Annotated in this window: 46 protein-coding genes and 2 pseudogenes (2 of these 48 only partly in view); 32 read left to right on the top strand and 16 right to left on the bottom strand. The window is 45.9% G+C overall.

The window, feature by feature from the left end; translation table 11 throughout:
- The 3 genes from ACOCLE_RS05170 to ACOCLE_RS05160 form a co-directional block, all read left to right on the top strand.
- Nucleotides 1-660, top strand: partial view of an ankyrin repeat domain-containing protein gene (locus ACOCLE_RS05170; protein WP_419535794.1) — the 3' end only. Its footprint begins 981 nt before the window's first position; 660 of the gene's 1641 nt are visible here — the last part of the coding sequence; the start codon falls outside the window, past its left edge; the stop codon is at nucleotides 658-660.
- Between the two features lie 149 nt (nucleotides 661-809).
- On the top strand, nucleotides 810-1088 hold the full coding sequence (locus ACOCLE_RS05165) for a SelT/SelW/SelH family protein (protein WP_419535793.1): 279 nt from the start codon (nucleotides 810-812) through the stop codon (nucleotides 1086-1088).
- 21 nt (nucleotides 1089-1109) lie between these two features.
- Nucleotides 1110-2606 (top strand): hypothetical protein, encoded by a 1497-nt coding sequence (locus ACOCLE_RS05160; RefSeq protein WP_419535792.1) that lies wholly within the window; start codon nucleotides 1110-1112, stop codon nucleotides 2604-2606.
- On the opposite strand, the gene ACOCLE_RS05155 is transcribed toward ACOCLE_RS05160, so the two are convergent.
- The 3 genes from ACOCLE_RS05155 to ACOCLE_RS05145 form a co-directional block, all read right to left on the bottom strand.
- Complete coding sequence (locus tag ACOCLE_RS05155) at nucleotides 2603-3172, bottom strand: TIGR04211 family SH3 domain-containing protein (protein WP_419535791.1); 570 nt, start codon at nucleotides 3170-3172, stop codon at nucleotides 2603-2605. The two genes, ACOCLE_RS05160 and ACOCLE_RS05155, sit on opposite strands and share 4 nt — an antisense overlap.
- Nucleotides 3173-3292: 120 nt before the next feature.
- Nucleotides 3293-3592 carry a YciI family protein gene (locus tag ACOCLE_RS05150; RefSeq protein WP_419535790.1) on the bottom strand — a complete coding sequence of 100 codons (300 nt, stop codon included), beginning with the start codon at nucleotides 3590-3592 and terminating at the stop codon, nucleotides 3293-3295.
- A complete protein-coding gene (locus ACOCLE_RS05145) occupies nucleotides 3593-4168 on the bottom strand; it encodes a septation protein A (protein ID WP_419535789.1) in 576 nt (191 codons plus the stop codon).
- Nucleotides 4169-4317: 149 nt separating this feature from the next.
- Here ACOCLE_RS05145 and ACOCLE_RS05140 point away from each other — a divergent pair, with 149 nt between their 5' ends.
- The 3 genes from ACOCLE_RS05140 (at nucleotide 4318) to ACOCLE_RS05130 (ending at nucleotide 8473) form a co-directional block, all read left to right on the top strand.
- Nucleotides 4318-5208 (top strand): PHP domain-containing protein, encoded by an 891-nt coding sequence (locus tag ACOCLE_RS05140; protein WP_419535788.1) that lies wholly within the window; start codon nucleotides 4318-4320, stop codon nucleotides 5206-5208.
- 309 nt (nucleotides 5209-5517) lie between these two features.
- Nucleotides 5518-6144 carry an L-threonylcarbamoyladenylate synthase gene (locus ACOCLE_RS05135; protein ID WP_419537154.1) on the top strand — a complete coding sequence of 209 codons (627 nt, stop codon included), beginning with the start codon at nucleotides 5518-5520 and terminating at the stop codon, nucleotides 6142-6144.
- Between the two features lie 352 nt (nucleotides 6145-6496).
- Nucleotides 6497-8473 (top strand): MutS-related protein, encoded by a 1977-nt coding sequence (locus ACOCLE_RS05130; RefSeq protein ID WP_419535787.1) that lies wholly within the window; start codon nucleotides 6497-6499, stop codon nucleotides 8471-8473.
- A gap of 109 nt (nucleotides 8474-8582) precedes the next feature.
- Here ACOCLE_RS05130 and ACOCLE_RS05125 read toward each other — a convergent pair.
- Nucleotides 8583-8845 (bottom strand): annotated as a pseudogene (locus tag ACOCLE_RS05125) (IS982 family transposase); the annotation flags it as partial.
- 151 nt (nucleotides 8846-8996) lie between these two features.
- On the bottom strand, nucleotides 8997-9359 hold the full coding sequence (locus ACOCLE_RS05120) for a hypothetical protein (RefSeq protein WP_419535786.1): 363 nt from the start codon (nucleotides 9357-9359) through the stop codon (nucleotides 8997-8999).
- Between the two features lie 14 nt (nucleotides 9360-9373).
- Here ACOCLE_RS05120 and ACOCLE_RS05115 point away from each other — a divergent pair, with 14 nt between their 5' ends.
- Nucleotides 9374-10654 (top strand): ISKra4 family transposase, encoded by a 1281-nt coding sequence (locus tag ACOCLE_RS05115; protein WP_419532972.1) that lies wholly within the window; start codon nucleotides 9374-9376, stop codon nucleotides 10652-10654.
- 8 nt (nucleotides 10655-10662) lie between these two features.
- Here ACOCLE_RS05115 and ACOCLE_RS05110 read toward each other — a convergent pair whose 3' ends face one another.
- Nucleotides 10663-14175, bottom strand: coding sequence for a hypothetical protein (locus tag ACOCLE_RS05110; RefSeq protein WP_419535785.1), 3513 nt, complete (start codon nucleotides 14173-14175; stop codon nucleotides 10663-10665).
- A 350-nt stretch (nucleotides 14176-14525) separates the two neighbouring features.
- On the opposite strand from ACOCLE_RS05110, the gene ACOCLE_RS05105 reads away from it, so the two are divergent.
- From ACOCLE_RS05105 to ACOCLE_RS05085, 5 genes are all read left to right on the top strand, one after another.
- The gene (locus tag ACOCLE_RS05105) at nucleotides 14526-15701 is read left to right on the top strand and encodes a tryptophan--tRNA ligase (RefSeq protein WP_419537153.1); all 1176 of its coding nucleotides are present in this window, start codon (nucleotides 14526-14528) and stop codon (nucleotides 15699-15701) included.
- Between the two features lie 213 nt (nucleotides 15702-15914).
- Nucleotides 15915-16778 carry a segregation and condensation protein A gene (locus ACOCLE_RS05100; protein WP_419535784.1) on the top strand — a complete coding sequence of 288 codons (864 nt, stop codon included), beginning with the start codon at nucleotides 15915-15917 and terminating at the stop codon, nucleotides 16776-16778.
- Nucleotides 16779-17663, top strand: coding sequence for an SMC-Scp complex subunit ScpB (scpB, locus tag ACOCLE_RS05095; RefSeq protein ID WP_419535783.1), 885 nt, complete (start codon nucleotides 16779-16781; stop codon nucleotides 17661-17663).
- A gap of 358 nt (nucleotides 17664-18021) precedes the next feature.
- Nucleotides 18022-18912 carry a rhombotarget lipoprotein gene (rhlP, locus tag ACOCLE_RS05090; RefSeq protein ID WP_419535782.1) on the top strand — a complete coding sequence of 297 codons (891 nt, stop codon included), beginning with the start codon at nucleotides 18022-18024 and terminating at the stop codon, nucleotides 18910-18912.
- Nucleotides 18913-19006: 94 nt separating this feature from the next.
- The gene (locus ACOCLE_RS05085) at nucleotides 19007-19768 is read left to right on the top strand and encodes an SDR family NAD(P)-dependent oxidoreductase (protein ID WP_419535781.1); all 762 of its coding nucleotides are present in this window, start codon (nucleotides 19007-19009) and stop codon (nucleotides 19766-19768) included.
- 187 nt (nucleotides 19769-19955) lie between these two features.
- On the opposite strand, the gene ACOCLE_RS05080 is transcribed toward ACOCLE_RS05085, so the two are convergent.
- Nucleotides 19956-20573 (bottom strand): hypothetical protein, encoded by a 618-nt coding sequence (locus ACOCLE_RS05080; protein WP_419535780.1) that lies wholly within the window; start codon nucleotides 20571-20573, stop codon nucleotides 19956-19958.
- A 112-nt stretch (nucleotides 20574-20685) separates the two neighbouring features.
- Between ACOCLE_RS05080 and ACOCLE_RS05075 the strand changes: the two genes are divergently transcribed.
- The 3 genes from ACOCLE_RS05075 (at nucleotide 20686) to ACOCLE_RS05065 (ending at nucleotide 22313) form a co-directional block, all read left to right on the top strand.
- Nucleotides 20686-21171, top strand: coding sequence for an acyl-CoA thioesterase (locus ACOCLE_RS05075; RefSeq protein WP_419535779.1), 486 nt, complete (start codon nucleotides 20686-20688; stop codon nucleotides 21169-21171).
- A 59-nt stretch (nucleotides 21172-21230) separates the two neighbouring features.
- Nucleotides 21231-21587, top strand: a complete 357-nt coding sequence (locus tag ACOCLE_RS05070; protein WP_419535778.1) for a hypothetical protein — start codon at nucleotides 21231-21233, stop codon at nucleotides 21585-21587.
- 219 nt (nucleotides 21588-21806) lie between these two features.
- Nucleotides 21807-22313: an AAA family ATPase gene (locus tag ACOCLE_RS05065; RefSeq protein WP_419535777.1), complete on the top strand. Its 507-nt coding sequence runs from the start codon at nucleotides 21807-21809 to the stop codon at nucleotides 22311-22313.
- A gap of 21 nt (nucleotides 22314-22334) precedes the next feature.
- Here ACOCLE_RS05065 and ACOCLE_RS05060 read toward each other — a convergent pair whose 3' ends face one another.
- The 3 genes from ACOCLE_RS05060 to ACOCLE_RS05050 are packed head-to-tail and all read right to left on the bottom strand — an operon-like array spanning nucleotide 22335 to nucleotide 26136.
- Nucleotides 22335-23804 carry an NCS1 family nucleobase:cation symporter-1 gene (locus ACOCLE_RS05060; protein WP_419535776.1) on the bottom strand — a complete coding sequence of 490 codons (1470 nt, stop codon included), beginning with the start codon at nucleotides 23802-23804 and terminating at the stop codon, nucleotides 22335-22337.
- Between the two features lie 8 nt (nucleotides 23805-23812).
- A complete protein-coding gene (hydA, locus tag ACOCLE_RS05055; protein WP_419535775.1) occupies nucleotides 23813-25255 on the bottom strand; it encodes a dihydropyrimidinase in 1443 nt (480 codons plus the stop codon).
- A gap of 44 nt (nucleotides 25256-25299) precedes the next feature.
- Nucleotides 25300-26136, bottom strand: coding sequence for a nitrilase-related carbon-nitrogen hydrolase (locus tag ACOCLE_RS05050; RefSeq protein ID WP_419537152.1), 837 nt, complete (start codon nucleotides 26134-26136; stop codon nucleotides 25300-25302).
- A 409-nt stretch (nucleotides 26137-26545) separates the two neighbouring features.
- Here ACOCLE_RS05050 and ACOCLE_RS05045 point away from each other — a divergent pair, with 409 nt between their 5' ends.
- Nucleotides 26546-27061, top strand: a complete 516-nt coding sequence (locus ACOCLE_RS05045; protein WP_419535774.1) for a hypothetical protein — start codon at nucleotides 26546-26548, stop codon at nucleotides 27059-27061.
- 437 nt (nucleotides 27062-27498) lie between these two features.
- Nucleotides 27499-28523 (top strand): annotated as a pseudogene (locus ACOCLE_RS05040) (IS481 family transposase).
- Nucleotides 28524-28620: 97 nt separating this feature from the next.
- Here the strand turns inward: ACOCLE_RS05040 and ACOCLE_RS05035 are convergent.
- Nucleotides 28621-29307 (bottom strand): pirin family protein, encoded by a 687-nt coding sequence (locus ACOCLE_RS05035; protein WP_419535773.1) that lies wholly within the window; start codon nucleotides 29305-29307, stop codon nucleotides 28621-28623.
- A 114-nt stretch (nucleotides 29308-29421) separates the two neighbouring features.
- Between ACOCLE_RS05035 and ACOCLE_RS05030 the strand changes: the two genes are divergently transcribed.
- Together ACOCLE_RS05030 and ACOCLE_RS05025 are read left to right on the top strand one after the other, a co-directional pair.
- Nucleotides 29422-30318, top strand: a complete 897-nt coding sequence (locus ACOCLE_RS05030) for a LysR family transcriptional regulator (RefSeq protein ID WP_419535772.1) — start codon at nucleotides 29422-29424, stop codon at nucleotides 30316-30318.
- 113 nt (nucleotides 30319-30431) lie between these two features.
- Entirely contained in the window at nucleotides 30432-30923 is a 492-nt protein-coding gene (locus tag ACOCLE_RS05025) for an AAA family ATPase (RefSeq protein ID WP_419535771.1), read from the top strand.
- 533 nt (nucleotides 30924-31456) lie between these two features.
- Here the strand turns inward: ACOCLE_RS05025 and ACOCLE_RS05020 are convergent.
- Nucleotides 31457-32737 carry an ISKra4 family transposase gene (locus ACOCLE_RS05020; RefSeq protein WP_419532972.1) on the bottom strand — a complete coding sequence of 427 codons (1281 nt, stop codon included), beginning with the start codon at nucleotides 32735-32737 and terminating at the stop codon, nucleotides 31457-31459.
- 199 nt (nucleotides 32738-32936) lie between these two features.
- On the opposite strand from ACOCLE_RS05020, the gene tnpC (ACOCLE_RS05015) reads away from it, so the two are divergent.
- From tnpC (ACOCLE_RS05015) to ACOCLE_RS05000, 4 genes are all read left to right on the top strand, one after another.
- Nucleotides 32937-34442 carry an IS66 family transposase gene (gene tnpC, locus ACOCLE_RS05015; RefSeq protein WP_419532963.1) on the top strand — a complete coding sequence of 502 codons (1506 nt, stop codon included), beginning with the start codon at nucleotides 32937-32939 and terminating at the stop codon, nucleotides 34440-34442.
- 499 nt (nucleotides 34443-34941) lie between these two features.
- Nucleotides 34942-35823, top strand: coding sequence for a 23S rRNA pseudouridine(2605) synthase RluB (gene rluB / locus ACOCLE_RS05010; RefSeq protein WP_419535770.1), 882 nt, complete (start codon nucleotides 34942-34944; stop codon nucleotides 35821-35823).
- A 122-nt stretch (nucleotides 35824-35945) separates the two neighbouring features.
- A complete protein-coding gene (locus tag ACOCLE_RS05005) occupies nucleotides 35946-36239 on the top strand; it encodes a YebG family protein (RefSeq protein WP_419535769.1) in 294 nt (97 codons plus the stop codon).
- Nucleotides 36240-36452: 213 nt separating this feature from the next.
- Nucleotides 36453-37484 carry a hypothetical protein gene (locus ACOCLE_RS05000; RefSeq protein WP_419535768.1) on the top strand — a complete coding sequence of 344 codons (1032 nt, stop codon included), beginning with the start codon at nucleotides 36453-36455 and terminating at the stop codon, nucleotides 37482-37484.
- 381 nt (nucleotides 37485-37865) lie between these two features.
- On the opposite strand, the gene ACOCLE_RS04995 is transcribed toward ACOCLE_RS05000, so the two are convergent.
- From ACOCLE_RS04995 to ACOCLE_RS04985, 3 genes are all read right to left on the bottom strand, one after another.
- Nucleotides 37866-39569, bottom strand: a complete 1704-nt coding sequence (locus ACOCLE_RS04995) for a hypothetical protein (RefSeq protein ID WP_419535767.1) — start codon at nucleotides 39567-39569, stop codon at nucleotides 37866-37868.
- A 423-nt stretch (nucleotides 39570-39992) separates the two neighbouring features.
- On the bottom strand, nucleotides 39993-41273 hold the full coding sequence (locus ACOCLE_RS04990; protein WP_419532972.1) for an ISKra4 family transposase: 1281 nt from the start codon (nucleotides 41271-41273) through the stop codon (nucleotides 39993-39995).
- A 196-nt stretch (nucleotides 41274-41469) separates the two neighbouring features.
- Nucleotides 41470-42837: an amidohydrolase family protein gene (locus ACOCLE_RS04985; RefSeq protein ID WP_419535766.1), complete on the bottom strand. Its 1368-nt coding sequence runs from the start codon at nucleotides 42835-42837 to the stop codon at nucleotides 41470-41472.
- A gap of 483 nt (nucleotides 42838-43320) precedes the next feature.
- On the opposite strand from ACOCLE_RS04985, the gene ACOCLE_RS04980 reads away from it, so the two are divergent.
- The 4 genes from ACOCLE_RS04980 (at nucleotide 43321) to ACOCLE_RS04965 (ending at nucleotide 46977) form a co-directional block, all read left to right on the top strand.
- Nucleotides 43321-44319: an ABC transporter substrate-binding protein gene (locus ACOCLE_RS04980; protein ID WP_419535765.1), complete on the top strand. Its 999-nt coding sequence runs from the start codon at nucleotides 43321-43323 to the stop codon at nucleotides 44317-44319.
- A 3-nt stretch (nucleotides 44320-44322) separates the two neighbouring features.
- Entirely contained in the window at nucleotides 44323-45102 is a 780-nt protein-coding gene (locus tag ACOCLE_RS04975) for an ABC transporter ATP-binding protein (RefSeq protein ID WP_419535764.1), read from the top strand.
- Complete coding sequence (locus ACOCLE_RS04970; protein WP_419535763.1) at nucleotides 45099-45872, top strand: ABC transporter permease; 774 nt, start codon at nucleotides 45099-45101, stop codon at nucleotides 45870-45872. Before ACOCLE_RS04975 ends, ACOCLE_RS04970 begins: the two co-directional genes overlap by 4 nt.
- Before the next feature lie 103 nt (nucleotides 45873-45975).
- A complete protein-coding gene (locus tag ACOCLE_RS04965) occupies nucleotides 45976-46977 on the top strand; it encodes an isopenicillin N synthase family dioxygenase (protein WP_419535762.1) in 1002 nt (333 codons plus the stop codon).
- Between the two features lie 161 nt (nucleotides 46978-47138).
- On the opposite strand, the gene ACOCLE_RS04960 is transcribed toward ACOCLE_RS04965, so the two are convergent.
- The gene (locus tag ACOCLE_RS04960) at nucleotides 47139-51569 is read right to left on the bottom strand and encodes a hypothetical protein (RefSeq protein ID WP_419535761.1); all 4431 of its coding nucleotides are present in this window, start codon (nucleotides 51567-51569) and stop codon (nucleotides 47139-47141) included.
- A 617-nt stretch (nucleotides 51570-52186) separates the two neighbouring features.
- Between ACOCLE_RS04960 and ACOCLE_RS04955 the strand changes: the two genes are divergently transcribed.
- From ACOCLE_RS04955 to ACOCLE_RS04935, 5 genes are all read left to right on the top strand, one after another.
- Nucleotides 52187-52846, top strand: a complete 660-nt coding sequence (locus ACOCLE_RS04955; RefSeq protein WP_419535760.1) for a hypothetical protein — start codon at nucleotides 52187-52189, stop codon at nucleotides 52844-52846.
- Nucleotides 52847-53098: 252 nt separating this feature from the next.
- Complete coding sequence (gene tnpC, locus ACOCLE_RS04950) at nucleotides 53099-54604, top strand: IS66 family transposase (RefSeq protein WP_419532963.1); 1506 nt, start codon at nucleotides 53099-53101, stop codon at nucleotides 54602-54604.
- A gap of 92 nt (nucleotides 54605-54696) precedes the next feature.
- Nucleotides 54697-56652 carry a protein-disulfide reductase DsbD family protein gene (locus tag ACOCLE_RS04945; protein WP_419535759.1) on the top strand — a complete coding sequence of 652 codons (1956 nt, stop codon included), beginning with the start codon at nucleotides 54697-54699 and terminating at the stop codon, nucleotides 56650-56652.
- Nucleotides 56649-57200 carry a protein disulfide oxidoreductase gene (locus tag ACOCLE_RS04940; protein WP_419535758.1) on the top strand — a complete coding sequence of 184 codons (552 nt, stop codon included), beginning with the start codon at nucleotides 56649-56651 and terminating at the stop codon, nucleotides 57198-57200. Before ACOCLE_RS04945 ends, ACOCLE_RS04940 begins: the two co-directional genes overlap by 4 nt.
- Before the next feature lie 179 nt (nucleotides 57201-57379).
- Nucleotides 57380-57671: the beginning of an outer membrane protein gene (locus tag ACOCLE_RS04935; protein ID WP_419535757.1), read on the top strand. It continues 452 nt past the right edge of the window; the window shows 292 of its 744 coding nt (coding positions 1-292); it begins with the start codon at nucleotides 57380-57382; the stop codon falls past the right edge of the window.

The raw sequence follows: 57671 nt of genomic DNA, 5'->3' as shown, positions 1-57671 counted from the left end.
AATCATTCAAACAAAAGAGCACTTTCAAAAACACTACTTTATGTGACCAGAATGGAAGGCTGCCATACGGTAGATATCGTAGCTACTCTGTGGAGAATCGTTGGCAACCTGTTATGTGAAAAAGATCCCGTCACTCGGCACAGGACCTTTATGATTTATGAGCAGTTTGAGTTGATTGGTCGAAATCACCAGATAGACCCTGACTGGCATGCTCCAGTAGACTTCCCGCAAGACTTCGATTGGTTACGCAATGGCTTTCTTGGAGAAGCAGAGGCAAGCAGCTCATTACTTCAGGATATAAGACCGCTGAAAAAACTCAGTAGCTACTACTACAGGCAAACTGCTCATAAGAGCATCTATCAAAATTCGAAAGAACCCTATTTATCCGGCATTTCTGGCATGTGTAATGCCTTTTACTCTATCTATCCGCTTCTTGGCATTGATTTTAATTCGTTCACGGGGATGCGTCTGGCTGAAATTATGGCTGCATTCAATGTATCCATTGCTTTTCATACATTCAAAGAGTGTTTCGATGCTTTTTATATCACTCACATTTATCTCGACGCCCCAAAAAGATTGAAAGGTGATTTTCATAAAAATGCCGGCGTGTTCACTCAGAAGGACAGCGATCAACTACCTGAAAAAAGAGTGCACTGCTGACGTTTTTTCCTATTGTTTGCGTTTGAGCACGGTTCACTTGTGGGCCATATTGAAAGGTGAAAAATATGTTAAAAGAAGCGTTGCGAGGGAAGCGCCACTCAATCAAGATAACGCGTACTTAACAGTCGATAATATCAAGTGAGTGAACAATGAGCGATAAGCCAACTATCGAAATCGAGTACTGCAGTCAATGCCAGTGGCTGTTACGTTCTGCCTGGCTGGCACAGGAACTGTTAAGCACCTTCAGCACGGATATAGGTGAAGTTCGGTTAAAACCGGGAACTGGTGGTATCTTTATTATAAAGCTTAATGGTGAAGAGATCTGGGAAAGGAAAAAGCAAGGCGGTTTTCCTCAACCCAAGGAAATCAAACAGAAAGTCAGGGATGTTATCGATCCTGAAAGAGACCTTGGTCACAATGACCGTTAAACAAAATGAAACACCAAAGTTATGATTAATGGCTCTACTCATCCTGGCCAGTCTATCCCCCAGGCTCAAAAGGCGAATAACGAACCAGCACCCCAACCATCTGCAGACAAACAGGTCACCGGTGGAGCCCCAGATAAACACCTGAGGAAAAAAAAACTGAGTAATTTCTCAGTAAAGCCTGAAGTTCATACTCAAAAGTATCTTACCGAAAGCCTCTCTCCCCCCTCTCAGAGGTTTCCGGAATATCACTTAACGATGAAACAAAAAAGGGCGCTTCGTACTCCAGATGTATTGATGCAAACGAAGCACGGTGTTGGTTTTACACGACTCCACCAGGCCATAAGGGATATGAACTGGGAGCAGGTACAACGAATCTTACAACTTACCCCTCAGGCAATCTTAGAGAAAGATACTGAAGGAAATAACGCAGTCCACCTAGCGGCAACCTGGGGCTTCTCAAAATGCCTGTATCGTATGATTGAAACCCCACAAGGGTTTGAAGCGTTGTCCGTTAAAAACCATCAGGGTTTTTATCCTTTGTGTTGTCTCCTGGGCGAAAAATTCAACATCACATTCGATAAAGGCCTCCTCAATACTGACCCAAACATGCCCTTACAGGCCAGCTACCATGAGTCACTGACAACCCTGGAAGAAAAACACGATCATGAAGCAGTTTTCGCAAAGTCGGTTTTGGAGGATCCTGAAAATATTGCCTTAATGAACGTGATGGCAAGAGCCACCTCACAGTTACTGTTAGCCATGAGCGATGAGATCTTTGATGATTATCGTGAAGAAGTGAATCTTGACTTGCAACGCCGCAATTTTCCCGTCAGTAAACTGATAGACTTTTCAAATAAACTCACCCTGTCCGAGACACTGAAAGCACTCACAGAAGAAGATAATAACAACCGTATTGTAGACATCATGTCAGTGCTCTGGCGTCTATCGGTATTTCTTTTGGAAAGTAAGGGATCTTCAGATCCAGAAAGGCTCAGTCATATTCATGATTTATTGGGTACAATGGGTAAAAGCCATGATATTCACCCAGAGTGGATAGAAGAAGTAACAGCAGATAACCACCAGAAGTTTTGTTTTCTCTCAACTGGCACCCTGGGTGAGGCGGCCATTAATAGCAGCTTGCTAAACAACCTTTACCCCTTAAAAAAGCGAAGCCATTACTTCATAGAGTGTTCATCGAATCACTCTTCCCCTCCTGACCTGTGCCAGATAAATAAAAGCTGTGGTATGCCTTATCTCGCAGGCCCTTCTGGTATGGCAAACTGTTTTTATGCTGTAAACCTCCTGTTTAACATCGACTTCCATTCAGCAGCAGGCCAGCGTCTTGCCAGAATATTGACTGCATTCACAATAGGAACAGGGGAAAATACCGCAAAAGAGGCCCGAGATGGATTGATTATCACCCATGAATATCTGAAATGTTCGGGAAGACTGATGGCTGATTATGAGAGTCGTGCAGGTATATTTACATCCCTGCACAAATCCGCTAAACAGACTTAAACCCAGGCACTCTCTTTCTTGCGGATCTTCAACATCGGCAGGAACAAGCCAAGAATAATCCCAAGCAATATGGTGCCGCCACCAAAAAGATACCAGCGCAGGCTGCTATCCCTGACCAGTTGACGATTTTCAGCCTGAAGCACCTGCAACTGATTTTTCAGCCGCTCGTTTTCCTCAACCAGCTGCTGATTTCGACGGTCGATAGCCAGAGGTTCCGCAGAAATATCCTGAAGTCGTTTCATCTCCACCTGCTGGCGATCCAGCTTATTATCAGCCTTGCCGAGTTCGGATGTGACCTCTTTCAGTTGACCATCCCGTTCAGTCAGAAGTTTTTCCAGCTCTTTATTGTCGGCTTCAAGTTTCCTGACCCTGTCGAGGGCAGCTGGCAACTGACGAAAAGCGGGCGAATTTTTCATCAAATACTGTTTCGGGATGTAACCTTCCTGATCACCATTTTTCACTTTACTGAAACCATTACCAGCGTCTTCTTCCAGCAATACCAGCGCGGTACCGGTCTTAAGACCGCGGTGAACTATCCGGTACTCATTACTGGGTCCGGTGCGCATCGGCACATAGGTAATATCAGTAATGTATCGTGTCTCTGCAGCAACCTGCCCAATCCATAAAAAACCGAGCAGAACAACTAACCAATGTTTTTGCATTTTCACAGTAATCAGAATCTCAAATCACGGCAGAACTTTTTTAAACGGCTTAACGATGACCTGTTGATAGACACCGGCCTCAATATAAGGATCTGCATCTGCCCAGGCCTGAGCTTCATTCAAGCTGACAAATTCGGCAACCACCAGACTACCGGTAAAACCAGCCTCCCCCGGGTCATTGCTGTCTATGGCAGGACAGGGGCCTGCGAGCACCAGCCGCCCCTCATCCTTTAATTTTTGAAGCCGCTCAAGATGAGCAGGGCGAGCCTTCATTCGCAATGGCAGGCTATTATCAACATCCTCACTGAAAATAGCGTAGAGCATTTATTTCTCCTCGGTCTGAATATGTTTTGAAATCACCAGGAACTGACCAATCACAAACAGGAATGTCAGAATGAGGCTGCCGAACACTTTAAAGTCCACCCAGATATCGTGGAAGGTAAATGCCACGAAGAGGTTTGCCGCCCCCAGAAGTATGAAAAAGATCACCCAGCTGATGTTCATTTTGAGCCAGATACCTTCTGGCAGTGTCATGGCATGTCCCATCATCCGTTCCAGCAGGGTCTTTTCACCAATAAACTGACTGCCCAGGAAAGCAACCGCAAAGATCCAGTTTACGATGGGGGCTTTCCATTTCAGAAAAGCTTCATCATGAAAAGCCAGTGTCATGCCCCCGAACAACACAACGGCTGCAAGGGTCACCACATGACTTTTCTCAAGTGTACGGTTCTTCAGGTACAGGCTGCCATAAACCAGAATGGAAGCGACCATTAATACCAGTGTTGCACTGAACGGACCACCCAGTTCAAATTCATTTGCCCCCAGGGTGACCGTTCTTGGGTCCATTTTGTAGACAACAAAGAAGAGAATTAGAGGAATAAAGTCAATTATTTGCTTCATATTTGGCCGATCAGAGTAGAATAGCAGGCACCAGATTAATCAATGATACCGACCTTTCATAGTAAAAAACGGTTAGGGAGTTTGAGCCTGCAGGCAATTACAGTCAAACTACATAATAAACTAATTGAATTTCAGGGTAAGAGACAATTTTGATTTCCATTGATTTACACAGCCACACCACTGCTTCCGATGGAACTCTTGACCCAGTTGAGCTCTGTCAGCGGGCTCAGGAACGGCAGGTTCACACCCTGGCCATTACCGATCATGATACCGTTGCCGCCCACCATTTTCTGCGGGAGCAGGCACTTGAAGGAGACCTGCGACTCATTACCGGGATTGAGCTCTCTACGACCTGGTCCGGTGCTGAAATACATATCGTCGGCTTGAACTTCCCCCTTGATCACAAAGACCTGGACATGGTCGTTAAAGCCCAGGGCGAGTCTCGTAGAAAACGCTCACACCATATTGCAGAACGCCTGGCCCGCCGTTTGCCCGACTGGAATGCCGATCAGATTTTCCAGAAAGTGCTGGATGTGGCAGTTGAACAACAGCAAAACAGCCGTCATGGTTTTACTCTGAAACCGGACGAAGTGCAGATTGGTCGGCCACACTTTGCACGCTGGCTGATCAATGAAGGTCGATGCAATGATATGGATGCCGCTTTTCGAAAGTATCTTGATAACAGCAAAATAGGCAACCTCAAAGCGTTCTGGCCCAGAATGAGCCAGGGTGTCGCCTGGGTCCGGGCATTGGGTGGAACGGCTGTTCTGGCTCACCCTGGAAAATACCGGATGACCGCGACCAAACTCAGAGCACTGCTTAAAGATTTCAAACTGGCCGGCGGGCATGCCATGGAGGTTCAGGGGTCTAACCATCCACAAAGTCAGGTAGAGCAAATGGCTCGCTACTGTCAGGAATATAACCTAATGGCCTCTCAAGGAAGTGACTTCCATAACCCTGATTATCCATGGGTTGATGTTGGCCGGCTGCCCCCTTCTTTACCGAGCAACCTGACGCCAGTTTGGGAAGGCTGGAAATAAGCTCCACCGGGATAAAAAGGTGCTGTTGCAGTACCGTATTACGCTCCGATTTATCACTCGCCCCTAAGTGTCGGTAAAGCCGCTGCGGTTCCTGCTGGCACCCCCTTCTTTCCTGCTGACCACAGTGTTATGATGCGCCACCGCTTTTGCGCAATCACCACTGTGCTCTGTCGCTGAAGCATTTTTATTTCTGAAGGCTCTTTCCTTCATCACTCTTCACTATGGCCGACAAACTCCTGTGCTTGTCTGCAATAACCACTGGTTCTACCAGGCCATAGAGAGTGAACGACCCTGATGCTAACGATTGCCATGAGCCAGTTCTTTCAGATTCATCCCGAAAACCCTCAGTTACGTTTAATTCGCCAGGCGGTCGACATTATTCGCGAAGGTGGGGTGATCGCCTATCCAACAGACTCTGCCTATGCTTTGGGTTGCCATATTGGTGACAAAAAAGCGGTGGAAAGCATTCGAAAAATCCGTCGGCTGGATGAAAAGCATAATTTCACCTTGGTCTGCAGGGATCTTTCAGAACTGGCCACGTATGCTCAGGTAAACAACTCTCAATATCGAATGCTGAAAAACCATACCCCTGGCCCCTACACATTTATCCTGAAAGGGTCGAGAGAAGTGCCTCGCCGCCTGATGCATCCCAAGCGGAAAACCATTGGTATTCGTGTTCCTGAGTGCCCCATTGTGCAATCACTGCTCTCTGAACTGGGCTGCCCAATTATGAGCTCTACGCTACAGCTACCCGGTGATGAATTTCCAATGATGGATCCTTACGATATCAGGATGACGCTTGAATCACAGCTCGATCTCATCATTGATGGCGGCTACCGTGGGATGGAGCCAACAACGGTTGTGAGCCTGCTAGAGGACGTTCCAGAGATTCTCAGGGAAGGTAAAGGGGACCTTGAACCGTTCAATATAGCCTGAGTTGTCAGGTCACAGTGAGAGTTTGGTCAAAGAGTAAATGCTGGAATGTTGCTGGTTTTCTCAGGCATATGCTCTTTGTACCCTATAATCAAACGCAATAACTTTAATATCAGATTTCTCCATTAATTATTTCCAATAATAAAGTTATTCGTTATTAATACCACCTTGAAAACATTTTTTCACCAATCAAAACAACCAATGGTTCTTTTTAACCCTTCACCCTATTTACTCATTAGACATTCAAAAAAGTAGATCTCCCTGAAAAACCTTAATTAATAGCCTAAAATATTTTCGTTGAACTTTATATTAAATTAATTATCTAAAGCTGACCACGAGAAATAAATCAACCACAATGCTAATCCATAGAAATACATTCATTCTAACGACTCAATTCACTCTGAGCCTATTACTCATCAGTTTCAATTTACACGCTGACATTGGCATAAAGAACACTTATCGGGTTTCTCAGCATCATTTTTCACAAGCATACCCTGCTACACAGGATAACACCGAGCCTGTTCATTCGGACACAGATGAAACTCCTGCAATAAAGCTAACCCCCAGTAAAAGAAGAAATGTGCTTTCTGGTGCGTTTGCAGAAGCTGCGGAAATAAATGGTAATGTCAATAATCCCATTTTATCCCAGTATGCAGTTAAGGACTTACATCTAATCAGTGGTTCAACGTCTGCACCAGAGCAGAGCGTTCTGAGAAACCTGGGGAAAACGATCACGGTTTCCGGGGAGGTTATGCTTGCTAACGTTTTGTTGAACCCTAGTACAGATATTACCAAACTCATCCGAAGACAAGAATTAATTCAGTACATTATTGAACAGCCTGAACTGATAACTCAAATTGAAAACAACCTGAATACATTTTCAGAAAATGAAGACGGCCTTATCAGCCTGCTTGACCCTTTGGATTTAATAAACAACCCAATTTTCGAACGTATGGATCCTGCAGAATCTCTCGGACTAAAGCTGGATTCCAGCTACTCACTAGAGATCTTCCGTCGAGCTCTTCAGGCCTGGGAAGTTTTTGGCCTTACCAGTCTACCTTCTGCTTTAATCCCCATACTTCTTGCTCAAATACGCCAGGCCGGTGGTATTGCTGCCAGTCTTCCCAAAAGCGCTTTCACTCTAGGAGGACTTATTCTTGGTGAATGGTTCATGATTCACCTGACTAAACTCATGTATCAGCAGGAGTTTGCTTACTATACCTATGTCATCGAACGCACCATCCGTCCTGCAAAAGCCCTTTTCAGTGCTATGAAGCTCTGGGAAACGCTTGAATATCACCCGATATTTATGGACACGCTGTCTAACTATCCAGGCTTTTACCAACTCAAATCCTCACCGGAAGTAAAAAAAATTCTAGCTTTACTGGAAAACCCCGCAGAGAAGCCCCCCACAAACTTTTGGGAATATTTCACGACCAATGCAGGGCGCTATCAAAAAGCAATTACACTGTTCGCCAAACATAAAGACTTATTACTTCCAATAATACAGGCCACAGGGGAAATTGATGCCTGGCTAACGATCGTACGGTTTGCAAAATCTGGCCAGCAAAGAGAAAAGAACCCCATCACATTTGCTCACTTTATCGAACAGAGCGCTTCTCCCTCATTGCATTTAAGCCAGTTCTGGAGCCCTCACCTAGAGCCTGAAATAGCCGTTCCCAATAACATAAAGTCAGGCAGTGGCTATCCTGCAAATACCGTGATCACAGGGCCTAACGCAGCAGGGAAATCAACCAATATGGACGCCATCGCTATTGCCGTGCTGCTTGCACAAACCTTTGGAGTGGTACCAGCCCAATATGCAAAAATAACCCCTTTCTCATTGATTCATACTCATATGGACATCAGCGCAGAAGTGGCGGCAGGGCTTTCTACCTTCAAAGCTGAAACCGTCAGAGCGATGGAGCTGATGGAACATGTTGAAAAAATGGACCAACAACAGTTCAGCCTGTCATTAATGGATGAAATTTTTAGCAGTACAAACCCAACAGAGGGAGAAGCAGGCACCTATGGCTTCCTGAAGATCATTGCTAATAACACCAAAGCTATCAATATCTGTACTACGCACTATCCAAGACCCATACTCCTTGCTGAAAGGTATCCAGATATTTTTCAAAATATGCACGTCCGAGCTGAAATCACCGAGGGAAAACTGGCCTACAACTATCTGCTGAAGCCGGGTCCTTCACAACAGCACATTGCGATAAGAATTCTCGAAGAGGAAGGGGTTCAACCCAGCTTTCTTGATATTGCAACGGATATCATAAACTACCCAGAAAGATACCCTCTTAACGGTCATGGGTACCACTAATTGCACAAAATAAATAAGCTGAATTGAAAATATTCTAGATAACGTGAGTTCGACGCTCAGAAGACCATAGGTAAAAGCATAATATCAATATATGGTTTTCTGGGCTGATCTGTTTCATAAGCTCTACAAAGCGGTTATAGAATAACAGCTTCGGGAAGTTGTCAAACTTATGAGGGGTGATCAGTCAATGGTAATAGTGCTTGAAACTGCGGTAAGTACTCTGATGGAAATAGATGATGGTCATAATTTTTCAAAGTGACAGCTTTGATATGACAGAAGGCCTTGAGTAGGACAGATGAGCTGTCCATGCCATTATGATTCAAAAGTTATGCAAAAATCATCAATATCACAGAATAAACTGAGAGTTGACACGGAAGCCTCCAGTTCGCTACCTCTGGCGTAGAATCCGAAAAATAACTAAATGGCTGGGACTTCCCTGTCTTTCATCGTAGAACTCACTTTAGTTAGCTACAGATATTTAACATCCTGAGTCTCTTCACAAATATTAAGGTAATATTCCCTCCTAGCAAACTGACCGGGGAGCAGCATCACTCAAAGAACGGTATAACCTGTCAACATACTCAGGGTCTATATTAACCTTACGTTCAGAAGGATTTTCTAGCCAAGCACGCATTTTTGATTGAAAAAAAGAGAAATAGTCATGATTTTTAATCGATGCTTTTAACTCCTCAAGATTTCTGAAAAACTCAACTGCCAATTCATTTTCTTCTACTGTTTTTGTAGCAGAACCCCATCCTGAAACAATAGTTTCTGAATAACCCTCAAACTTCTCATATGTAATCAATGCTCTCATCAGGGGTGCTCTCTCTGAATGATTGAAACAATAGTGCTCTATTTTCACAGCTACTATGGGAACACCACTCATAATAGTTAACTGTCATGCCCGCTTCTGTTATTTCCAGCTCTACCAAAAGCATCGTTTTGCAAATTGAAGTTTCTATAGATTCAGGCAACATGCTGAATCTTGAAGATAGTTTACAGCGTGCACTCAATGAAGCCGGGCAGCTTGGAACAAAAGAGTTATTGGGGCTATTTGAATCACCCAATAAAGAACCTATCGTCGTTAATCAGCAGAAGTGGAACTACAAAGGAAAGGTTCTTAAGCACTATGAAACCTTATACGGTCGTATACCTTTGGAGCGCTCCGTATATCAGGGTGTCAGAGGTGGCAGTACTCTGGCAGCACTTGATCTTCGTGCCGGTATTATTGGTTCAGCTACCCCCAAATTTGCCAAGTCTATCGCCTGGAAATACAGCCAGATGCCAGCGCCTGCGGTAAAAGAAGATTTTGAGACCAACCATCAAAGGACGCTTTCAAATTCTTATATCAAGCATTTATCGGACAGAGTAGGTGCATTAATTGAAGACCAGCAAGACACTCACTACCACCTTCCTCCACTAAAAGAGCCTGTTGAAACAATAGCCATTGGTCTGGATGGAACCTGCATGCTGCTTTGTGAAGAAGGCTGGAGGGAAGCCATGTGTGGGACATTGAGCCTATATTCTGCAGATGGAGACAGGCTCCACACGATATATACAGCCAGTTCGCCAGAGTATGGTAAACAAAGCTTTATGAGCAAGCTCGACGAGGAGATTGCAGATCTAAAACGACTCTACCCAAATGCCACATACATCGGGGTAGCTGACGGGGCTAGAGAAAACTGGAGTTATTTGAAACAACATACCTCTGGGCAGATACTCGATTTTTATCATGCATCTGAATATTTAGCTGGAGCAGCGGAAGCACTGTTTCCAACCAGTAAGGCGAAGCGACACCAGTGGCTTGAAGACAGGCTACATAGTTTGAAAAACAAGCGTGGAGCAGCCAAAAAAATCCTTCAGGAAATTGAATCAGCCGAGCTCCCGAAAAAGACAATCGCACTGACAGAGAAGCGCTACAAAGCTGTGAGCTATTTTACAAACAATCACCAGTTAATGAATTATCATCAGGCGCTTAAACGCCATTGGCCAATAGGTTCAGGAGTTACTGAAGCGGCTTGTAAGACTCTGGTAAAGCAACGATTATGTGGTTCTGGAATGAGGTGGAAAGCAACAGGAGCGGAAGTGCTTTTGACAACAAGAGCACTGATCCAGAGTAAGGGGCGCTGGGAACAACTTTGGTCTGAGTTCATGACTGGAAAGGTTGAAGCTAACCTATGAGTCAGTTATCAAATTGAGAGAGCACCCCTCATCAGTACACCAGACCACTGTTCATCAACAGTGTCAAATTTATCAATAATCAACATTCTATAAAAACCAATACCATTTAGAACTTTTTCTGAACCATGCAAAACTCCCAAAGTTAGTTTCATACTCTCGATCCAACACTTTACTTCACCAATTATGGAAAGACAGGGAACTGCAGGCACCGGCTGGTCAAAAAAACAGCCTATAACACTTGGAAAAACGATATTATTTCTCATCAGTGACTCACAGGAATATATATTTGCCTGTATAGTGAGAATCATTTTTCTACTACCTACATCAAACACCGTAATAACTTTTGTTTCAGGAAGTGAAAAAACACTGATTGAAGGAGCTGTTGTTGTTTCCTTATAAAAAAAATGGTGTTTATTACACATCTCTTTAAATAGAGCCAATAGTTTCAGATATGCATTTAAGGTACATTTAAGATCTACATCTCTAAAACAGTCATTAGATTCTGAGGAAACTTCGAACAACTCCCTTTTGCCAAAACCATCACCACTAATACCATGACTTACCAAAGGTGAGAGTGCTTTTATTCGCACATTTCCTAACTGGATATTCCTGGACAGGGATCCAAATAAATACGCATCTTTACGGTAGATAGTTCTGTGAAATAACTCACCAAGGCAAGACAAAAAGAGACTGGTCGCTTTTAATTTAACTACGCTTTTATCATCCAAAAATGAATGTACTTCAACAAGCTTGCTGGATGCTATATCAGCGTCACTGTCAAATATTGGGCTCTTGATAGAAAGCTCGGTATCAGCCTGAGTAAACGACAAGTCAATAGTATCCTGCGGCATGACTGTAACAACCTGTTGAACATCAGCGGACTCCTGGTCTGCGTGGACATGCTCTATAACGCCCTGAGCGCAGTTTTTTGATGTGACCTCCAAAGGATTACCTGAGCCTTCAAATACTGGATGAATATGAACTGGTGCTGCCTCCGCAATTGGCAGTACTGTATTATCGCTCTTCGCCTGACAGGTAACTTCTAGCTTTTCCAGTGTCCCAGAACACAAGTTTTCATTCCCCCCCTTTCCTAACGTCATGAGTTCAGATAAAATATCTTTTATTTCTGAAGATTTACTACCTAATTTTTTTGAACAATCTCGAACTAATTTTGAGAGTTCACTTTCTTTATTTACTCTCATTTTACCACTAGACTCTAGAATCTTTTTCCTCTGTGCAAATAAGTCGCTAACAATCCTGCATTTCCCAAGAATATCACCAACCAGGGGTTCAAGCTCATTTAAACATTGCATAATGTATGAGTAAGATTCTTTCATTGTTAATTCAAGTTCCTTGTGACTCTGATAAAAATGAAAAAAATCTCTAGTGGCATCAGTTATCACTACCAGAATATCAGGAAGGAACTGCTCTGCACTGGCATAAAAAACCACAGCTCTTTTTAATTGAGTACTGGTATTTCCACTCCCTTTCTTATCTGAAGTTAACATATTTTTTTTCTGCGCTTTTTTAGTGACTTCAATACAGTGTTCATAATGAGCACTTGTTTTCAGAAAAGAATGGACAGAAACATGAGCAATATCGCATAAAGAGTAATAACATTCAGCTGTTTGTTCAGGAGACAGGGCCAGATTTAATAAATCGTCACTCAGTATGGATTTCAAATACTGGATAATCGTATGGGGCTCTAGCTTTTTCCGGTGAAGAAAATACCAGTCAATCATTTTAATCACTGTTGGATTATTAAAATCAGCATTACTGTGATCTGCTACTTTCTGATTACACGCTTCTTTTTTACTGGTTCTTACTCCAGACTGCGTGGTCGTGGCTTTTTCATTTTTTTTATTCCTCCCCCGTTTTCTATTCTTAATCTTAGCCAACTTACGGGCAGTCATGGCTCTCTGCAGCATTAACTCTTTTGCTAATTTTTCAGCTTCTGCTAATTTTTCAGCTTCACCTTCCTCAATAAGCTCCTTGGCACACTGTTCATATAGAGTACTTTTAGTTTTGCATTTATCCAAGTAAACCTCAAATTGGTGTTGCCAACCTTTATAAACTTCCAGTGGAGGTTTTTCTGAAAGAGGTTCAGAATCTTTTTTTAATGTTTCCAGACACTGAACGAACTGATAAAACTCACAAAATACTTTATAAAACTCACGCCCATTCTGATAGCCTTTATGAACATCTAATGATAGCAGCATTTCATACTCTACCATCTTATAGAAAGCGCTCAGTAAATGATCAGCTTCCGAGTATTTATAATCCCCAATGGAAAAAACCTTAATTATAAATGATAACAGAGATAAAGCATCACCATACTCCTTGAGGGTTACAAGGACAACAAGTCTGGCAGTAAGGTCTGACATATCATGAAGATCAATATCAAACATATCAAGCCATAAAAGCAACACTTCCTTATAACTAACCACTTGTTCAGCAGTAGTTATCCGCCAATCTTCAACCTTTAAATAAGCAAGTGAATTTACGATTAAAGGCAGAGAGTCTTTTCCAACCTGGCTTAACAGGTCAGGAAAATCATAATCTGATGTTATTTCAGGTTCAGTTTTTGTTTCTGGCTTAGCCTTACACTTCTCAGTAGCTACTGAACCATGAAAAAGATACATTAAAAGTTTCAAATGATCCTGAAGATACTTCCGATAACAGGTTTCTATCGCCTTATCGTTATAGCCTTCTTCCCCTATAACTTTTTGATGACTAAACCCTTGACATGCATCAAACCTTGCCAGCTGATATGGAATTAGTTTTGTGCGAACCTCCTTCGATTCGATCTCCCATAACTCATCAAAAGAGTTAGCTTTTAACCCTGCTCCAGTATAATCGGGTACTGTTTCAGGCAAGCCCCGCTCAATCATCTTTTTCATTAGAACTTCTGGTGGTTTTCCTTCACACTCTTTTTCAAGTTTTTTAATCCGTAAATGCAATTTTTCAAACTTTCTGTCAGAAGGGTACGTTGAAAGAATATGCGCACGATACTCTCTGTTTATTTTGATCAAATGGGACATACTTTCTTCAATAAGAGAAAACTCATCCTCCAGATCAGTCGATATTTCATACCCTGACGGACAAGCCTTAACGACACTCGGCAACTGTTTTTTTACATTGGCCCAATGCATATCTATGTCTCTCCCTAAACCAGCTGCCATTTCCACCAGTTTTCCTTCATGATTATCAAGACGATCAACCACCTTTTCTTTCTGTTTATCAGTCGTCCTAGCTTCTCGGGTAAGCCTTATCGAAGGCCTGACTTTTTGGTGGCTATTTAAAAACGGCAATCTCGCCACTTGATCCTCAAGCGTTATTTTCCTGTCCTCAACCCTTTTGTTATGTTTAGAACTCAAAGTTTCAAATTCGACTTTTGGTGTAATGATTGTCGCGGCTTTAATTGTTTCTTTGGATACTTTCGTGGATGAAGCTTGAGTTTCCAATTCACTTTTCAATACCCACAACTTACCTCCTGCGTCAGGTGCAGTAGCTGGTCGCATCTTTTTCTCTCACGATGAAATTATTAGAATAAGGCGCAGTTAAGACAGTTAATTTCAAAAAATATTCATCCGGTTAATATTTATTTTCTAATTGCAATCCACTCCAATGAAACAGCATCACACCTAGCAGATAATAAAAATAATTGCACTGTAACCAAATCATTAATACCCAAATAATAAACATTAAGCATGAGCTTATAAGATCGAAGATAACGTTTCCTGTTTTAAACAGGGCTAGCTCATAGCCTCCTCTTTCCCCTAGATTAAAACTGTCGTACCCTGTCCTCTCAGGACGAACTCGGGAGAGCCCTTTGAGCGCTGTAGACCCTCAGTCGCGTGTTTTATCTGGTATGCGACCCACTGGCCGATTACATCTTGGCCATTATCACGGTGTTTTGAAAAACTGGCTGGCACTGCAACACGAATACGATTGCTTCTTCTTCGTAGCTGACTGGCACGCACTGACCACGCACTATGAAGATACCCAGCACCTTCAGCAACACATGCTGGACATGGTCACAGACTGGCTGGCGGTTGGTGTTAACCCAGGCTCTTCCACCATATTTATCCAGTCCCGGGTACCGGAGCACGCTGAACTTCACTTGCTGCTTTCGATGATGACTCCCCTCTCATGGCTGGAACGGGTCCCCACTTATAAAGACCAGCAGGAAAAGCTCAAAGAGAAAGACCTTTCCACCTATGGTTTCCTGGGATATCCACTCCTTCAAAGTGCTGACATTCTGGCCTATCGGGCTGGCAGTGTCCCTGTAGGTGCGGACCAGGAAGCTCATGTGGAGATTACCCGGGAAATCGCCCGTCGTTTTAACCACCTTTATGGTCGTGAGCCCGGTTTTGAGCAGAATGCCGAAATGGCCATCAAAAAAATGGGCAGGAAACAGGGTGAAATATACCGAAAGCTTCGTAAAACCTATCTGGAAAAAGGCGATGAAGAAGCTCTGGAGACGGCCAAGGCGCTGCTGAAAGAACAGAACAATATTACCCTGGGTGACCAGGAGCGTCTCTTCGGCTATCTGGAAGGTACCGGCAAGGTGATTCTGCCAGAACCACAAGCCTTGCTGACACCTCAAGCCAGAATGCCTGGACTGGATGGGCAGAAAATGTCCAAGTCTTACAACAACACCATCAGTCTCAGAGAAAGTGCTGATGAGGTGGACGCCAAGATCCGGAAAATGCCCACGGACCCAGCACGTATTCGTCGGAATGACCCAGGCGACCCCATGAAGTGTCCGGTGTGGCAATTCCACAGGCTCTATTCAGACCAGCAACGTCAGGACTGGGTTCAGAGTGGCTGTGCCAGTGCCAGTATCGGCTGTCTGGACTGCAAAAAGCCGTTAATTGAAGCGGTTCAGTCAGAGCTGGAACCCATACGAATTGAAGCCCTGGAACTGGAAAATAACCAGGATGTGGTCAAGAGCATCATTACCGAAGGGTGTGAGAAAGCCCGGGATGAAGCCCAGGACACCCTTAAGGAAGTCCGTGATGCCATGGGACTTCACTACCGTTAATCATAAATACCTGGAACAGAGACAGTGAGTAACAAAGACACAGAAGAACCAAAGCCTCTGTGTCTTTGACACTAAATACAACTCCCCTTCCCACGGTAACTCCCCTCTAGACAGACACCGCCTCAAGCAGGCATGATGGAACTGATTAGCAAATAAGCCGTCCAACCTCTGTATCCCAGTAGAGGCAACGGCCCAGCAAGAGGTGAACTGCCCATGACCACGACGGAAGCCGTGGCCGAACAACCAGAACAGACGCCAGCCCCATCGGAAGCCGAAACCGTTTCCGCTGCACTTGAAAAAGTGGAAAAATCGCTGGCGCTGGTTAAGGGTCAACCATTCACCAAGCTGCCTGACGATCTCTACATTCCACCGGATGCCCTGGAAGTCTTCCTGGAAGCCTTTGAAGGCCCTCTGGATCTTCTGCTCTATCTGATCAAACGTAATAACATGGATATTCTCGATATCCAGGTGTCCCAGATCACTCATCAGTACATGGAATACGTCAAACTGATGGAGAGTTCCCAGTTTGAGCTGGCTGCAGAATATCTGGTTATGGCTGCAACGCTGGCGGAAATCAAATCCCGGATGCTGTTGCCACGAACCACAGAAGCTGAAGAGGAAGAAGAAGATCCTCGTGCAGAGCTGGTCAGACGCCTGCAGGAGTACGAGCGATTTAAGCAAGCGGCCGAAGATCTGGATGAGCTGCCGAGAATGGGACGGGATACCTGGCCTTCAAAAGTTCAGGCGCCTGATTATGAGCGGGTCCAGACACATCCGGATGTTGACCTGCAAGACATACTGGTTGCCCTCAGTGAGGTCATGCGCCGGGCGGATATGTTTGAGCACCACCATGTGGCGGAAGAAGCACTTTCCGTTCGAGAACGGATGAGTGAGGTTCTTGCCATGCTCTCCCCCGAACGCTTCACCCCATTTGTCGCGCTCTATCGGGTCAGCGAAGGTCGACTGGGCGTAGTGGTCACCTTTATGGCCATTATGGAACTGATCAAGGAATCCCTGATCGAACTGGTGCAAAGCGAACCCTTTGGACCGATTCATGTGAAAGCACGGATTGAATAAATGAGCGAAAAACCCGAACTCTCACTGATTCTGGAAGCGGCCATCATGGCCAGCAGCCGCCCATTAAACATCGAACAACTGGCCGCCCTCTTTCCAGAAGAAGAGCGCCCCGACGGGAATGAGATCCGCGAAGCACTGGTTAAGGTATCCGAAGCCTGTGAGGGTCGGGCCTTTGAACTGAAACAGGTCGCTTCCGGCTTTCGCTTTCAGGTTCGTCAGGCCATGGCACCCTGGATTGGCGGCCTCTGGGACGAGAAGCCACAGCGCTATACCCGTGCCCTGTTGGAAACCCTGGCTCTGATCGCCTACCGACAACCCATAACCCGTGGGGAAATTGAAGATATTCGAGGTGTCAGCGTCAGCAGTAATATTATTCGCACCCTGCAGGAACGTGAGTGGGTCCGGGTCGTTGGTCACCGGGATGTACCCGGAAGGCCGGCTATGTTTGCGACCACACGGCAGTTTCTGGATTACTTCAACCTTCAGAACCTCAACGAGTTACCACCACTATCGGAAATTCGGGATCTGGAAGAAATCGCCAAGTCACTGGAGATACCTCCAGAAATTGCCGAAGCACTCGCTGAAGCGGGTGGCACATTAGAGCAACCCGAAATGGCTGATCAGGAAGTTATCCAGGAACGTTCAGCCCAGGAACTGTTCGATGAACTGGATGCCATGGAAGCCGAGCTGCCTACGGGCTTTAATGACTTGATAAAGAAGCAGAAAGTACCTGCCCTGGAGCTGGAAGAAGATAAAGCGCAGAATGCAGAAGCGGCAGGAAATGAGTCAGCAGTTCCTTCAATCGAAGACTCTGAGACTATTGAGCAGACGCCTGATGAGCTAACGTACTCCCAGCCCGATGAACCGGATGAAACATTCCACTGAGTTGATAAAAATCAGCCTGACCTGAAAAATATTAGGCACAGGGATACGAAGTCATGTTTTCGTATTGTTGTGCTTTTCTTATTGTCTTCCAGTTTATCCCCCTGCTTTAAAGCTATCGCTCTGACGAGGAGGCGTTACCAACTGGCCTTTTGACGATCCTCATTACCTTCCGAATAAGTTCTGTTACCATGGTTTTTTGCCTTACGACGCATAAGCCCTGCATAAATAAACGACGATTACTTTTCAGGTAGAAAAATAGCATCAGACATAGAAACACGATCAATCAATGGATAGCGATCAGCCTGAAAAATAAATACGTCTCCAATAACAATTCTTCGAATCGGGTAATGATGGAAAGATGAATAACAAGTACACATCCAGGATGGTATCGATCGCCCTTATATTGGCCACCGCACTCATCTCAGGCTGCACCAGCCACCAGAAGGTTGGTACCCGAAGCAGTGTGATGGATTACCTGTACCCCGAGTCTGACAATATGCTTGTCGAACCCTCCATTCCACACCTGAAAATTCCTTCCCGAGTTGGTATTGCCTTTGTGCCAGAGAGCAGTAACCGTGGATATGTGAGTAACTTCTGGACAGGAGAGAACTATTCAGGCGCATTGAGCGAAGCCAGAAAAATGAAGCTTCTGGAAAACGTTGCTGAGCATTTTAAAAGTCTGGAGTTTGTCAGTGATATAGAGATCATACCGACAGCCTACCTGACTCCTCAGGGTGGATTCTCCAACTTATCTCAAATTAAAACCATGTACGGCATCGATATCATTGCCCTGGTTTCCTATGACCAGGTTCAATTCTCAGATGAAGGACTGCTATCTCTCAGTTATTGGACCATTGTCGGCGCTTATATTGTTTCAGGCGAGGAGAATGACACCAGCACACTGATGGATACAGTGGTGTACGATATTGACAGTAAAAAAATGTTGTTCCGGGCGCCCGGAACCAGCCAGATTTCGGGCAGTTCAACACCGGTCAACCGAAGTAAAGAGCTCCGGAATGACAGCCTCAAAGGATTTGAAGATGCCTCCACCGTCATGATCGAGAACCTGAAAGCAGAGCTGGATCAATTCAAGGCCTCCCTGAAAGACAATCCCAGTCAGGCCAGAGTCACCTACAAACCCGGCTATTCTGGCGGTGGTTCGTTAGGGATCGTTGACACCCTATTCTTTTTATCGTTACTTGGCCTGTTCGCAACCCGCAAATTCAGAAGAAAGCCAAAACTCTCGTAATATAGAATGCTTACCGGATAGGAACGAGAGTACGCAGAATACTGCAGCTCCCGACTATTTCTTTATTTGCTAACGTTACTATCAATAGCTCACCATGCCATTAACCCAAAAAACAATAATAATCATTGGCGCCTCTTCCGGTATTGGCCGACAGGTGGCCCTGCAACTCAGCAAGCAAGATAATAATCTTGTAATACTGGCTCGTCGGGAAGACCTTCTGTCTTCCTTATCAGAAGACATTATCAATAATGGCAGTCGGTGCTTACCCATTGCCGCTGACGCGCTCTGTTCTCAACAGATGGAAGACGCCGTTGAATTGGCTATTAATACATTTGGCATCATTGATGCGGCACTCATCAATGTCGGTGATGGCCCCGCTTTTAATATGGCATCAACGACGGCTAATGAGGTTCTCCATAACATGGCGATCAACTACAACACGCTGGTTTACAGCCTGTTGCCGTTGATAGCAGCCATGAAAAAACAGAACTATGGCCTGATTGCCCATACCAACTCATTAGCTGGGTTTCTAGGGCTTCCCCGTCAGGGACCCTACTCAGCAGCAAAAGCAGCAGGTCGTATGTTGATGGATACCTGCCGAATCGAACTGGCCCAGTGGAATATTAAATTTCTGTCCCTCTACCCGGGGTTCGTTGCCACAGAACGAGTTTCTGATGATGGCATTCCTGCGCCTTTTGAAATATCGGAATACTCTGCCGCCAGACATATCATCCATGCCATGGAAAAGGAGAAACAGGACTATCTTTTTCCATTCTCCCTGAGATGGCTGATTCGCCTGGCAAGGATATTACCCAAACCAATGGTCGCAGCTATTTCCAAAAAAATGATGTTTTGAGTTTTTGTGACTTATACATCTACAGCTTTATCACAAACCTTCTACGCAGCCACCAAAATAATGACTGCCCCCCCCAGTCTATCAGACATATAACCTAAACTAAGCATCTTACAGCTATTTGCGACTTTTTGTTCATTTAATATCAATGGCATGTAGCAGCTTAAGCAGTAAGAGGTATTGGAAAGGCCTAGTGATTAAGCCCTAGTTTGTTGAGTAATTCCGAATGTTTTTCAAACCATGATTTAATTTTATCATTTGCCACTCGACTCAACGCCTCAACCTCTTTCTCACACCTTATCTTATCTTCTTCTTTTCTGGATTGGGCAGGCAATGATTCCAATTCCTTCAGACTTTCCAAAAGAGCTGCCAATCGTTCTTCCAGCAGGAAGGAGTCCTCTGCCGTACTTTCAGCAGAACCTGCTGTTAGCGCAAGTTCCTCTATACCTTCTTCAATACTACTTGCTCCACTGCCTACTGAACCTGTACTGGAGCCACAAACAGATAAGTCTGAAACTTCATCATCAGATCCCTCATCATTTGAATCAGCTGGATGGCGCAAAGCTGAAAACTCGCCAGCTTCACCCTGAGCCCCCTCAGGGTGCATAAAAGTAGTAACTGGCGTATGAATATTGGGAGAACGGTCGCCAACAGGCTGGTAATTAGCCTGATCTCCCGGGGTACTATTTTGAAATGTTCCACCTGCATGACCAGCATTATCTGCCAAGGGAGGATCACTTTGCCCTATGCCGTTCAGTTGTATACCGTTAACAGAAGAGGCTCCACCATTTATCACTGGATTGCTCATACTCAAGCCTTTTGACGATACATATTCGCTTCCCATAGACAGCATGCTTTCTAAATAGGTTCACAACTCATTAGAATGTTATTTTGATAACTCAGTTTGGAAAAAAACTGCAATGAAAAAAAACAAAAGAGAAGTAACACTCCGCTTTCTTGCTGAACCCAGTGACGTTAATTTTGGCGGGAAAGTGCATGGTGGCGCGGTCATGAAGTGGATTGATCTGGCAGCATATGCCTGTGCCGCTGGCTGGAGTGGCAAATACTGTATTACTGCTTATGCAGGCGGCATTCGATTTGTACACCCGATTCATGTCGGTCATCTGGTTGAAGTTACGGGAAAGGTGATTTATACCGGTTCCTCATCCATGCACATAGCCATTGATGTTCAGGCCAGTGACCCCAAAGACCTCGATAATATCTTAACAACACACTGCATCGTGATTATGGTCGCTGTTGATGAAAATGGAAAACCAACCAAAGTTAAGGAATGGGTACCCAAGACAGAAGAAGACATCAATCTTCGGGAGTCTGCAATCCGACTGATGAACATGCGCCAGCAGATCAGTGAAGAGATGGAAGCACATGTAAAACTAATGAAGTGAGATTTGCTCTCTGAATACAAGCAAATGAGCTATGTCCAGCAATGAATTGGAGATCTGTGATGCAAGGAATGCTGCTTCTAACACTGCTGATATTCACCGTCAATGTGCAGGGTGCCCAAGAATGGTTCTCAATAGAGAGGCATGGTGGCTGTGTCCCCCTGGACTATATGGCCAGACTAGTGAAAGAATTTCATGAGGTTCGAACACCAGACGATCTGGCGGAAAACTATCGTCAATCTGGCCACGAGGTACTTGTTCAGGACTACCGCGATATACTGATTAGTGAAGCGAGCGATGGTACCAATGATACTCAGGAACTACCACCACCAGGTACCCGGTTAATATTTAGCATTGACGGAGATATCCGCTGGATGCTTTTTGAAAAAAAGCAATGCGAGCAGATTCTGCAGTTTTGAAGCACTCCGGATATTTGTTGGCACCCTCTCAAATCGGATATGCACGAACTAAACACCTTCTCGTATCGCCCATTGAGAATACGATGAGGAAGCCAGCGTTTTCTAGAGTGAGAATATCACTGGTGACAAAACTATTATCATAGCCTGAACATGACAAACTAAAGCCTGACATCAGGCCTTCTGATTACTACCACTTTTAATTTTCTCAATGGAGGCCATTTGAACATTCCTATACTGTATATTTTTTCAGGGCTGCCTGCTTCAGGAAAATCAACGTTAGCTCAGCTACTCTCAAAACACCTCAGCGCAATGTACATTCGCATTGATACGGTTGAGCAGGGACTTAGGGATCTTTGCAGCCTCGAGTTTGAGGGTGAGGGCTATCGTCTGAGCTATCGAATAGTTCAGGACAACCTGAAACTAGGAGTCAGTGTTGTTTCAGACTCCTGTAATCCGATTAAGTTAACACGGGATGAATGGCAGGGAATTGCAACCCGCACAGGCGCTCATTTTCTCAATATCGAAATTCACTGTTCTGACACAGTTGAGCACCAACAACGCGCCAAGAGCCGCAGATGTTCAGTCAATAACCTGAAGTTACCTGACTGGAAAGCCATACAAAACCGACAATATGAACTCTGGGATCGAGAACTAATCCGGGTTGATACTGCCAACAAATCCATTGAGCAGTCTTTTGCAGAGCTGCTTGAAAAACTGGGCCTATAAAACAGGCTGGTTGCTATTTACTCAAGAGGGCACTCCGACAAGCTGCCTGATATTAAATAACCCGTATAAAGCCCCGCCAATCAGGGATCCACAGAACCAGCCATAATGGTAAAACCACGCCAGTGATCCGGTCATCATGGCGAATACACTTAAACTGCCGGGAATCAGAAAAGCGGCCATACCTGTCATATTCACTTTTGGATAAACCCCATCCAACAAATAAAGATCCTTTACGCTAAGTTCCTGTCGTCTTACAAAGAAATAGTCCACCACCATAATGCCAGCAATAGGCCCAAGCAAGCTGGAATAAGTCAGCAGCCAGCCACTGTACATCGCTTCAATTGAAATATCCGAATCCAGCAACCCAACTTTTTTTAGCAGTTCAAACCCCATCAGCAACAGGCCAATCAGACCGGTCAGAATAACGCCACGAGTGTGATTAATATGCCTGGGTGACAGGTTTTGAAAGTCATTGGTAGGAGAAACGATATTAGCAGCGGTATTGGTGGACAATGTTGCGATAATAATCAAAACCATCGCCACTGCCTTCCAGGTGGCGTTATCAACCATTCCAATAAGGTGTACAGGATCAGAGATCGTATGGCCAAACAGTGAAGGGGTAGCTGCAGTCATTACCACCCCCAGGGCCGCAAAAAAAAACATGGTCAGGGGTAAACCTAATATCTGACCTTTAATCTGGTCCCTCTGTGAACGAGCATAACGACTGAAATCCGGAATATTCAACGACAGGGTTGCCCAGAACCCAACCATCGCCGTAAGACCGCCGAAAAAATTGCTCCACAATGACGCATTCACTGGACGATTTGCCGGCTCATTCACCAGGGCAACAATATCCACCCTCGGTACAACCCAGGTCATTAAGCCTACTGACACCAGAAGTAATAGCGGAGCAGAAAACGCTTCCATTTTTTTTATTGAGTCAGCTCCACGGATCACTACGACCAGGTTCAGTATCATAAAAATAAAAAAGCCAATAGCTTCGCCCGTTTCGCCCAGGCTGGCCCAATCACTGGAAAATGAAGAAAACAGCAAGTGCACAGCAATCCCACCAAACAGGGTCTGTACCCCAAACCAGCCACAGGCAACCACTGCCCGGATCATGCAGGGCAGATTCGAGCCTATAGTGCCGAAGCTTGAACGGAGGACGACTGGAAATGGGATTCCATATTTGGTGCCAGGGAATGCGTTCAGGCAGAGCGGAATCAGAACGACAGTATTCGCCAGCAGAATAGTGATCAACGCTTCAATAACGGACAGGCCAAAATATGCCGTCAGAACCCCACCAAGGGTATAGGTGGGCACACATATCGCCATACCAACCCACAGTGCGGCAATATCGCCCGACGTCCAGTTCCTTTCTTTTATCCGGGTAGGGGCAATATTACTATTAAACAACCGACTTCCCTTTAGACGATCATCCATATCCAGTTCATGCAAACCACCATCAACGACTTTTGAATGATCAGACATCTTAGACATTAATCCCGTTTTATGGATTCTGGTTGAGACAGCCGGTTGCGTCGGGTCAGCGTTTCATAGACAGGAGGGTATGGCGGTCTTCGGATAAAACGCCCTCGCCCTCTGGGCGTATGAAGCTCGCCTTCATTCCAGACCAGCTCGCCCTGACTGATGGTTTTTATGGGTAACCCGCGTACCTGCATGCCCTCATAAATATTGAAGTCGACATTCTGATGGTGTGTACTGGCGGATATGGTTTTTGTGGCTTCCGGGTCCCAGATGACAATATCGGCATCTGCGCCCTTAGAAATTGAGCCTTTACGGGGATAAATATTAAAAATCTGTGCAGCATGGGTCGATGTCACGGCAACAAAGTCATTTACGGATAGCTGGCCACTGTTCACTCCCCTGTCCCAGATTACCGCCATTCTGTCTTCCACACCGGCAGTGCCATTAGGAATCTTGGTGAAGTCGTCTCTCCCCATGGCTTTCTGCCCAGCACAGAAGCTGCAGTGATCCGTCGCGGTAGTCTGCAGAGTGCCACTTTTCAGCGCATCCCAGAGCACCTTCTGATGTTCCTTTGGCCTGAAAGGAGGGCTCATCACATGCGCTGCTGCAAATGACCAGTCGTTATGCTGATACACCGAATCATCAATCAGCAGGTGACCAGCCAGTACTTCTCCAAAGACCTCCTGCCCATGACCCCGGGCATAAGCAATAGCATCTACCGCATCCTGCGTGGAGACATGAACAATATAGATAGGAGAGCCGAGTGTGCCAGCAATATGAATAGCCCGGTTTGCGGCTTCACCTTCCACCAGCGGAGGACGTGACAGAGGATGCGCTTCCGGGCCGGTAATGCCTTTTGCCAGCAGTTCCTGTTGCAGATAAAAAACCAGTTCACCATTTTCTGCATGAACAGTAGGAATAGCGCCCAGTTCACGACAGCGGTTAAAACTGCCGACCAGGATATCATCAGTGGCCATAATCGAGTTTTTATAGGCCATGAAATGTTTGAAGCTATTGACTCCCTCGTTGTTTACCAGGGTGCCCATATCCTCATGAACGCTTTTGTCCCACCAGGTGATGGCCACATGAAAAGCGTAATCCGCAGCCGCTTTTTCCGCCCATTCCCGCCAGATTGAAAACGCCTCCATCAACTCCTGCTGAGGTGCAGGAATGACAAAATCGATAATCATGGTGGTACCACCCGCCAGGGCTGCACGAGTCCCCGTATAGAAGTCATCACTCACTACAGTCCCCATAAATGGCAACTGCATATGGGTGTGGGGATCAATACCTCCGGGCATCACCAGACAACCATGAGCATCAACGGTTTCCGTTTGTACAGGAACATCCAGATTCAGCCCAATGCACTGAATAGCACCGTTTGCGCAATAGACGTCAGCCATTTCACTTCGATCATGATGCACTACCTTGCCGCCCTTGATCAGCAGCCCCATCACATGCCTCCAACAGAATAACTAAGGTTATGTCCGCCCGACATCTATTCGCACTGTGTAAGCCTGCCGTATTGTTCAGGGCGACGGTCACGGAAGAACTGCCAGCTGTCCCTTGCCTCTGGAATCAATGACAAATCCAAGTCATGTACCAGTAACTCATCAAGGTCTTCACTGGCACGGGCGGCAATCTGCCCCCAGGGATTCACGAAATAAGAAGACCCATAGAATGTTCCTATATTCCACGGTACTTCAATTCCTACCCGATTGACGGCTGCAATCCACACGCCATTTGCCGCAGCACTGGCGGGTTGTTCCAGCTCCCAGAGATATTGAGAAAGACCTGCCACAGTGGCAGAAGGGTTAAAGATGATTTCAGCACCGTTCAGGGCCAATGCCCGCCAGCCTTCGGGAAAGTGTCGGTCATAACAGATATAAACGCCGACTTTGGCATACCGGGTCTGGAACACCGGCCAGTTCGATGCCCCCGGCTTGAAGAAAAACTTCTCCCAGAAGCCAGCAACCTGGGGAATATGAGTCTTACGGTATTTGCCCAGAAAACTGCCATCCGCATCAATAACGACAGCGGTATTGTAATAAACCCCTGCCATCGTCTGCTCATAGACTGGAGCAATGATGACCATTCGGTACTTTTCCGCCAGCTCCTGCATCTTTCGGGTAGTAAACCCACAGGGAACGCGTTCTGCAGCCTTATACCAGCGCCTGTCCTGACTTGGACAGAAATAGGGAAGCGTAAATATTTCCTGGAAACAGAGAACCTGAACCCCCTTCTCTGCAGCCTGCCGTATCAGGGGAAGATGAGCCTCCAGCATTTTGTCCCTGATCTGTTCAACAGGCTCATCGACATCTGCTTTCAGGCTCATCTGAATAAGCCCGGTACGAACTTCCGTTCCTGCCAACTCCCGGCCACGGTGCAAATCATGATTCACCGATACACCACCTGAAAGTTATGTTGTCTAGGCAAAGACAGGCTTGTAAAAAGCAAACACACACAACACGAACAAGCCTCTGTGAGAGTGCAGTACCAGCCATGTCAACCATAATACGGTGTACAACTAATAACCGCACAATAAGTAATAGATCATCTGCAATGACATGCAAGAAACACTTCAGAATAAAGCTGCTGGAAGAAGAGTCGGAACGAAAATGGAGTGCGGAGGAATAAGTAATCGCACTTAATGCGTACCAAGACTCAAAGAAATACAATTTCTCAACTCTATTCCAAAAAAATGACACTAAAAACCAGGCACAATAATTTAAGCAAGAGTATCTATGAAAAACTGTGTTGAAGTATTTGTTGAGTATTTTAAAGTTGAGCTGCCCAGGCTGGAGCAAAACTACCAATGGAAGATACCTGAGATTGAAGGGTTCCATCTGAGCGGACAGAAGGGTTACCTACCAAATATTGAGTTAAAAAAATACTTTCATCAAAAGTGGTCTAGATCAGACTTTACCGAAAGACTGAACCTCGCTAAACAAGTTGTATCTGACTGGGGTGGTGTTCGAGGTAACCATCAGAGCACATTAAGGTCTTATGTTCTGGAGCTGCAGAAAACCATACCTGACACACCGTTAAAAGGGGTTGCCAGCTATTCAAAAATATTTTCGATCACTGATATGAATAAGTATGCCATCTACGATGCCAGAGTTGCTGCCTGCTTGAACGCAGTACAATGGAATTCTGGCCTAAAAGATGGACAGGCCTTCAATTATATCAGCGGTAGAAACAACATAACCGGTCACTCTGGAAAAAATCTGGTTTTACTTATCAGAAAAAATTTCAAATAGAAGGTCTGGTTAATTTAGGCTGGAAACGCGTTAAAAGAGATGAAACCTATGGCATTTACTTGGAAGTATTAAAAAAGTCCCTGCAATCACTGCCCGGATATCGTTTATGTGACCTGGAAATGGTGCTCTTTGCGAACGCTGAGAAAGAATGCTTGGCGGCAATGGATAGTTAATATATTAATTTTGCAAATGAATTTCTTACCGATGTAGCATCAATCTAAAAAGACATGCGTCTTAAGTCTTGAGGATAAGAAGAGCTTCTTCGAGAATGGCCAGCATGTCTTTAGAACAACCAACCTGAGTATAGTCGTCATCAAAGGTTTTCAGCTGGAGTAGTTCAGACTTAATCTGACATTTTCTTCTCATCAAAAGAAAAGGGTTACCGATTTAGAAAGAAGGTGAGTTCACTGAAATCTAAATCATTAAAGGTGACCCTTATGATTCACACCAACCAGAAAATCATCAAGCACAAGGTCGGGCTACTGAACCTTGCAGATGAGCTCGGAAACATCTCTAAAGCCTGTAAAACCATGGGTGTCTCCAGAGATACATTTTATCGTTACCGGGATGCTGTTGATGAAGGTGGGGTCGAAGCACTTCTTGATCAAAGCCGAAGAGTTCCAAACCTCAAAAACCGAGTAGACCCCGCTGTTGAAATGAGTATGCGGTAGAAGATCCTGCCCATGGGCAGGCCCGTGTTTCCAATGAACTTCGCAAGCAAGGTATCTTCGTCTCTCCCAGCGGTGTGAGAAGCATCTGGCTAAGAAATGATCTGGGAAGCTTCAAACTGCGCCTCAAAGCCCTTGAAGAGAAAGTGGCTCGAGAAGGAATCATTCTCACCGAGTCCCAGGTCAGGGCACTTGAGCGCAAGAAGCTGGATGATGAGGCCAGTGGTGAGATTGACACAGCGCACCCTGGCTACCTTGGTTCACAGGACACTTTCTATGTTGGAACCTTTAAAGGTGTTGGCCGCGTTTATCAGCAGACTTATGTTGATACTTACTCCAAGGTAGCGCAGGCCAAACTCTATAAGACAAAGACCCCAATTACGGCTGCAGACCTGCTCAATGACCGCGTGTTGCCATTCTATGAAGCTCAAGAGCTACCTGTGCTCAGAATACTGACAGACAGAGGTACAGAGTATTGTGGTCGTGCTGATCAACACGATTATCAACTTTACCTGGCGGTGAACGACATTGAACATACGAAGACGAAAACCCGGCATCCACAAACGAATGGAATCTGTGAACGCTTCCATAAAACGATTCTGCAGGAGTTTTATCAACCTGCATTGAGAAAGACGCTGTATACGAGTATTGAGATGATTCAGTCAGATCTGGACGAATGGTTAATTCACTACAATACTGAGCGTACCCATCAAGGTAAGCAGTGCAACGGGAGAACGCCGATAGAAACACTGATTGATGGGAAAGAGATCTGGAAGGAAAAGTTCATAGCCTGAATTTAACCTGACAGACACCTTCTTGAAAATCGGTAACTGTCAGGTCAGGTCTGAACTTCTACATTTCAGCTCTACCCCATCCTCAATTTGAAAAGGTTTAAGCATCGCTAACAACGATCAAACTAACGCCTTTTACCGTTTCCATTTTCAGGTGATCACCTCGAATAAGATCTCCATCCTTTACTGCAACCGTTTCATCCCTCTCACTGATAAGACCTTCACCGGCAAAAACATACACCAATGCTTCCTTTGGGAGTTCAGTGGTATCACCGGCATTCAGGTGCACAATATCAATCGTGGTGTGGCTGTCGAAGGTGTCACTCTCACCTTGACGACCACCATAAATACGTGTGGTTTTGCCGGATTCAGGGCTGTAGCATTTATAACCCGCAGGCTGCCCTGGTTGCTCCGGCAGAACCCAGAGCTGCAGCATACGGTTGCGGGTGTCATCAGGGTTAACTTCGTTATGACTGAACCCTTCACCACCCGCACGCTGAACCTGCACATCCCCCTCTTCGAGGCTTTTGCCATGCTCCAGAGAACCTTCATGGGCAACCCTCCCTTCTACCATCACTGAGATCACATCAATCTCACTGTGGGGATGCATTCGGGTTTCACCTTTTGGATTGAACCGCGCATCTGCCAGGTAAACAAAGTTGCCAATGCCTTCGGAAGTGTCAGATGGTTTACGGCTACCAAATAACCGAGAGTCGGTGACAATTTGATGCTCACGCAAACCGGCAAACCCACCCAACTTCAAACTATCTCTGTTCAACTGAAACATGCACCATCTCCTGTTTTTGATTGTTATGGTTACAGCATAGGCCTGCACAATTGTTTGATAAATACATAAAAGTGGATAACATTGTTACTATATCAACAACAATAAGCTCTTCGCATGGCATCCATCGATATTAACGATATGCTGGTATTCCTCGCCGTTGTAGAAGCAGGCAGCTTTACCCTCGCCGCTGATCGCACCGGCATCCCTAAGGCCAATATCAGTCGCAAAATAGCACGATTGGAAGCGCAGCTTGAAGTACGCCTGCTGGAGCGCACTACCCGAACTCAGCACCTGACTGAAGCTGGAAAACGGTACCTGATACACTGCAGTCGAATTCAGGAGGAGATTAGTCTTGCTGAGGCCGCCGTTTCAGAAGTCGTAAACAGTTTTCAGGGCCGTCTTCGCATCGGTACCTCGGTATCCATCGGTCAACAGATCCTGCAGCCAGAGTTGGCCAGGTTTCTTCATCAATACCCTGAGCTGGAATTTCAACTGAATCTGGTCAACCGCCGGGTAGACCTGATTGAAGAAGGCTTTGATCTGCTGATTCGGGTCGGGAAACTGGACGACTCCCGGCTGATTGCCAGACGCCTTGGTACGGCCCAGCGGAAGCTCTTTGCCAGCCCAGCTTATTTCAATAGCCACCCTGTGCCCAGAACCCTAGAAGAGCTTTGCTCATGCGATATGCTGGTTATGGACAGTATCCATGGTGATCATTCTGTAGAACTGATTAATGGTAGAAAGCGAAAACAACTCCTTCTAAAACCACGGCTTCTGGCTGATGACTTTGCCATCATTAAACAGGGTGTACTGGATGGCCTGGGTATCGCCATATTCCCGGCCTATATGTGTACCCGGGAAATCGCCGAGGGTCTGTTAATCCCCGTGTTGCCCGATTGGGGCATGGAGCCAGTAGACATCTTTGCGCTTTATCCTCAGCACCGGGTCAAAATCCCCAAGGTTAAGGCATTTCTGGATTTTGTGGTTGAGCTGTTTAATAAGCGACTGTAAGACTCAATATGCCGTAGCCACCGTTCAAACTTGATAAGGTTTATACCTACCATCATGGTTATAAAACCAATAGCCACACTGGGTGGAGTCTGGTCAATTAACAGGAGCTTCTATTGAAAAAAGTCGTCATTTTTGGCAACTCTGGTTCAGGAAAGTCCACTCTGGCCAAAGTGCTGTGTCAATCAGAGGGGCTGAAACACCTCGATCTGGATTGCCTTGCCTGGCAGGCCGTGTCACCACCTGAAAGAAAGCCGATATCAGAGTCCCGGCGGGATATTGAAGCGTTTATCAGCCAGAACTCCAACTGGGTTATAGAAGGCTGCTATTCGGACCTGCTGGAACTCGCCATTCCCTTTTCAAGCGAAATCATCTTTCTGGACCTGCCTGTAGACGTCTGTATTACTAATGCCAGGAATCGCCCCTGGGAGCCTCATAAGTACGAATCCAAAGAAGCTCAGGATGTAAACCTGAATATGCTGATTGACTGGATCACTCAGTATCCTCAACGCAGCGATACCTTTTCCAGATCTTCACATCAGACATTATTTGATGGCTATCGTGGTATGAAAAAAATATATACAGAGAATATCAGGCAGGAAGAGTAAGAAACGTAAAAAATATTTCAGCTGCAGCATAAAGCACTGCAGCTTATTCAATACTCAATCTTCATTCACAAAATTGAAAAGTCAATTCAATCAACTTGATGACAACAATCAGCAAACGTCTCTATATTCACAGCTCAGTGAATACACTTAAACTCAAAACGCGCTCGTTATTGATAGGTGAGCTCACTAACTGTTCATAAAACGTTCTCATCTACACGTTAACGTATAAATATTTAACATTTACATTTTATCGTTAATTTATGTCTAGTTTCTATTTCTCTTTACGCACTGATGCTGCGAAAAACATTCCAGTTCTTTATCGCAGTATGGTTCTCTAATATTGGGCTTAGTTCCTGCGACTCATACTGCCCAATATCCCTTCCACACTCGCTGGAGCACTTGGCAACCAGTGCCGGGCGTGACTTGCCCGCATGAATCATCACAAACTCCTGGTGACGTGTCATCTTCCCGCAGCAGCTGCAAGGGCGCTCAATCGTTGATTCAAAGGGTGCTCTCTCAATTTGATAACTGACTCATAGGTTAGCTTCAACCTTTCCAGTCATGAACTCAGACCAAAGTTGTTCCCAGCGCCCCTTACTCTGGATCAGTGCTCTTGTTGTCAAAAGCACTTCCGCTCCTGTTGCTTTCCACCTCATTCCAGAACCACATAATCGTTGCTTTACCAGAGTCTTACAAGCCGCTTCAGTAACTCCTGAACCTATTGGCCAATGGCGTTTAAGCGCCTGATGATAATTCATTAACTGGTGATTGTTTGTAAAATAGCTCACAGCTTTGTAGCGCTTCTCTGTCAGTGCGATTGTCTTTTTCGGGAGCTCGGCTGATTCAATTTCCTGAAGGATTTTTTTGGCTGCTCCACGCTTGTTTTTCAAACTATGTAGCCTGTCTTCAAGCCACTGGTGTCGCTTCGCCTTACTGGTTGGAAACAGTGCTTCCGCTGCTCCAGCTAAATATTCAGATGCATGATAAAAATCGAGTATCTGCCCAGAGGTATGTTGTTTCAAATAACTCCAGTTTTCTCTAGCCCCGTCAGCTACCCCGATGTATGTGGCATTTGGGTAGAGTCGTTTTAGATCTGCAATCTCCTCGTCGAGCTTGCTCATAAAGCTTTGTTTACCATACTCTGGCGAACTGGCTGTATATATCGTGTGGAGCCTGTCTCCATCTGCAGAATATAGGCTCAATGTCCCACACATGGCTTCCCTCCAGCCTTCTTCACAAAGCAGCATGCAGGTTCCATCCAGACCAATGGCTATTGTTTCAACAGGCTCTTTTAGTGGAGGAAGGTGGTAGTGAGTGTCTTGCTGGTCTTCAATTAATGCACCTACTCTGTCCGATAAATGCTTGATATAAGAATTTGAAAGCGTCCTTTGATGGTTGGTCTCAAAATCTTCTTTTACCGCAGGCGCTGGCATCTGGCTGTATTTCCAGGCGATAGACTTGGCAAATTTGGGGGTAGCTGAACCAATAATACCGGCACGAAGATCAAGTGCTGCCAGAGTACTGCCACCTCTGACACCCTGATATACGGAGCGCTCCAAAGGTATACGACCGTATAAGGTTTCATAGTGCTTAAGAACCTTTCCTTTGTAGTTCCACTTCTGCTGATTAACGACGATAGGTTCTTTATTGGGTGATTCAAATAGCCCCAATAACTCTTTTGTTCCAAGCTGCCCGGCTTCATTGAGTGCACGCTGTAAACTATCTTCAAGATTCAGCATGTTGCCTGAATCTATAGAAACTTCAATTTGCAAAACGATGCTTTTGGTAGAGCTGGAAATAACAGAAGCGGGCATGACAGTTAACTATTATGAGTGGTGTTCCCATAGTAGCTGTGAAAATAGAGCACTATTGTTTCAATCATTCAGAGAGAGCACCCGATTCAAACATGTTTTATTCCTGATTTGTAACTATTCAGCACCCTTCATATAAATCTGGAATTTTCTGATTTTTCGACCATCATCTTATACTCAATTTTTCTAACAAATCTCCAGTATGGAACCAGACTTCCCAGCTACTCCGTTTACCGAAGCTCTCCTTAAAGAGAATGAAGAGCTTCGGACCGAGAATGCGCTTTTACGGGAACGTTGCAGCGAACTGGAAGAAAGGGTTAATAAAAACAGTCAAAACAGTAGTAAGCCACCATCGTCAGATGGTTATCAAAAGCCCAGTAAAAAAGGGAGTGATAAAGGTGATACATCTTCCAAAGAAGCCCCCTGCTCCTCACAGGAAACACCGAACCCCAAAAGCCTTAGACCATCTTCAGGCAATAAACCAGGTGGCCAGAAAGGTCATCAAGGCTCTTGTTTGAGACGTGTCGCCTTACCCGATTATGTCAGGCATCTGAAGGTTGAAAAATGTTGCTGTTGCCAGTCTTCGCTTATCGATATTAAACCCACCAAATACATTGAGCGACAGGTTTTTGATCCAGGTAGACCCGGAGAATTTGAAGTTACCGCGTACTGGGCAGACGTTAAAGTATGTCCTTGTGGTAAACGGAACACCGCTGAGTTTCCCCAAGGAGTGAAAGCCGCTGCTCAATACGGAGAAGTGACTCAGGCAATGGCTGTTCATTTAAACCAGTATCACTTCATCCCATATCACCGGGTGTCTGAGTATTTCAATACTATTTATTGCATGAGTGTCAGCGCAGGCTCTGTTGCCAATTTTGTTGCCTATACCCATGAGAACCTGGCCTCTACTGAGCAGAGTATCCGCGATGCTTTACAAGAAAGTCCGGTTGCAGGAGCGGATGAAACTGGCATGCGGGTTGACGGTTCACTGTGGTGGTTACACATTATGCGAGATGACCAATGGACGCTTTACTACCTCTCAGAAAGGCGAGGTTGTGAAGCAATGGATGCAATGGGCATCCTGCTGACTTTTGCAGGCATTCTGGTTCACGATCATTGGAAGTCCTACTTTGCCTATGCGGCAGTGCATGTGCTTTGTAATGCCCATCATCTGAGAGAGCTTCAGGGAGTTGTCGATAGGGATGCGAATAAGCTGGCTCTGCGGCTGATGAAATTGCTTACGCTCTCCTGGCACTTCTGCAAGAAATACAAAGCAGCCGGTCTGACTCAAATGCCTGGTGCAATACAGCTTCGCATTGAGACGATATACGACCAAATCCTTCAAAGGGCTCTCACGAAGGAAACCGCTTATATGGAAAAACAACGACAGGTGCTTGGACGTAAGAAGGTCAGGAATACCAAGGCCTACAACCTGTTCAAAAGGCTTATTGAGTTTAAGGTTGAAACGTTGCGCTTCATGTCGGACTTTTCAATTCCCTTCGATAACAATGGCAGTGAACGTGATGCCAGGATGGCCAAACTTAAGCAGAAGATCTCAGGCTGCTTCAGAAGCGAAGACGGAGGTACCATGTTTACCCGAATCCGAAGCTATTTATCATCTGCTAAAAAGCAGGGGTTGAACATATTTCAGGCGCTTCTTAAAGCGGTTCGAAATTACAACAATACGCCTTTGCTGGGTGCTGAATAGTTACCAATTATTTTTTAATACCCGATGATAAAGTTTACAGGGTCGGGTTTACGTACTAGGTCCAGCGTCAGGCTCAAACCATCATTGTTGACTTGCTAAAGACGGACATCTGGTTTTATGCAGTCAAACGCATAAAAAAAGCGACTGCAAACAGTATTTGAGGGAATTCATGACAAGGTTTTGTCGTTGGAAAGCATCTACTTCTAGATTTTGGAGGAATGCTACTCGGTATCGATTTATTGCCTACTGCTTTCTATTGCTTAATTCCCATCATTATGGGTAGTTTCACTACTCTTTGTTTAATCGATACTACTCCCTTTTTATGGGTAGAGATAGCCTTTTCACAGATTATTTCACACATCCTCACTATCCTGTAGCCATGCGGTTGAAATCAGACACCACATTTCACTGCGGCTCAACCGGATTGTCTGTACCCTGACCTGTCGTTATACTGCCCATCCTCTTATTGAACACTGGGCGGTCACACCGCCAATATCACATGACTACTGAAGAAACACTCCCTCCGCAGGGTGAAAAACTGCAAAAAATCCTGGCGGGTGCTGGCCTTGGCTCGCGCCGTGAGATGGAGCGCTGGATTTGTGAAGGCCGGGTTTTGGTCAATGGCGAAAAAGCAACCCTGGGCGATCGTGCCTCGCGTTTTGACACCGTCACCGTCGATGGCCGCCCCGTAAAGCTGGACGCCTATGCTGCCGGTATTCGCCGGGTTATTGCCTATAACAAGCCGGAAGGCGAAATCTGCACCCGTTCAGATAAAGAAGGTCGCCCCACAGTATTTGATAAACTGCCAAAGCTGAAAGGCGAGCGCTGGATCTCTATTGGTCGCCTCGACCTGAATACTTCTGGTTTATTGATGTTTACCAACGATGGCGAACTGGCGAGCCGATTGATGCACCCTTCCAATACGGTTGAGCGTGAATATGCAGTGCGGGTTATGGGTGACATCACCCCGCAAAAGGTGAAAAACCTGTTTGATGGCGTTGAACTGGAAGACGGTATGGCACGATTTACCGATATCGTTGACTCTGGCGGTACGGGTATCAACCACTGGTTCCACGTCTGTATCCTGGAAGGCCGTAACCGGGAAGTTCGTCGCCTCTGGGAATCTCAGGACCTGAAAGTCAGTCGTTTAAAGCGGGTTCGTTTTGGCAGCATGATCATTCCTGATCACCTGCGTCAGGGGCAGTTTCAGGAGCTGGAGAAACAGGATATCGATGCGCTTGCCGCACTGGTTGACCTGCCACCAGCACCTTCCTTCCACAAAAAACCGCAGGATCGGCTGAAAAAGAACGAAGTGCAGGCCAAAAAAGTGAAGGGCAGCGGCAGAGGCTTCAGCCCTCACCCGAAAAAGCGCTCCCGCTAGCCTGAGCCAACCTCCTGAGCAGCCGGACCACGCTAAACTGGTTCGGCTAAGTGGATGGATCTGCCTAGACAAAAACACTGTATTTATATACAGTTAACAGAACCTAATACAGGAGGAAGCCCATGTCTATTACCCCCATGTGGCGAGTTGACCGGGACGGAAGCATGTTTACTGACAAGAAAGCCGCAGAAGAACACGATCGTATGCTTGAACTGGCCGATGGCATCACCGGCATGCTGGAAGCCAATTTCAAGATCGATGAACAACTGGCGGAAGAGATCGGTCTGCTGATGTCACGCAACAAGGATATTCTTGCCAAAGCCTTTAAAGGAAAGCCGGAAGTCCTGCAGGAAATCAAGTTGGAGGGTGAAACTCCGGCTGACAATACCGTGGATATTCGCGAAGCAGTCGCTTGATTTGGCTTATAACCATGGTACCCGAAGGCATAAAAGGCACAGAGGCACGATGTTTTTTTAATTCAAATCTGTCCTATACCTTTGTGCCTTCATTCTCTATGCTTTCATATACTCTTATTACTCTTTGTGTTTTTCACCTTCTGAAGCCTATTTACCCCTACTTTGTTCGCCTATACTTCAATATAAAGTCACTGGGTATTCGAAACCAAGAAGATGATACATAATAATAAAAAAGAAAATGTTACTGACCTTTGCTATTTCCCTTACTTTTCTTCAAATTGTCGTTTCCACCGCCGCCTGATTACCTTGACCCTGTTGCTTGCAATCCTCACTGCTAACAGTGCGGTTGCCGATTTTTTTTACTGTGAACCCAGTTCAAATCCTCAATCACTTCATCCCTATGATGACATGATCACCATTGCAAACATTTCAGGAGGCAAGGTCATGACCCTGGATGAGTTCACAGAGAACATGAAACAATTGCCCAGAACAACGCCAAACATTGACAAAACCAGAATGGCTGATAGTCAATGGTATTTTTCAGGCCCCTTTCAACCACAGCGTACCGGGTCATCAGGCTTCCATTTTTCCATTGACTCGGCTGTTGAAGCCATAAGAATCAGTCAGAAACGAACCTCACCTGAAGGCTTAACCATCCACCCTCCCGAAGAAGTCGAAACCATGACCCAGGAGACACTGCAGGCACAATGCATTTTCCTGCAACAACCCGCTGTAGCGGGAGAGTGGGCGCTGAGTACACTTAACGACACCATTATTCACATCCAGTCACCTCTGGACATTGCCATTTTTGAAGAAGTAGTACCTCTTCCTGGTCGTCATGGCTGGGGATTTATATCTTCACGTTTCACAAAAGATGACTCCCTGAGACAAGCATCCTTTTATCAGCTTTCTATCTTTGATGGGTCTTCTTCGAGCGCTTATCGAGCCGTCAGTATTCATAGTGTATCGCTTTACAGTGAACACCAGCTACTCCAAAGAATCCCTGTCTCTCCCTGTTCAATGGAGCGATGGTCTATTTTTTCAGTACAGGGAGCCTTAGCACTCCCTATTGATCAAGATACCGGGTGCTATATGCCCTTTAGTGAGAACGAGCCACTTCTGGAAGAAGCATTCATTCACCTGAACAAAAAACACTTATCCCCCCTTCGCTACGTAGTTATTGAGGGATACCTCAAAAATGGAGAACCTTTTCACCGTATGGAATTACTGCATGAAAACCAGTGAGACTCCTTCTGACATATTGAGAAACCATTTTTGCCAGCTCTGTCAGAGCCGAGCGAATAGCACTAACCAGCTGTCGTTCATCAATACCCGCTACTTCGCCATATTCAACCCAAAGCTTGCCGTTTACAAACAGGTAATCCAGCTGTGCAGACTCCTATGAAGCCGAGCCACAACAACGATACTGATGGGAGCGCCTGCTTCCACCATCTCAATGGTGGAAGCGATACCACTAGAGGTTGGGCAGAACCTGCTGCTGACAATACCGTGGATATTCGTGTAGCAGTTGCCTGATTTGGCTTTTAACCACAAAGGCATTATGTTTTTTCACATTAACGTGTCCTTTGTGGTTATTAACTGGACTTTACAGCGGCTGAAACAACGTTAAGAAGAAAATTTACCTTTATTGTCTGAAGGTCTCTGTTCTGCTCCAGTATCGTACCCATAATGTGTGACTGGGGAATACCGCTTATTAGGCGAGTCTTCGCATATTATCAACCGCCCTCCACCATCATCATCGCTATCTACTTTTTCTGTGTTTTGAGCTGTTGCAAATTCTGTATCAACATTACGATCCATTTTATCTGTCAACGCATTTATCATAGCTTCTGTTTTTGAAGCAAGATCCTCTCTATGGATCATTGCCATGCTCTTCGGGAACAGGCCTGCCATTGAAGTGGATGTCGAAGCTATAGGGTGAAAAGGCTGCATTGCCGGAGAGCCTGACTGAAGTAGTTTAAATGATGATCGTTCTGACAAATCATCACTATGTTGCCTGATATAGGCTTTCTTCCGACAGTGTTGTTCAGCCCCGCCTCTTTGAGAAGAATCAGGCTTCGTACATTCATCAAAAGCATTGAACTGTCTGGAAGCCAAAGATGAGCTAGCGACAGCTTCATCATTGCTATCACCATATGAATAAGATTGAGAACGCTTGAAATCAAGCGTGCTTGGTTTGTCTAATATGTTTTTAAGCATCGAGCTGTATTCAGCGGGTACCTGCGGCTTTTGACAATAGGTACGTAACTCGTTGAACGTTGTTGAAGCTGTTAAGTCAGCAATGGAGGTGTGGGTTTCAGATGTTGCCCCTCGTTGTAACTGATTGCCAGTAGGAGCTTTATGGCCTGTCTCAGGGCTTACCTGCTTCATATTTACAATGTGAACCGGAGTTTCAGAGCATTTTACTAAGCCTCCTTTTCGCGACATATGGCCTGAAGCAATCAATTCTTCAACCTTCACCGGCTGGCCCTCAGCGGTCAACACTACGCATCCTTTTGGAATAGAAGGCCCCGCAGGATATAAAGAACCCTGCTTCTGCCCTATATTGTACCCACCTTTTGCAGGAGAAATATTTCCAGGTTCAAATGATTGAGGGGAAAGCACCGGCATTGTTTTTGGTATCGAACTACTCATCATACCTCCACGCCGAGACTTCTTTTGAGAAGGAGCTCCATCCTGTCTGCTATTTTTTCGTTTGCTTTTTGATGGCGTATTCTCAGTACTGCCTACATAAGATGAAGTGCTCTCATCTTGACTTGGCTCTGGTATATGAGCTGGAAAGCTTGAACAATTAAGAGGCTGTTTTCCAGAAAACCATTCCAACGATATGTGATCAGGAATGTTATAACGCTTGTTTAAATCTCTTGCCACACCAAGACGTAGGATATGCTGATGAGCCGTTAGATATCCACAAGCTTGGTCAAGTGCCATATATTGTTCAGTCGTTAATTGTTCAGAAGGCTTGTAATCCGTATTCACCTGCGCAAAAAAAGGAGGGTGCATCATCCCCGCCTGTGATGGAAACACCCCTGGTCTGTGAGCATTAAACTGACTGGGTAATGCGGAGGCGTGTTCTACAGCTCTGGGCATTGATTCAGAATCAAGAGGTAGGTGATGCGGCAAGCCATGAGGCATACGACTTTCTGTATTACTGACATGCTTCACAGTCATCGGCTGACTACCAACATGAAAAGTAGGCGGTGGGTGCCCATGAGATGAAGGATGCAATGGTAGATTACCACCAGACTGTGACCTAAAGACATTATAATTAGACATCATGCCTGAATGAGAGATCCCTGAATAATGCATATTCTCTATCTCCTGGTAACACTTTTAACAATCAGATCAAACAGAACAATGTGAATCAAAGCCATATGGGTCATATCACAATTTCATAAAACCTATTTTTTCTTTATAAAAACAAGGAATTAAAAAAATACACGAAGATCATGTGCAAGATTTCTATTCTAAAAGAAGAAACACTAATAAAAAAAGAAATTTAAAACCCACCATTTATACTTATACACCCCCCTTTTCAACAACTTTGTTTTCATACATAAGCTGCCAATTTTTTTACACTATAATCTAATTATTGAATTTCTGTTTTATTATTTGGTAGCGAATTTACTGATACAGCCCCATACAGCCTCAAAAAAATTTATAAAACTAATGCACCGACATCATCACTTGGTATCATCATCCAATGGGTGCTCTCTCAATTTGATAACTGACTCATAGGTTAGCTTCAACCTTTCCAGTCATGAACTCAGACCAAAGTTGTTCCCAGCGCCCCTTACTCTGGATCAGTGCTCTTGTTGTCAAAAGCACTTCCGCTCCTGTTGCTTTCCACCTCATTCCAGAACCACATAATCGTTGCTTTACCAGAGTCTTACAAGCCGCTTCAGTAACTCCTGAACCTATTGGCCAATGGCGTTTAAGCGCCTGATGATAATTCATTAACTGGTGATTGTTTGTAAAATAGCTCACAGCTTTGTAGCGCTTCTCTGTCAGTGCGATTGTCTTTTTCGGGAGCTCGGCTGATTCAATTTCCTGAAGGATTTTTTTGGCTGCTCCACGCTTGTTTTTCAAACTATGTAGCCTGTCTTCAAGCCACTGGTGTCGCTTCGCCTTACTGGTTGGAAACAGTGCTTCCGCTGCTCCAGCTAAATATTCAGATGCATGATAAAAATCGAGTATCTGCCCAGAGGTATGTTGTTTCAAATAACTCCAGTTTTCTCTAGCCCCGTCAGCTACCCCGATGTATGTGGCATTTGGGTAGAGTCGTTTTAGATCTGCAATCTCCTCGTCGAGCTTGCTCATAAAGCTTTGTTTACCATACTCTGGCGAACTGGCTGTATATATCGTGTGGAGCCTGTCTCCATCTGCAGAATATAGGCTCAATGTCCCACACATGGCTTCCCTCCAGCCTTCTTCACAAAGCAGCATGCAGGTTCCATCCAGACCAATGGCTATTGTTTCAACAGGCTCTTTTAGTGGAGGAAGGTGGTAGTGAGTGTCTTGCTGGTCTTCAATTAATGCACCTACTCTGTCCGATAAATGCTTGATATAAGAATTTGAAAGCGTCCTTTGATGGTTGGTCTCAAAATCTTCTTTTACCGCAGGCGCTGGCATCTGGCTGTATTTCCAGGCGATAGACTTGGCAAATTTGGGGGTAGCTGAACCAATAATACCGGCACGAAGATCAAGTGCTGCCAGAGTACTGCCACCTCTGACACCCTGATATACGGAGCGCTCCAAAGGTATACGACCGTATAAGGTTTCATAGTGCTTAAGAACCTTTCCTTTGTAGTTCCACTTCTGCTGATTAACGACGATAGGTTCTTTATTGGGTGATTCAAATAGCCCCAATAACTCTTTTGTTCCAAGCTGCCCGGCTTCATTGAGTGCACGCTGTAAACTATCTTCAAGATTCAGCATGTTGCCTGAATCTATAGAAACTTCAATTTGCAAAACGATGCTTTTGGTAGAGCTGGAAATAACAGAAGCGGGCATGACAGTTAACTATTATGAGTGGTGTTCCCATAGTAGCTGTGAAAATAGAGCACTATTGTTTCAATCATTCAGAGAGAGCACCCCATCCAATTTCAATAATTAAATCGTTTATATTCACTTGAGTACGTTGAAGGAAAAGCCACAGAGAAATAAGATTTTTATGATATTAAAAAACTTACTTCTCTGTGATAAAAAACTACTTCAGAACCAGCTTCGCCAATTCATTAAGAGCTTCGTGAATATCATTTACCAGCTGTCGTTCATCAACTCCAACAACCTCGCCAAACTCAACCCGTAATTTGCCGTTAACAAACAGATAATCCACCTGGGCAGGTTCACCACACATCAGCGGAGCCCATAGCGGTGAGTGAACAGAGACCATTCTCGGATTATCGATATTATATAAGGCAATATCTGCAGCCTTACCGACTGCGATCTCCCCGACACCATCAAGCCCCAGTATTTTTGCTCCTCCCAAGGAGCCCCATTGCAAAATCTGTTCAAGATGAGTGGCTTCTGCCCCATGCTGTGTGCGATGCAACAACCAGGAGAGATTCAGCTCCTGAAGCATGGAAGCCGATTCTGCGGAAGCTGAACCATCGACACCAATACTGACAGGAACACCCGCTTCTACCATTTCAATCACGGGAGCAATACCACTCCCCAATCGACAATTCGACGTCGGGCAGTGACCAATGCCTGTTCCGGTTTCAGCCAGCGTCTGAATAGCATGGGTATCCGTCTTCACCAGATGTGCAAACCAGACATCGGATCCCAGCCAATCACAGGACTCGGCATAATCAATGGCACTCATGCCATACCTTGCCAGCGCCTGTTCATCGTCGTAGGACACTTCCAGTAAGTGCGAGTGCATTTTCAGCTGATGACTTCTGGCGTAGTCAGCCATCACTCTCAGGTGATCCGGCTCACTGCCATGCACCAGACTGGTTGGCGCAACCACCAAACGTTTCATGGCTATAGGAGACGGATCATGATGACGGGTTCTTGTGCCTTCCAGAAGCGAAAGGTATTGATCCAGCGATTCAGACTCAACGGCAGATTTCTCCATCCCCCTATGAGAGCCATGCGTCGTTGTTCCACCACGACAGAGCACAAAACGAATACCCATCTCTTCCGCTGCCTGCCAAACTGCTGCTTCCACTTCAGGGCTGGTGTTTTTGTGATAAAGGTAGTGATGATCGGCACAGGTTGTAGTGCCGGAACGGAGCAGTTCATAAAATCCCAGACGGGCCGCCTGATACATCAGCTCTGGAGTAATCTTTGGCCAAAAGCGGTAAGGTACAGAAACCAGCCAGTCACCAAGCCTCTGGTTAAGCCCTTCCGGAACCCCCTTTAAGATAGACTGTGCAAGATGATGGTGAGTATTCACAAAGCCTGGATAGACGACACAGTTTGAGACATCAATCATCCGTTCCTGGTGGCCTGGCAACGGTAAAAGCCCTTGTCCCAGTTCAGTAATAAAGCCTTCTGAAATTCGAATGTCCGTTGACTCTGGTGAACCCGGCGCATAAACCGCCCTGGCATTTTTTATTAGAAAACTCATACACAGCTCCAAAATGTTCTGGTTTTATCACAGCAATCTTCAAGCCAGAGAGAGCGCACTTCATTGAACTTTCACCATATGCTGCTTATGACTTCAGGAAACAGTGACTGAAATAGAAACACCTCACATAGTAACTGCCAACTGTTGAAGCAGCTGGCACCCCTGCCGCACCATTCTGGCGCACAGGTACACGACAAAAATTTGTTAATACCAGATTTTCTCCATGATCCTCCTTTCATTTACGGTATTCCTTGATCTGGCACACCACTTGCTCAGGAGTCGTTGCAAGTTTTTGCATTGAGTAGAAGCTGTCAAGGCATCGCCTGGGTCATTGCTCAACGCACAACCACACTCAGTGATGGTCACGCGCCCGTCTATACGATGGCGTGATACTGACAGTTCAGCCAGTGTGGCAGGCGTTGATACCCGGAGTTCTTACCTGCCCCATCATTGAGCCCATATAACCCAGTGGCAGGATATACAATGACAACACCTCGATGGATACGAAAACTCTGCTCTTCACTGGCCTTTGCCATTACCTCCACACAGGCCATCGCCGCAGACCAGGTAACCTTTCAGCTGGACTGGCTGCCAGGCGGTGACAAGGCACCCGTTTACGTTGGCATACATGAAGGCTTTTTTGCCGAGCAGGATATTGCAGTAAACATTGCGCAGGGAAGAGGGTCTACTGATGCCATCAGTAAACTGGCTACCGGCACCGCCGATATCGGCCAAGCCGACCTGGTTGCCCTGATGATGGCGAAGGCTAATGATCAGGTACCCGTAACTGCCGTTTACTCTGTTTTCAGTGAGGCGCCCCACGCCTTCTTTGTACTCAAAGACTCGGGCATCGACAGTGCGAAAGACGTCGCTGGTAAAACCATAGCCACCTCTCCCTTTACGTCATCCAATATCTTTCTCCCCCTGCTTCTGGATTTGAACAATGTTGAAGAAGAGAGCATCAATCTGGTGAAAGCCAACCCGGGCGCCCTGAACCCGATGCTGATGACTGGAAGCACAGATTTGGTGATTTCCTGGCTGACCGACACTGAGCGCTATCGCCAGCAGGCCAGAGATGCTGGAAAGGACCTTGAAGTACTCCCCTGGTACGACGCAGGCCTTGAGTTTTACTCAACAGCTCTGGTCGCCTCCGACCGATTCCTTGCAGAACGCCCTGATGTTGCCAGACGCTTTATCAAGGCTTTTGCCAAAGCGATTGACTACACCTGGAAAAACCCGGAAGCCAGTGGTGTGGCCATTAACAAACAGGTACCCGAGGTAGATGTACAGGTTGCCGCTGACACCATCAAGGCCATCAAGGGTCTGGTATATAACGATGCCAGTGCTTCCCATGGGCTTGGCAAATTTGATCCAGAGCGGCTGGCAACCACCTGGAGCTGGACTGCCCGGGCGCAACAGTTGGATATTGCCAGCTTTAACCCCGCATCTGCCGTAACCCCGGACAGCCTTAACGGAGAGTAAAACATGCGACACTGTGTAGAGTTTTCCGGCATTTCTCACAGCTATGAGAAAGACATTGGCGAAAAAGTACTGGCGCTCAATAATGTCAATTTTACCATTGAGCAGCATGAGTTTGTTGCTGTCGTCGGCCCCTCCGGCTGTGGCAAGTCGACTCTGCTCAGATTGCTCTCGGGATTAATAACCCCCAGCCAGGGAACAGTGCGGATTTATGACCAGCAGGTTGATGGCCCCAGAGAGGATGTGGGCATCGTTTTTCAAAAGCCGGTGCTCCTTCCCTGGCTGAACGTAATGGATAACGTGCTGTTCCCGGTAAAACACAAGTACGGTCGCATTACTCAAAGTCATCGTGAACAGGCCATGGCCCTTCTGGCCATGGCGGGTCTGGAAGCGTTTGCTCACCATCGCCCCGATGAGCTGTCCGGTGGTATGCAACAGCGGGTAGGTATTACCCGCGCTCTGTTGCTTGATCCGGATATTCTGATCATGGATGAACCTTTCTCCGCACTGGATGCACTGACCCGTGAGCAGATGGGGTTTGATCTTCTGGACCTCTGGCGGGAAAAACCCAAGACCGTTCTGTTCATCACTCACTCGATCTCTGAGGCCGTATTACTGGCCGACCGGGTACTGGTCATGAGTGAGAGACCCGGTACGCTGGTCGACAACATTACAATCAACCTGCCCAGACCTCGCTCCCTGGATACCTTACAGCATCCTGAGTTTGGCTATTACACGCGGGTACTGCGCGATTACATTTATCAGACTGACAGGGTGGCCGCATGACCATGAAAACCTTTCTCACCCATAAAGTGCTGCCCATACTCGCACTGGTCAGCTTGATTCCGTTGTGGGAGTTGATCTGTCGACTGTTTGAGGTACCGGTATTTGTCCTGCCTGCACCCAGTGATATTGCCGAGGCTTTTTTCAAGGTTGAAAGCCAGCGTTGGGCTGGGCACCTGTGGGCTACGGTCAGTATTGCCCTTCAGGGGTTTCTGCTATCAATTGCCATCAGTATTCCCATGGCCATGATGATGGTACGCTCCCGATTTCTGGCTCGAACTCTTTACCCACTGCTGGTCATCATTCAGTCGACACCTGTCGTTGCCATTGTGCCACTGTTAATTGTTATTCTGGGCACCGGTGAAGCACCAAGACTGGTCATTACCTGCCTGATTACTTTTTTCCCACTGGTGGTTTCTGCAACCACCGGCATGCTGGCAACGCCTCCAGAATTGATTGAACTGTCCCGGTCGCTGAAAGCGCCGGTGCATAAAGAGATCTGGCAAATTCGCCTCCCCTACGCAACCCCGTATATTTTCAGCGGGCTGAAAGTGGCCATTACCCTGTCGATTATTGGAGCTGTGGTCGCAGAGTTTGTCGCTGCTGAGCAGGGGCTGGGGTACTTCGTTCAATTCTCAACGTCGTACTTTAAAATTCCACAGGCTTTTGCCGCCCTGTTCTTTCTCGCTGCCGTCAGCCTGATCCTGTTCAAGCTGGTCCAGTGGATTCAGAAAATCGGCTTTGCCTGGAGCCTGACCAAAACAGAGCTGTAACCCTTTATTTTTTTCAACTCTGGAGTAGAAGCGGCAGATTTCCTTCCAGAAATCAGGCATTGCTCCAATAACGGCAATTCTGCCCAACTATTGGAGAAGGACAATGCAAACCACCAGTCAGCAAAACTATTCACTGACAGAATTGAATCTGGAAAAAAACCTGGGCAGTCGGGGTACCGAGAACGATCAGAGAGCCATCCCAATCATTGACCTCAGTCGATTTAATGAGAGAAAACCGGAAATAACCGAACAACTCTGGCATGCCGCCGTGGAAGTGGGTTTCTTTCAAATAAAAAATCATTCCATTGCGCTGACTGATATCAATAAGGCTTTTCAGTACTCTGAGCAGTTTTTCAGTCTGCCTATGGCGGAAAAAGAGCAGTACCCACTGAAAGATGGCCTGAATGCTGGCTGGGAGTTTCAGGCTCAGGTTCGCCCATCCACCGGAACAGCTGACCGTAAGGAGTCCTATCAGATTACCCGCCCCCATATGTCAGGGCTCTGGCCAGAGAGTCATGAAAATTCAACGACCATTGACGGGTTTCAAGATTTCTTATTGACCTTTGAGCAGCAATGCTGGCAACTGGGTATGAATATACTTTCCTGTTTTGCCGACAAGCTTGGCTTTCCTTCTGATTTTTTCCACAAAGCGCACACCTGGCAGGCAGAAGACTATCAATCCACCTTGCGCCTGCTGCACTACCTCCCCATGGAAGGCAAAGCGACACCCGGTATCTGGCGTGCAGGCGCTCACACCGACTTTGACTGTTTAACCATGGTTTTCCAAAAATCCGGTCAGGGGGGACTGCAGGTTTGCCCGGGTAAAGACAGTAAAAACAAGCTCGAATGGACTAATGTGGTTCCTATGGACGGCATCATAACCTGCAATATTGGCGATATGCTGATGCGCTGGAGTGATGATCAGCTGAAATCCACTCTGCACCGAGTCAGAATGCCCTGGCCTGATGAAAACCAGGGTTCACGCTATTCCATGGCTTTTTTCTGCCAGGCCAATCGTAATGAGGTGATCCAGGGACCCAGGAAGAAGTATAAGGCCATTACTGCAGCCGATTATCTGCAGCAGCGGATTCAGGCAAATTTTTAAAGATGCCGTAGGGGTTTTGACGCTTCATCGTGTTTTTTACACAAACTCTCGAGTTTTTTCCTCACTTGGCTGCAAGGGAAATCAGCAACCTCATTGATATCTCTTCTGAGGCTTGACGTATTGCACTAAAAGAGAGCTTGTGCTCAAGTGAAAGCTCTCTTTTAGCTACCCTGAAGCCCAGCAACAAACGGTCGGATATATCGCGCTCTAATTGCTTTGCCGGCAAGTGTGCATACCAGATGTTTACGGATGTTAAGCGAACTCTCAGGCAAAGTGATTTTGGCTGTACTGAGATCTATTTCTCCATCTTGATTTTGTCGCACCCCTATTTTAAGAGCGACATATTCACAACCTAGCAACCAGCCCAGTAGCCATCGGCCCCAGGAGGACTCAGTCGTGGCATCAATAACGTCCTCCGTATCTAATTTAAAATCAGAGTATATATAGTCCTTGCGCAGGTCTTGATTGGAAGAATCACCTTGATCAAGATCAGCGACTGGGGTCTGTATGGAGGAATCAAGATGACATGCTTTAGAAACCCGCAGTTGACCACCACATGAATCAACAAGCTGAACCTGCCGATCCCTAATGGCTTTAGCAGCCAAGCTGCACACCACGTGTTTACGTATATTAAAGGTTCTTTTCGGTAAATCGACTTTCGCAGAACTCAGGTCTATTTTACCACCATTGTTGAGCTGTCCCTTTATATCCAAGAGAACGGGGTGACTACCTAACAGGCAGCCCAGAAGCCACCGCCCCCAGGAAGAATCCACCAGAGCCTCAATAAGGTCACCGGTATCAACTCGCAGCTCAGAGTCAATTGACAGTCTCTCTGCCGTAGCTCTGTCGATAACGCTCTGATCTTGAGCCTCAATAGAACTCGTTACAACATCAGATAATGATGCCTGAACCACCTCAAGCACAGCCGGTTGCGTATTATCCAGTGGTTCAACGCCAGTAGGAAAAAAAACCTCCCCTTCTAAAAGAGAGTCTCCTGTACCTGACGGTATGTCTAAATCAATGCCTTCTACTGCATGCATGATGGCAGTATCATCCACAGTGCTAGAGGGGGCTTGTTGCTTGGGCTTATTGTTGCTTTCAACACTCTCAGAGTTGTTCTTTAGCCACTCAACGCTTCCCGGCAAAGAAGTTGTCCACTCATCAGGATCATCAAATGAGCGTTGATCATTATCGTCAGGCATTTGAAGTGCTGAATGAAAGCGGAACTCATCTTCACTGATATCCACCCAAGCTTCTGACTCCCCGGAGACACTGTCAAGGTCTATTGTTTCAAAATTTTGTGAAGCCTCAATGTTCTCAGAAAGTTGAGCGCTCCTATAAACAGAATCACATCTAAAAGTATTATCACTGAATTTTTCCAGGCTGCTATAGCATTCCTGACTGCTACATGAACTACTGATACTGACATCATCATTCGGGATGCTGACCGTTTCACCCAACTCCACCAGAGAGGCATGAGTAGCGGTAGAAACAGGTCCTTCTATCAATGACTCAGGGTCACCTTCTACCACTGTTTTTACATAGTCGTTGATCGTACGAATAACATTTTCATAATCAGTGGTAGCACACAGGCCCTGCTCAATAACCTGATCTAATATCCCCCGCTTTGCAAATGGTTCAGCACTGCTGGCCACACTCTGATGTTTCACTTCTTCCTGAGCCCAGCCAGCAGTCAACGTCGCGTCGACTGCAGACGTTTCTGAACCGAATTGAGCAGCTTTTCTGACCAGATCCAGATCTTGATATTCTATTGGACTCCCTGTAGTTCCTTTAGCACCATAGGTGTCAGTGTCATCATCAGAAAACAGCTCTGTCAAACCTTTAGGGCTTTGCTCAGCATAATGAGTTGAACTTAAGTGAAAACCAACTTCAGGAAGCCATAAAGGCGATTCAGAACCAGTTTTCACCTCATTATCATCCACTGGAATTACATCATCTTGTTTCGCTGACTCCATTGGCTCACTGCAATCGACTGTATATGACTCAACATCCTGAACAACGTCAACAACGTTAGCTGGCAATCTCAATTCTTGACTCAGATCAACAGCAGTGCAGGGCTCTTCAGGTCGGTCACTGTGGTGTTGAACTTCAGGGCCGTGGCAGGTACCTCCGTAGGAGGCTTCGCTATCCCTTATGGTTCCGGATTGAACGTCAATAACTTCCAGAGAGTGGCCTGGATGAGATTTTAAGAGGTCACTTACTTCTCCCTTATCACCAATTTCTGAGTCATTATCTGAAGGTGACAATTCAGGCAGGCAGCTTCTTATATTTTGCATTACCTCACGATAAATAGATTCACCTAGCCCTGCCTTTAAAAAAGACCTCATCTCATTCTGCCATAACCGGTGAGAGTCAGACTTATTCTGAGTGTCATTTTCAGGACTGTTCTCTTCCCAACCAACTAGCTGTGGAATAGTAAAGTTGCAAAAATCCGAAAACTTCGCACCGTTACCTTCATCCATTTGGAAGGCATCCAATATATCAGCAGCTTCTTTATGTTTCTCAGAGAGAGCCATCTTTTTTTGGGGGGTTATCGTAAAATCGATGGTAAAAATATCATGAACCATCGCTGCGAAAGGAGGCTTCACTTCAATGAAAACATCCGTTAGCGTGGTTTCAGGACCTTGAATAACTTCACTCTCTCGAAGAATCGATGGGACAAAACTCACCCTGGGCACACGAATCTGTAACACGCCATCACCGCCAAAAGCTACTGGTTCAACCTCTAATATCGTATTCTTCACCCTGAGCGCTTTCTGTTCATCTATTGGAATAATCTGATCTTCAATCTCAATAGGAACGCTTTGTTGGCAAGGGCCAAAAGCATGCCGAAAGCCAAATAAAAGCCTAGATACGTTATTCAGAGAACGATGAATAAAATCAGCACCTGTATCTGGCTGAAACCATGGTATTGCCAGATTACAGGCTAAATCTCTGATAGCTCGATTTGTTTTTTCCAGGTTATAACGTACGATTTCCAGACGTTTATAAAGTAATTCTCTGCTAAGAGTTAACGCATAATAGTTATAACTATCCTTATCATCTACTTGCCTACTAGTTACACAATCGATAAGTGGCTCAAGAACCTCAAGCTCCTCCTGGTATGCTCGCTTCTTTTTCTCAAGCTCCTGCACTTCACTAGTAGAAATATCCCTTTGAGTTATCAATCCGAAGCCCAATAATGGAGAAAGAGCATTTAAGACCAGTTCAACAGACACCTCTCCAGATACAGAGGAAACTGTCGAACTCGGAGGTAAGACAGCAAAATGATTCAGTGAGAAGTCCACCAGATCATCCATTGGGTCTTCTTTATGATGACGTTCTTCACCAACAGTTTTGGGAGTTTCAGCCCTCAACTCTGTATATAAATCATCAAGTCTGCCCACATCAGATGGATCAACTTGTACATCAAGCTCTAACTCCTCATCAGAGTAACCACTATCACCATCAGGCCAACCATTATTGGACGAATCAACATCCGCTGCTCCTTCAGCAGCAACAGCAGGGCAATCAACTTCTTTTGCAGCAGCTGCATCAACATCAGCCTGATCAACATCGGATAACTTTGATTCCAATTCTTTTAAAACACTGGGAATAGAAGTTACATCACAAGTAAGCAAATTATGAAGCCCCCTGCCTAACGGGGCTTTGAACGTCATCTCAAAATCAACAATGAATCGACAATATTCTTGTTGGCTACGGTCACTTTTTCTACTTATTTTTCCGCGAACCTCTGGAACTTTAACCGTCAGAGAGCCATCAGCATCAAGAGTTAACGCTTCAAAAACAAGTGCAATGCCTTGAAGACAGTATTGGTTTCCATCAAATTCAAAACTAACCTCACCAGCATCAACTTCATATGCCTTTTGCCCTGACGAATCTTTCGAAAAATTTTCTACCACAGTTCGTAGGTCGGAAAAAATCGAGAAAAACATGGAAACCAAATCAAATAACTTTCCACTATTAGGTAATGCAAAGTTTTTAAGCATTCCCAACTCCCGGGAACCCTCTATGATTTTCAGTTCATCTGCTGCCACACTAATTTTTTCATCTGTTCCCTGGTGCAAAGAACTCAGTGTTTCTCTGATCAGTTCAACCACCCTGGTAGCATTACCGGCAACACAAAACTGATCAATTTCTTTAATTACTACTGAAGGGTCTACACGAGATTGGTCAGCAAGGTATGATGAAAGATCGGCACTTTCTCTTGTTTTGGCAATCCGTTCCTCACAATCAGTTATTCCCTTTCCAATGCCAATACCAATTAATGGCTTTATTGGAAGAGATAGAGTCTTGATCGCAGCTTTTACCCCTATTTTTTTAAATGACCAGCCGATTCTCTCTACTACAACCCCGCGCTCCCGTGTGGACTTGTATGGAACGACTTCCACGTTGCCATCCACTGCCTCAGGCGATTCAGTAAAGGTTGGGTTGACTCTAACAGGTGGCTGTAATTCAGGAAGGGTGATTCGGCCATTATGTTGAATACCTGAAGATGGCTCTGCAGCCGTCTTTTCATGAGACAATGATGGTATCAAACAGTAATTGCTATATGTGTTGGCCAAATCCATATCATTTCCCTATTACTTAATTATAATTTCCAGAATCTACCTTTGGTTCCCAAAGCACTATGACAGGCAATGCAAACAATTCAGCCTGATTTAATTCAGGAGTTTTAATGAAAGGAAACGTAGAAAGCAGCTTGGCTTTCAAACATTGACTCTTTATGAACATCCACGCTGAACCGGCTAAAAGCAATATAAAAACCATTCCCCTACCATCAAGCCAATGGCCCAATCAGTACTTTCAGTAAATCAACTGCTTTGACAGATACTTTCACGGATAATTCCCAAAATTGACCAAACAACCAGAGAAAATACAATTCAATAAGTAGCTAATTCTGAAAAACCACATCACATACAGATCATCTGAGCCCCACAATCAGCACCAGAAAGATAAAAATTCAATAACTATTAATAACCTGCAAAGCTAACCACAAATAATTTGATACAAAATCCATAGAATGTGAGCCTGGCGTGAGTAATTTATGCAAATAATTTAGCCTCCTTGAAACCATCAAATTTCGAGACAGAATACTCTCTGGATTCACAACCCAATCACCTGTGGTACAAGAGAAACCGTCAGCTCGTCTGATTACTGAGCAGGTTTCAACAATATTCCTGCAGGAATGATCAGCACCACTAACAAGATGGTCAGTCTCAATAACATTCGAGTCAAATTGCTTGCATCGCTAACAGCATTAATGTCGGTGATATTGCTTAACCACTTGCTCCACAGGCTGCAGGCAATGCAATTTGCCTTATCATTTGGACAATTGTCTTTTCAAATTGAAAAGTTACCTTTTTCTTCGACGCCACCTGATCACAATTCCTGCAATCATCGATATAATCACTTGTTCTATAGAAACTTTCTGAGTGGAACCCAAAGGTTGATCAGCAGAAATTTCAGCCAATCTCATCAACGATCCATCGCCCGACAGTGCATACTGCTGGTCGGTATGGTACTGGCTGTTTGCCTGTGGCAACGGGCGGGATTGAGCAGTACCTGCCCGATTAACGCTGATCATATTGCCAGTGGTTTCATGAGTTCCCTCGACTCAGGCATTCAACAGGATATTCCCGAGCCCGTCGATACGGAATGCGAGCTGAGTAATCACCTGATTCAAGCTCAGTTGCAGCTTATTGAACCCGGAGCTTTGCTGGTTCCTCTGCTCCTTTTGATTCTTGCCTGGCTTCGCACTGGCAACAGAATCACTTTTCCTTTCCTGACAGAACCCATTCTCCCCCGTCGCCGACATCATCTGGTGCTGTGCGTGTTTCAGGAATAGGCACAACCTAAATCGCTGACTACAGCATGTTCACAGCAATCTCTGCGGGCATGCTTTTCTGTATTACCGATTTGTGTCTATTTGGAGTATCTGGCATTGAAGCGCCCTGTTAAGCCTCTGGCTGCCGTTCTATCATTTTTGAGCATTTTACTGCTCTCATTTTGTAACTATTCAGCACCCTTCATATAAATCTGGAATTTTCTGATTTTTCGACCATCATCTTATACTCAATTTTTCTAACAAATCTCCAGTATGGAACCAGACTTCCCAGCTACTCCGTTTACCGAAGCTCTCCTTAAAGAGAATGAAGAGCTTCGGACCGAGAATGCGCTTTTACGGGAACGTTGCAGCGAACTGGAAGAAAGGGTTAATAAAAACAGTCAAAACAGTAGTAAGCCACCATCGTCAGATGGTTATCAAAAGCCCAGTAAAAAAGGGAGTGATAAAGGTGATACATCTTCCAAAGAAGCCCCCTGCTCCTCACAGGAAACACCGAACCCCAAAAGCCTTAGACCATCTTCAGGCAATAAACCAGGTGGCCAGAAAGGTCATCAAGGCTCTTGTTTGAGACGTGTCGCCTTACCCGATTATGTCAGGCATCTGAAGGTTGAAAAATGTTGCTGTTGCCAGTCTTCGCTTATCGATATTAAACCCACCAAATACATTGAGCGACAGGTTTTTGATCCAGGTAGACCCGGAGAATTTGAAGTTACCGCGTACTGGGCAGACGTTAAAGTATGTCCTTGTGGTAAACGGAACACCGCTGAGTTTCCCCAAGGAGTGAAAGCCGCTGCTCAATACGGAGAAGTGACTCAGGCAATGGCTGTTCATTTAAACCAGTATCACTTCATCCCATATCACCGGGTGTCTGAGTATTTCAATACTATTTATTGCATGAGTGTCAGCGCAGGCTCTGTTGCCAATTTTGTTGCCTATACCCATGAGAACCTGGCCTCTACTGAGCAGAGTATCCGCGATGCTTTACAAGAAAGTCCGGTTGCAGGAGCGGATGAAACTGGCATGCGGGTTGACGGTTCACTGTGGTGGTTACACATTATGCGAGATGACCAATGGACGCTTTACTACCTCTCAGAAAGGCGAGGTTGTGAAGCAATGGATGCAATGGGCATCCTGCTGACTTTTGCAGGCATTCTGGTTCACGATCATTGGAAGTCCTACTTTGCCTATGCGGCAGTGCATGTGCTTTGTAATGCCCATCATCTGAGAGAGCTTCAGGGAGTTGTCGATAGGGATGCGAATAAGCTGGCTCTGCGGCTGATGAAATTGCTTACGCTCTCCTGGCACTTCTGCAAGAAATACAAAGCAGCCGGTCTGACTCAAATGCCTGGTGCAATACAGCTTCGCATTGAGACGATATACGACCAAATCCTTCAAAGGGCTCTCACGAAGGAAACCGCTTATATGGAAAAACAACGACAGGTGCTTGGACGTAAGAAGGTCAGGAATACCAAGGCCTACAACCTGTTCAAAAGGCTTATTGAGTTTAAGGTTGAAACGTTGCGCTTCATGTCGGACTTTTCAATTCCCTTCGATAACAATGGCAGTGAACGTGATGCCAGGATGGCCAAACTTAAGCAGAAGATCTCAGGCTGCTTCAGAAGCGAAGACGGAGGTACCATGTTTACCCGAATCCGAAGCTATTTATCATCTGCTAAAAAGCAGGGGTTGAACATATTTCAGGCGCTTCTTAAAGCGGTTCGAAATTACAACAATACGCCTTTGCTGGGTGCTGAATAGTTACCTCATTTTTACCGTTTATGGCCTCCGCCAGTGAAGTCAGCACTGGCTGGTTAACCGATCCAAAACACCCACCGCTTTCGGTTCGTCTCATGTTGACCGGAGAAACCGACCTTCAAGCCAAAACTGTCGAAGGTCTGCTTGAGGTTCAGCTTGATGGCGACTGGAAAACCTATTGGCGCTCGCCTGGTGAAGGCGGTGTGGCTCCCACTTTGGACTGGAGTCAATCCGAAAACCTGACCGGGGTAGAGTGGCACTGGCCTGTCCCGGGCCGTTATGAGTTCCTAGGCGTGGAAACCCTGGGGTATAAAGAGCGGGTTGTTTTCCCACTGACACTTTATCTTGACAACATGCAGGACCCGGTCTGGTTTCTTGGCACACTGACCATGCCCTCATGCACCAATATCTGTGTGCTTAACGACTATGAGCTGAGCCTGACTTTCCAGCCTGACCAGCTTGATCTCTCTGAGCAGGCATTGCATTTGTACAGCCAGGGAATCAGTCAGGTTCCCAAGCCATCAAATACGGTTGAAGTGATGGGTGCCTTCTGGGATCAGGCAAAAGAAACCGCCATCTTCCAGATAAGCAGACCACAGGGCTGGAAAAATCCGGACGTATTCGTAGATGGCAGTAACGATGAGCTGAAAAACTTCATCTTTGACACTCCGAATATCCAGGTAAACGGAGACACAATCACTGCCTCGTTCAAAGTGACCAACTGGCTTGAGCCCATTGATTTGCACAATAGAGCCCTGCCTCTGGTAATAACTGACCAGAATCTGGCCACAGAGCTGCAGACAACACTGGGAAATGAGCCTCTCAAAGGGCATCAAGATAAAGGGCTGTTGACCATTATTATTATTGCCCTGCTCGGGGGATTAATCCTCAACATCATGCCCTGTGTACTCCCTGTACTGGGCATGAAATTAAGTAGCGTGATGGCTGCCCAGGGGCTGGAGAAACGGCAGATTCGCCACCAGTTTATGGCGTCTGCCGGCGGAATTGTCGTGTCATTCTGGTTGCTTGCGCTGTTTCTTATCGCCCTGAAGCTTTCAGGACAGGCTCTTGGCTGGGGGGTTCAATTCCAGAGCCCCTGGTTTATCGGCATGATGGCTCTTGTGACCGCTCTGTTTGCCGCCAATATGATGGGGCTCTTTGAAATCAGGCTATCCAGCAATACGACTACCTGGGTCGCCACCCGTGGTGACAGCTCCTATTCAGGCCATTTTGTTCAAGGTATGTTTGCCACCCTGCTGGCCACCCCCTGTAGCGCACCTTTCCTGGGCACCGCCGTTGCCTTTGCCCTGGGAGCCGACTATCTGGTGCTATTTCTGGTCTTCACCGCTCTTGCCATTGGTATGGCCACTCCCTGGTTACTGATCGCCGGTTTTCCGCAGCTGGCCAGCGTGCTGCCCAAACCGGGCCGCTGGATGAATACCGTAAAAAGCCTGTTTGGCTTGATGATGCTGGCCACGAGCCTATGGCTGCTTAGCCTGATGACAAACTTCATTGGCACCCCAGTAACGCTGGTCATCGGTATCATCTTTATAAGCGCACTGCTCTGGCAGCTTGGACACATAAAAGGCAGCCGATCTGTTGCCATAACACTGGCCTTTTTATGCTTTGCCTCCACAGCCGGCTTGCTATTCAGCTTCAACAGTGGTCGCCTGTCTACATCCTCTACGGCAGAGATTAACTGGCAGCCCTTGGAAACAGAGTCCATAGCGACAGCAGTTCAGCAAGGGAACACCGTAATTGTCGATATTACTGCTGACTGGTGCATCACTTGTAAAGCTAACAAAGTCGGAGTGCTCCAGAGGGAACCAGTGTATTCACAGCTACAATCTGATGATCTGATAGCCATGCAGGGAGACTGGACCCGTCCTTCAGAATACGTAACGGAATTTCTGCAGTCCTATGACCGCTTCGGTGTGCCCTTTAATATCGTTTATGGCCCGGGAGCCCCAGAAGGTATTGAGCTGCCGGTTATTCTTTCCAGTGAGGCAGTAATTAAGGCGATTGAACAGGCCAGAGGGAGTGCGCAATGAAACAGGGAAATACTGAGAAAGGCGAAACTACCCAAAAGCCAGTAGAAAAGACGGGCCGGCTTAAACGCTGGCTGCGTGAAGCCCTGTTCATGGTCGTAATCTTTACCATTGTCAGCGTTGCCGTTGATCTCTGGCGTGGTCAGTCCCTGCCGGATGGAGCCACGCCAGACATGGTGGTCACCACCATTCAGGGAGAAAATATGGATGTAAAGGCCCTCAGTCATGAACAACCGGTGCTGATCTACTTCTGGGCCACCTGGTGTTCTATCTGTCGCTTTGTTTCACCCACGGTTAACTGGATGAACGGTGATTATCCGGTGGTCTCCGTAGCCCTCTCTTCAGGAGAAAATACTCGGTTAGCCGGGTACCTGAAACACCATGGGTATGATTTTCCAGTGGTGAATGACAGTAAAGGGAGTATTGCACGGCAATGGGGAGTCAGTGCGACACCGACTCTGGTCATCGTAAAGAATGGCAAGGTCGTGTCTTCAACTACCGGGATCACGACACCACCTGGAGTCTGGCTGAGAATGCTGCTGGCAGGATAACTTAGTAGCGTTCCTAATTAGCCAATTATTTCTCAATAATCATTGAGCAGGATTCAACATAGCCAGGGAAGGCATTATGTTGTCAGTCAGTCATTACCTGTGACTTTTTGGCTATCCTTTTTAAAAAGCTGGCTGTTATCGCTTTTAAAAAAGACACTCTAACCATGGAACGGTAAAAAATGAAAACGCTTAACGCAATACTTGGCAGCCTGGTCCTTGCTATACCGGCCACCAGCCATGCAATGGATATCTACGCTTTTGCCCGCGGGGGAGCAGCTTATACAGAGATCAAAGATACTGAAGCAACCAACCCGCTGATTCCATTCGGAACCCCAGACTGGGGCACATCAGCAACCAATGGAAGCCTGGGTATAGTCAAAGAGAGCAACAGCAATAGCGCTACTTTAGCAACTTTGGGCTTTGGTCTGGTCATAAATAGTAACTTCCGCTTGGAACTGGAAGGATCTTCAC

The organism is Endozoicomonas sp. (genome assembly GCF_965196975.1).
Taxonomy (GTDB): Bacteria; Pseudomonadota; Gammaproteobacteria; order Pseudomonadales; family Endozoicomonadaceae; genus Endozoicomonas.
Note: the sequence above shows the minus strand (reverse complement) of the source record. Positions and strands in the feature narration are given on the sequence as shown.

Bases quoted from the DNA above. Each gene is read 5' to 3' on its own strand.
- ACOCLE_RS05165 (WP_419535793.1), top strand. From the start codon at position 810: ATGAGCGATAAGCCAACTATCGAAATCGAGTACTGCAGTCAATGCCAG.
- ACOCLE_RS05160 (WP_419535792.1), top strand. From the start codon at position 1,110: ATGATTAATGGCTCTACTCATCCTGGCCAGTCTATCCCCCAGGCTCAA.
- ACOCLE_RS05155 (WP_419535791.1), bottom strand. From the start codon at position 3,172: ATGCGCACCGGACCCAGTAATGAGTACCGGATAGTTCACCGCGGTCTT.
- ACOCLE_RS05150 (WP_419535790.1), bottom strand. From the start codon at position 3,592: ATGCTCTACGCTATTTTCAGTGAGGATGTTGATAATAGCCTGCCATTG.
- ACOCLE_RS05145 (WP_419535789.1), bottom strand. From the start codon at position 4,168: ATGAAGCAAATAATTGACTTTATTCCTCTAATTCTCTTCTTTGTTGTC.
- ACOCLE_RS05135 (WP_419537154.1), top strand. From the start codon at position 5,518: ATGAGCCAGTTCTTTCAGATTCATCCCGAAAACCCTCAGTTACGTTTA.
- ACOCLE_RS05130 (WP_419535787.1), top strand. From the start codon at position 6,497: ATGCTAATCCATAGAAATACATTCATTCTAACGACTCAATTCACTCTG.
- ACOCLE_RS05120 (WP_419535786.1), bottom strand. From the start codon at position 9,359: ATGAGTGGTGTTCCCATAGTAGCTGTGAAAATAGAGCACTATTGTTTC.
- ACOCLE_RS05115 (WP_419532972.1), top strand. From the start codon at position 9,374: ATGCCCGCTTCTGTTATTTCCAGCTCTACCAAAAGCATCGTTTTGCAA.
- ACOCLE_RS05110 (WP_419535785.1), bottom strand. From the start codon at position 14,175: ATGCGACCAGCTACTGCACCTGACGCAGGAGGTAAGTTGTGGGTATTG.
- ACOCLE_RS05105 (WP_419537153.1), top strand. From the start codon at position 14,526: ATGCGACCCACTGGCCGATTACATCTTGGCCATTATCACGGTGTTTTG.
- ACOCLE_RS05100 (WP_419535784.1), top strand. From the start codon at position 15,915: ATGACCACGACGGAAGCCGTGGCCGAACAACCAGAACAGACGCCAGCC.
- scpB (WP_419535783.1), top strand. From the start codon at position 16,779: ATGAGCGAAAAACCCGAACTCTCACTGATTCTGGAAGCGGCCATCATG.
- rhlP (WP_419535782.1), top strand. From the start codon at position 18,022: ATGAATAACAAGTACACATCCAGGATGGTATCGATCGCCCTTATATTG.
- ACOCLE_RS05085 (WP_419535781.1), top strand. From the start codon at position 19,007: ATGCCATTAACCCAAAAAACAATAATAATCATTGGCGCCTCTTCCGGT.
- ACOCLE_RS05080 (WP_419535780.1), bottom strand. From the start codon at position 20,573: ATGAGCAATCCAGTGATAAATGGTGGAGCCTCTTCTGTTAACGGTATA.
- ACOCLE_RS05075 (WP_419535779.1), top strand. From the start codon at position 20,686: ATGAAAAAAAACAAAAGAGAAGTAACACTCCGCTTTCTTGCTGAACCC.
- ACOCLE_RS05070 (WP_419535778.1), top strand. From the start codon at position 21,231: ATGCAAGGAATGCTGCTTCTAACACTGCTGATATTCACCGTCAATGTG.
- ACOCLE_RS05060 (WP_419535776.1), bottom strand. From the start codon at position 23,804: ATGTCTGATCATTCAAAAGTCGTTGATGGTGGTTTGCATGAACTGGAT.
- hydA (WP_419535775.1), bottom strand. From the start codon at position 25,255: ATGGGGCTGCTGATCAAGGGCGGCAAGGTAGTGCATCATGATCGAAGT.
- ACOCLE_RS05050 (WP_419537152.1), bottom strand. From the start codon at position 26,136: ATGAGCCTGAAAGCAGATGTCGATGAGCCTGTTGAACAGATCAGGGAC.
- ACOCLE_RS05045 (WP_419535774.1), top strand. From the start codon at position 26,546: ATGAAAAACTGTGTTGAAGTATTTGTTGAGTATTTTAAAGTTGAGCTG.
- ACOCLE_RS05035 (WP_419535773.1), bottom strand. From the start codon at position 29,307: ATGTTTCAGTTGAACAGAGATAGTTTGAAGTTGGGTGGGTTTGCCGGT.
- ACOCLE_RS05030 (WP_419535772.1), top strand. From the start codon at position 29,422: ATGGCATCCATCGATATTAACGATATGCTGGTATTCCTCGCCGTTGTA.
- ACOCLE_RS05020 (WP_419532972.1), bottom strand. From the start codon at position 32,737: ATGCCCGCTTCTGTTATTTCCAGCTCTACCAAAAGCATCGTTTTGCAA.
- tnpC (WP_419532963.1), top strand. From the start codon at position 32,937: ATGGAACCAGACTTCCCAGCTACTCCGTTTACCGAAGCTCTCCTTAAA.
- rluB (WP_419535770.1), top strand. From the start codon at position 34,942: ATGACTACTGAAGAAACACTCCCTCCGCAGGGTGAAAAACTGCAAAAA.
- ACOCLE_RS05005 (WP_419535769.1), top strand. From the start codon at position 35,946: ATGTCTATTACCCCCATGTGGCGAGTTGACCGGGACGGAAGCATGTTT.
- ACOCLE_RS05000 (WP_419535768.1), top strand. From the start codon at position 36,453: ATGATACATAATAATAAAAAAGAAAATGTTACTGACCTTTGCTATTTC.
- ACOCLE_RS04995 (WP_419535767.1), bottom strand. From the start codon at position 39,569: ATGCATTATTCAGGGATCTCTCATTCAGGCATGATGTCTAATTATAAT.
- ACOCLE_RS04990 (WP_419532972.1), bottom strand. From the start codon at position 41,273: ATGCCCGCTTCTGTTATTTCCAGCTCTACCAAAAGCATCGTTTTGCAA.
- ACOCLE_RS04985 (WP_419535766.1), bottom strand. From the start codon at position 42,837: ATGAGTTTTCTAATAAAAAATGCCAGGGCGGTTTATGCGCCGGGTTCA.
- ACOCLE_RS04980 (WP_419535765.1), top strand. From the start codon at position 43,321: ATGACAACACCTCGATGGATACGAAAACTCTGCTCTTCACTGGCCTTT.
- ACOCLE_RS04975 (WP_419535764.1), top strand. From the start codon at position 44,323: ATGCGACACTGTGTAGAGTTTTCCGGCATTTCTCACAGCTATGAGAAA.
- ACOCLE_RS04970 (WP_419535763.1), top strand. From the start codon at position 45,099: ATGACCATGAAAACCTTTCTCACCCATAAAGTGCTGCCCATACTCGCA.
- ACOCLE_RS04965 (WP_419535762.1), top strand. From the start codon at position 45,976: ATGCAAACCACCAGTCAGCAAAACTATTCACTGACAGAATTGAATCTG.
- ACOCLE_RS04960 (WP_419535761.1), bottom strand. From the start codon at position 51,569: ATGGATTTGGCCAACACATATAGCAATTACTGTTTGATACCATCATTG.
- ACOCLE_RS04955 (WP_419535760.1), top strand. From the start codon at position 52,187: ATGATCAGCACCACTAACAAGATGGTCAGTCTCAATAACATTCGAGTC.
- tnpC (WP_419532963.1), top strand. From the start codon at position 53,099: ATGGAACCAGACTTCCCAGCTACTCCGTTTACCGAAGCTCTCCTTAAA.
- ACOCLE_RS04945 (WP_419535759.1), top strand. From the start codon at position 54,697: ATGTTGACCGGAGAAACCGACCTTCAAGCCAAAACTGTCGAAGGTCTG.
- ACOCLE_RS04940 (WP_419535758.1), top strand. From the start codon at position 56,649: ATGAAACAGGGAAATACTGAGAAAGGCGAAACTACCCAAAAGCCAGTA.